Annotated in this window: 52 protein-coding genes and 1 other RNA gene (2 of these 53 cut by a window edge); 30 read left to right on the forward strand and 23 right to left on the reverse strand. The window is 48.6% G+C overall.

Translation table 11 applies throughout. The features are described 5' to 3' along the window. The 4 genes in view from AAGC78_RS05250 to AAGC78_RS05265 are tightly spaced (at most 4 nt apart) and all read right to left on the reverse strand, a layout consistent with a single transcriptional unit that may run on beyond the window. Window positions 1–241, reverse strand: partial view of a PqiC family protein gene (locus AAGC78_RS05250; RefSeq protein ID WP_435782995.1) — the 5' portion only. Its footprint begins 359 nt before the window's first position; the window shows 241 of its 600 coding nt (coding positions 1–241); its start codon is at window positions 239–241; its stop codon lies off the left edge, out of view. 4 nt (window positions 242–245) lie between these two features. After that, window positions 246–1,211 (reverse strand): MlaD family protein, encoded by a 966-nt coding sequence (locus AAGC78_RS05255; protein ID WP_435782996.1) that lies wholly within the window; start codon window positions 1,209–1,211, stop codon window positions 246–248. Next, on the reverse strand, window positions 1,208–2,047 hold the full coding sequence (locus tag AAGC78_RS05260) for an ABC transporter ATP-binding protein (protein WP_435782997.1): 840 nt from the start codon (window positions 2,045–2,047) through the stop codon (window positions 1,208–1,210). Before AAGC78_RS05260 ends, AAGC78_RS05255 begins: the two co-directional genes overlap by 4 nt. Further along, entirely contained in the window at window positions 2,047–3,159 is a 1,113-nt protein-coding gene (locus AAGC78_RS05265) for an MlaE family ABC transporter permease (RefSeq protein ID WP_435782998.1), read from the reverse strand. The genes AAGC78_RS05260 and AAGC78_RS05265 overlap by 1 nt, the downstream gene beginning before the upstream one ends. A gap of 101 nt (window positions 3,160–3,260) precedes the next feature. Between AAGC78_RS05265 and AAGC78_RS05270 the strand changes: the two genes are divergently transcribed. After that, window positions 3,261–3,632: a DUF6164 family protein gene (locus AAGC78_RS05270; RefSeq protein WP_435782999.1), complete on the forward strand. Its 372-nt coding sequence runs from the start codon at window positions 3,261–3,263 to the stop codon at window positions 3,630–3,632. 5 nt (window positions 3,633–3,637) lie between these two features. On the opposite strand, the gene AAGC78_RS05275 is transcribed toward AAGC78_RS05270, so the two are convergent. Beyond that, entirely contained in the window at window positions 3,638–4,489 is an 852-nt protein-coding gene (locus tag AAGC78_RS05275) for a 6-carboxytetrahydropterin synthase (RefSeq protein WP_435783056.1), read from the reverse strand. Between the two features lie 233 nt (window positions 4,490–4,722). Here AAGC78_RS05275 and AAGC78_RS05280 point away from each other — a divergent pair, with 233 nt between their 5' ends. The 6 genes from AAGC78_RS05280 (at window position 4,723) to AAGC78_RS05305 (ending at window position 15,684) form a co-directional block, all read left to right on the forward strand. Next, on the forward strand, window positions 4,723–5,283 hold the full coding sequence (locus tag AAGC78_RS05280; protein WP_435783000.1) for a YfiR family protein: 561 nt from the start codon (window positions 4,723–4,725) through the stop codon (window positions 5,281–5,283). Window position 5,284: 1 nt separating this feature from the next. Continuing rightward, a complete protein-coding gene (locus tag AAGC78_RS05285) occupies window positions 5,285–8,029 on the forward strand; it encodes a response regulator (protein WP_435783001.1) in 2,745 nt (914 codons plus the stop codon). After that, window positions 8,026–10,479 (forward strand): two-component system response regulator, encoded by a 2,454-nt coding sequence (locus tag AAGC78_RS05290; protein ID WP_435783002.1) that lies wholly within the window; start codon window positions 8,026–8,028, stop codon window positions 10,477–10,479. The genes AAGC78_RS05285 and AAGC78_RS05290 overlap by 4 nt, the downstream gene beginning before the upstream one ends. Next, complete coding sequence (locus tag AAGC78_RS05295; RefSeq protein WP_435783003.1) at window positions 10,476–12,503, forward strand: TonB-dependent receptor plug domain-containing protein; 2,028 nt, start codon at window positions 10,476–10,478, stop codon at window positions 12,501–12,503. The genes AAGC78_RS05290 and AAGC78_RS05295 overlap by 4 nt, the downstream gene beginning before the upstream one ends. Window positions 12,504–12,548: 45 nt before the next feature. Continuing rightward, window positions 12,549–14,588, forward strand: coding sequence for a TonB-dependent receptor plug domain-containing protein (locus tag AAGC78_RS05300; protein ID WP_435783004.1), 2,040 nt, complete (start codon window positions 12,549–12,551; stop codon window positions 14,586–14,588). A 178-nt stretch (window positions 14,589–14,766) separates the two neighbouring features. After that, window positions 14,767–15,684 carry a LysR family transcriptional regulator gene (locus tag AAGC78_RS05305; RefSeq protein ID WP_435783005.1) on the forward strand — a complete coding sequence of 306 codons (918 nt, stop codon included), beginning with the start codon at window positions 14,767–14,769 and terminating at the stop codon, window positions 15,682–15,684. Here AAGC78_RS05305 and AAGC78_RS05310 read toward each other — a convergent pair. From AAGC78_RS05310 to tpx, 4 genes are all read right to left on the reverse strand, one after another. After that, window positions 15,677–18,151 carry an EAL domain-containing protein gene (locus tag AAGC78_RS05310; protein ID WP_435783006.1) on the reverse strand — a complete coding sequence of 825 codons (2,475 nt, stop codon included), beginning with the start codon at window positions 18,149–18,151 and terminating at the stop codon, window positions 15,677–15,679. The two genes, AAGC78_RS05305 and AAGC78_RS05310, sit on opposite strands and share 8 nt — an antisense overlap. A gap of 23 nt (window positions 18,152–18,174) precedes the next feature. Beyond that, entirely contained in the window at window positions 18,175–18,606 is a 432-nt protein-coding gene (locus tag AAGC78_RS05315) for a response regulator (RefSeq protein WP_435783007.1), read from the reverse strand. Further along, on the reverse strand, window positions 18,599–20,059 hold the full coding sequence (locus AAGC78_RS05320; RefSeq protein WP_435783008.1) for a sensor histidine kinase: 1,461 nt from the start codon (window positions 20,057–20,059) through the stop codon (window positions 18,599–18,601). Before AAGC78_RS05320 ends, AAGC78_RS05315 begins: the two co-directional genes overlap by 8 nt. A 255-nt stretch (window positions 20,060–20,314) precedes the next feature. Beyond that, window positions 20,315–20,812: a thiol peroxidase gene (gene tpx, locus AAGC78_RS05325; protein WP_435783009.1), complete on the reverse strand. Its 498-nt coding sequence runs from the start codon at window positions 20,810–20,812 to the stop codon at window positions 20,315–20,317. A 275-nt stretch (window positions 20,813–21,087) separates the two neighbouring features. Here tpx and ffs point away from each other — a divergent pair. From ffs to AAGC78_RS05365, 8 genes are all read left to right on the forward strand, one after another. Continuing rightward, an RNA gene (ffs, locus tag AAGC78_RS05330) (signal recognition particle sRNA small type) lies at window positions 21,088–21,183 on the forward strand. A gap of 193 nt (window positions 21,184–21,376) precedes the next feature. After that, window positions 21,377–23,368: a DNA polymerase III subunit gamma/tau gene (gene dnaX, locus AAGC78_RS05335; RefSeq protein WP_435783010.1), complete on the forward strand. Its 1,992-nt coding sequence runs from the start codon at window positions 21,377–21,379 to the stop codon at window positions 23,366–23,368. A gap of 30 nt (window positions 23,369–23,398) precedes the next feature. Then, window positions 23,399–23,719, forward strand: a complete 321-nt coding sequence (locus AAGC78_RS05340; RefSeq protein WP_435783011.1) for a YbaB/EbfC family nucleoid-associated protein — start codon at window positions 23,399–23,401, stop codon at window positions 23,717–23,719. Between the two features lie 124 nt (window positions 23,720–23,843). Then, window positions 23,844–24,437 carry a recombination mediator RecR gene (recR, locus tag AAGC78_RS05345; RefSeq protein ID WP_435783012.1) on the forward strand — a complete coding sequence of 198 codons (594 nt, stop codon included), beginning with the start codon at window positions 23,844–23,846 and terminating at the stop codon, window positions 24,435–24,437. 5 nt (window positions 24,438–24,442) lie between these two features. Then, the gene (gene rnd, locus AAGC78_RS05350; RefSeq protein ID WP_435783013.1) at window positions 24,443–25,594 is read left to right on the forward strand and encodes a ribonuclease D; all 1,152 of its coding nucleotides are present in this window, start codon (window positions 24,443–24,445) and stop codon (window positions 25,592–25,594) included. Between the two features lie 30 nt (window positions 25,595–25,624). Next, a complete protein-coding gene (locus tag AAGC78_RS05355) occupies window positions 25,625–25,921 on the forward strand; it encodes a YcgL domain-containing protein (RefSeq protein WP_435783014.1) in 297 nt (98 codons plus the stop codon). Window positions 25,922–25,954: 33 nt separating this feature from the next. Beyond that, entirely contained in the window at window positions 25,955–26,398 is a 444-nt protein-coding gene (locus tag AAGC78_RS05360) for a YcgN family cysteine cluster protein (RefSeq protein WP_435783015.1), read from the forward strand. A gap of 35 nt (window positions 26,399–26,433) precedes the next feature. Beyond that, window positions 26,434–26,934 carry a hypothetical protein gene (locus tag AAGC78_RS05365; RefSeq protein ID WP_435783057.1) on the forward strand — a complete coding sequence of 167 codons (501 nt, stop codon included), beginning with the start codon at window positions 26,434–26,436 and terminating at the stop codon, window positions 26,932–26,934. A 77-nt stretch (window positions 26,935–27,011) separates the two neighbouring features. Here the strand turns inward: AAGC78_RS05365 and AAGC78_RS05370 are convergent, their stop codons facing one another. Further along, window positions 27,012–28,424, reverse strand: coding sequence for a glycosyl hydrolase (locus tag AAGC78_RS05370; protein WP_435783016.1), 1,413 nt, complete (start codon window positions 28,422–28,424; stop codon window positions 27,012–27,014). Window positions 28,425–28,694: 270 nt separating this feature from the next. On the opposite strand from AAGC78_RS05370, the gene prfB reads away from it, so the two are divergent. From prfB to AAGC78_RS05385, 3 genes are all read left to right on the forward strand, one after another. Beyond that, window positions 28,695–29,790 (forward strand): peptide chain release factor 2 gene (gene prfB, locus AAGC78_RS05375; RefSeq protein ID WP_435783017.1). Its coding sequence is split into 2 segments (ribosomal slippage): window positions 28,695–28,766 and window positions 28,768–29,790, totalling 1,095 coding nucleotides; the frame shifts between segments, so codons are not numbered across the junction. Window positions 29,791–29,855: 65 nt separating this feature from the next. Then, complete coding sequence (gene lysS, locus AAGC78_RS05380; protein ID WP_435783018.1) at window positions 29,856–31,358, forward strand: lysine--tRNA ligase; 1,503 nt, start codon at window positions 29,856–29,858, stop codon at window positions 31,356–31,358. Window positions 31,359–31,777: 419 nt separating this feature from the next. Next, a complete protein-coding gene (locus AAGC78_RS05385) occupies window positions 31,778–33,448 on the forward strand; it encodes a glycosyl hydrolase family 18 protein (protein ID WP_435783019.1) in 1,671 nt (556 codons plus the stop codon). 87 nt (window positions 33,449–33,535) lie between these two features. Here the strand turns inward: AAGC78_RS05385 and AAGC78_RS05390 are convergent, their stop codons facing one another. Next, window positions 33,536–34,795: a DUF418 domain-containing protein gene (locus AAGC78_RS05390; protein ID WP_435783020.1), complete on the reverse strand. Its 1,260-nt coding sequence runs from the start codon at window positions 34,793–34,795 to the stop codon at window positions 33,536–33,538. Between the two features lie 127 nt (window positions 34,796–34,922). Continuing rightward, complete coding sequence (locus AAGC78_RS05395) at window positions 34,923–35,777, reverse strand: RluA family pseudouridine synthase (protein WP_435783021.1); 855 nt, start codon at window positions 35,775–35,777, stop codon at window positions 34,923–34,925. Between the two features lie 28 nt (window positions 35,778–35,805). Between AAGC78_RS05395 and AAGC78_RS05400 the strand changes: the two genes are divergently transcribed. The 3 genes from AAGC78_RS05400 to AAGC78_RS05410 all read left to right on the forward strand — a co-directional run bounded on the left by AAGC78_RS05400 (window position 35,806) and on the right by AAGC78_RS05410 (window position 38,284). Then, the gene (locus tag AAGC78_RS05400) at window positions 35,806–36,339 is read left to right on the forward strand and encodes a YaeQ family protein (RefSeq protein ID WP_435783022.1); all 534 of its coding nucleotides are present in this window, start codon (window positions 35,806–35,808) and stop codon (window positions 36,337–36,339) included. A gap of 5 nt (window positions 36,340–36,344) precedes the next feature. Next, window positions 36,345–37,208: a thioredoxin gene (trxA, locus tag AAGC78_RS05405; RefSeq protein WP_435783023.1), complete on the forward strand. Its 864-nt coding sequence runs from the start codon at window positions 36,345–36,347 to the stop codon at window positions 37,206–37,208. Window positions 37,209–37,348: 140 nt separating this feature from the next. Further along, entirely contained in the window at window positions 37,349–38,284 is a 936-nt protein-coding gene (locus AAGC78_RS05410) for a YidC/Oxa1 family insertase periplasmic-domain containing protein (RefSeq protein ID WP_435783024.1), read from the forward strand. Between the two features lie 30 nt (window positions 38,285–38,314). Here AAGC78_RS05410 and ylqF read toward each other — a convergent pair whose 3' ends face one another. After that, the gene (gene ylqF / locus AAGC78_RS05415; protein ID WP_435783025.1) at window positions 38,315–39,253 is read right to left on the reverse strand and encodes a ribosome biogenesis GTPase YlqF; all 939 of its coding nucleotides are present in this window, start codon (window positions 39,251–39,253) and stop codon (window positions 38,315–38,317) included. Window positions 39,254–39,276: 23 nt separating this feature from the next. Then, on the reverse strand, window positions 39,277–39,594 hold the full coding sequence (locus tag AAGC78_RS05420) for a hypothetical protein (RefSeq protein WP_435783026.1): 318 nt from the start codon (window positions 39,592–39,594) through the stop codon (window positions 39,277–39,279). Between the two features lie 200 nt (window positions 39,595–39,794). Here AAGC78_RS05420 and AAGC78_RS05425 point away from each other — a divergent pair, with 200 nt between their 5' ends. Then, the gene (locus AAGC78_RS05425; RefSeq protein WP_435783027.1) at window positions 39,795–41,003 is read left to right on the forward strand and encodes a sugar efflux transporter; all 1,209 of its coding nucleotides are present in this window, start codon (window positions 39,795–39,797) and stop codon (window positions 41,001–41,003) included. A gap of 46 nt (window positions 41,004–41,049) precedes the next feature. Here the strand turns inward: AAGC78_RS05425 and AAGC78_RS05430 are convergent, their stop codons facing one another. Genes AAGC78_RS05430 through AAGC78_RS05440 form a run of 3 tightly spaced genes read right to left on the reverse strand, consistent with a single transcriptional unit; the run spans window position 41,050 to window position 43,759 of the window. After that, entirely contained in the window at window positions 41,050–41,751 is a 702-nt protein-coding gene (locus AAGC78_RS05430) for a hypothetical protein (RefSeq protein ID WP_435783028.1), read from the reverse strand. A 35-nt stretch (window positions 41,752–41,786) separates the two neighbouring features. Then, window positions 41,787–42,206, reverse strand: coding sequence for a DNA polymerase III subunit chi (locus tag AAGC78_RS05435; RefSeq protein ID WP_435783029.1), 420 nt, complete (start codon window positions 42,204–42,206; stop codon window positions 41,787–41,789). A gap of 2 nt (window positions 42,207–42,208) precedes the next feature. Further along, window positions 42,209–43,759, reverse strand: a complete 1,551-nt coding sequence (locus AAGC78_RS05440; protein WP_435783030.1) for a leucyl aminopeptidase — start codon at window positions 43,757–43,759, stop codon at window positions 42,209–42,211. A gap of 235 nt (window positions 43,760–43,994) precedes the next feature. On the opposite strand from AAGC78_RS05440, the gene lptF reads away from it, so the two are divergent. Together lptF and lptG are read left to right on the forward strand one after the other, a co-directional pair. After that, window positions 43,995–45,095 (forward strand): LPS export ABC transporter permease LptF, encoded by a 1,101-nt coding sequence (lptF, locus tag AAGC78_RS05445; protein WP_435783031.1) that lies wholly within the window; start codon window positions 43,995–43,997, stop codon window positions 45,093–45,095. Continuing rightward, complete coding sequence (gene lptG / locus AAGC78_RS05450; protein WP_435783032.1) at window positions 45,088–46,146, forward strand: LPS export ABC transporter permease LptG; 1,059 nt, start codon at window positions 45,088–45,090, stop codon at window positions 46,144–46,146. Before lptF ends, lptG begins: the two co-directional genes overlap by 8 nt. Before the next feature lie 6 nt (window positions 46,147–46,152). Here the strand turns inward: lptG and AAGC78_RS05455 are convergent, their stop codons facing one another. The 3 genes from AAGC78_RS05455 to AAGC78_RS05465 all read right to left on the reverse strand — a co-directional run bounded on the left by AAGC78_RS05455 (window position 46,153) and on the right by AAGC78_RS05465 (window position 48,594). Next, window positions 46,153–46,632, reverse strand: coding sequence for an RDD family protein (locus tag AAGC78_RS05455; RefSeq protein WP_435783033.1), 480 nt, complete (start codon window positions 46,630–46,632; stop codon window positions 46,153–46,155). 11 nt (window positions 46,633–46,643) lie between these two features. After that, window positions 46,644–47,540, reverse strand: coding sequence for an adenylate/guanylate cyclase domain-containing protein (locus AAGC78_RS05460; RefSeq protein WP_435783034.1), 897 nt, complete (start codon window positions 47,538–47,540; stop codon window positions 46,644–46,646). Window positions 47,541–47,628: 88 nt separating this feature from the next. After that, the gene (locus AAGC78_RS05465) at window positions 47,629–48,594 is read right to left on the reverse strand and encodes a sulfite exporter TauE/SafE family protein (RefSeq protein ID WP_435783035.1); all 966 of its coding nucleotides are present in this window, start codon (window positions 48,592–48,594) and stop codon (window positions 47,629–47,631) included. A 260-nt stretch (window positions 48,595–48,854) separates the two neighbouring features. Here AAGC78_RS05465 and AAGC78_RS05470 point away from each other — a divergent pair, with 260 nt between their 5' ends. From AAGC78_RS05470 to AAGC78_RS05495, 6 genes are all read left to right on the forward strand, one after another. Further along, entirely contained in the window at window positions 48,855–49,493 is a 639-nt protein-coding gene (locus tag AAGC78_RS05470; protein WP_435783036.1) for a peroxiredoxin, read from the forward strand. 129 nt (window positions 49,494–49,622) lie between these two features. Further along, window positions 49,623–50,186: a hypothetical protein gene (locus AAGC78_RS05475; protein WP_435783037.1), complete on the forward strand. Its 564-nt coding sequence runs from the start codon at window positions 49,623–49,625 to the stop codon at window positions 50,184–50,186. A gap of 399 nt (window positions 50,187–50,585) precedes the next feature. Then, on the forward strand, window positions 50,586–51,359 hold the full coding sequence (locus tag AAGC78_RS05480; protein WP_435783038.1) for an energy transducer TonB: 774 nt from the start codon (window positions 50,586–50,588) through the stop codon (window positions 51,357–51,359). An 80-nt stretch (window positions 51,360–51,439) separates the two neighbouring features. Next, window positions 51,440–52,174, forward strand: coding sequence for a MotA/TolQ/ExbB proton channel family protein (locus AAGC78_RS05485; RefSeq protein ID WP_435783039.1), 735 nt, complete (start codon window positions 51,440–51,442; stop codon window positions 52,172–52,174). Further along, on the forward strand, window positions 52,174–52,587 hold the full coding sequence (locus AAGC78_RS05490; RefSeq protein WP_435783040.1) for a biopolymer transporter ExbD: 414 nt from the start codon (window positions 52,174–52,176) through the stop codon (window positions 52,585–52,587). The genes AAGC78_RS05485 and AAGC78_RS05490 overlap by 1 nt, the downstream gene beginning before the upstream one ends. Window positions 52,588–52,684: 97 nt before the next feature. Further along, window positions 52,685–54,091: an FAD/NAD(P)-binding protein gene (locus tag AAGC78_RS05495; RefSeq protein ID WP_435783041.1), complete on the forward strand. Its 1,407-nt coding sequence runs from the start codon at window positions 52,685–52,687 to the stop codon at window positions 54,089–54,091. Between the two features lie 92 nt (window positions 54,092–54,183). On the opposite strand, the gene AAGC78_RS05500 is transcribed toward AAGC78_RS05495, so the two are convergent. From AAGC78_RS05500 to cysW, 3 genes are all read right to left on the reverse strand, one after another. Continuing rightward, window positions 54,184–55,452 (reverse strand): sigma-54 interaction domain-containing protein, encoded by a 1,269-nt coding sequence (locus AAGC78_RS05500; RefSeq protein WP_435783042.1) that lies wholly within the window; start codon window positions 55,450–55,452, stop codon window positions 54,184–54,186. A 373-nt stretch (window positions 55,453–55,825) separates the two neighbouring features. Continuing rightward, window positions 55,826–56,884 carry a sulfate/molybdate ABC transporter ATP-binding protein gene (locus tag AAGC78_RS05505; RefSeq protein WP_435783043.1) on the reverse strand — a complete coding sequence of 353 codons (1,059 nt, stop codon included), beginning with the start codon at window positions 56,882–56,884 and terminating at the stop codon, window positions 55,826–55,828. A gap of 41 nt (window positions 56,885–56,925) precedes the next feature. Next, window positions 56,926–57,671, reverse strand: the 3' portion of a protein-coding gene (cysW, locus tag AAGC78_RS05510; RefSeq protein ID WP_435783044.1) for a sulfate ABC transporter permease subunit CysW. Its footprint extends 151 nt past the window's final position; 746 of the gene's 897 nt are visible here — the last part of the coding sequence; its start codon lies beyond the right edge, outside the window; it ends in the stop codon at window positions 56,926–56,928.

Genomic DNA, 57,671 nt, shown 5'->3' on the forward strand with positions numbered 1-57,671 from the left:
GCAGCGATAATTGCAGTGGTGTTTTCCAATAGCTGATGCGTGAGTGCTGCAAATATTCAGGAATACTCAAGGGGCCAATGCCGACTACCTTTTCAACACTGGTGCTGTTTTGATTATCGTTTTTTTCTGCGATTGCAGCATTCAGTGCAAAATATTCTTTGCGTGGTGAATGTTGGCAAGCACATAAGGTGATGAGGACAGTGATGACAACAAAGTATTTAACGGCAGCGTATTTAATCATGGGCTTATTCCTCATCCCGAATTTGTTTTCCGCGCAACAGGGATTCAGGCTGTTGCTCCAGGGTTTCGCTTAAACTGCGGAAGGCTTTTGCGGAGCGGCTGACTTCTTCCAATGTGGAATTAAGTTGGTTAACCAGCGGTGTATCTTCAGCAAAGGTATTGTTGATGGTGTCGGCGGCTTTGTTAAATTGCACCAGTGTTTTTTGCAGTTCAACCAGATTGCTGTTGACCTGATTGGCAATCTCCGGTGTTTGTTTATTCAGCTCTTTCAACCAAACATCCAACTCTTTGCGGGTGTTGTTAAATTGCAGCACTTCTTTATTCAGGTTTTCCGAGGTGACGGTAATGGAATCCGCAGCGGTACTGACGCTGGTAAGGGTTGCCTGAATTTGACCGCTATCAACAATATTGCGCGCCTGTAAAATTAAGCCATCAATATTTTTCACTACACCTTTTAAGTTTAATTCCTGAATCGTTTTGGTGATTTCTTCAAATGGCGTTGATACGGTGGGCAGCTCAATATAATCATCTTGCAGTTTGTATAGCTTTAAGGGTGTGTTGGGCGAAAAATCCAATTCGACATAGAGCAGGCCAGTGAGGAAGCTTTGGTAATTGAGTTGTGCACGCAAACCATTCTTGATCGATTCCTCAAAAAATTCTTCGGTTATCGCTGTACCTTTTTTATGGATGCGCTTCATCACCAGCTCGGCGCTCACCATGGTAAGTATCACTGGTTCTTCATTTTGGAAGTGCAGACGGATATCGGTAATTTCACCAACGACTACACCTTTTAATTTGATGGGAGCACCAACGACCAGTCCTTGTACTGAACCGTCAAAGTACATAATGATGCGCTCTTTATCGGTAAACATATTGCCGCCGGAAAAAAAGATCAGCAGCGCAAACGACAGTATGGTCGCACCCACGATGAAGGCGCCTATGACAAAAGAGGGATTTTTTTTGTTACTCATGTGGCCTCCTGGGCCGCGGCTTCGCCGCGACTTAAAAATTGGCGAACTTTATCGTTTTTGCTGTTGTGTAACAGTTCCCTTGGGTCGCCGCTGTCGAGCATGGTTTTAGTTTGTGCGTCGAGAAAAACGCAATTGGTTCCGATGGTTAAAATACTGGGTAATTCGTGGGATACGATAATCACCGTGGAATTCAAGGCTTGGCACACTTGTACAATCAATTGATCCAAGCGCAGTGAACTTATGGGGTCGAGGCCCGCAGAAGGTTCATCAAAAAATAACAGTTGTGGATCAAGTGCGATAGCGCGCGCAAGACCTGCGCGTTTGTGCATGCCGCCGCTGATTTCGGAGGGGAAATAGCTTTCAAATCCGCCCAATCCAACTAATGCGAGTTTATAAGCAACGGCTTCGGCAATTTGTTTTTCCGAAAGGTCGGTATACAACTGCAGTGGCAAGGCGACATTTTCGGCGAGTGTCATACTGGAAAAGAGTGCACCCGATTGAAAGGTAATGCCCCAGTTCTTTAATAATTCCAGGCGTGTTTTTTCTTCAGACTTATAAAAGTTAACTTGCTGTTGCTCACTTTGGTTTTCTCCCTGTTGCTGCAAACGATAAAGCACTTCGCCTTTTTTGGGCGGTAATAATCCGATCATACTTTTGAGTAGCGTGGTTTTGCCGCAACCGCTGCCGCCGATAATAAAGAAGATGTCGTTCTGACGAATATCAAAATTCAAATTTTGTTGGATGGCACGGCTACCGTAACTGATGCTTAAATCGCGCACGCTGACATAATCATCTAGTTTTTTGTCTGCTGCTTTGCTGTCCGCTTCACTCATCATTAAATTCCCAGTTTGTCGTACAGAATATTGAAGGCGGCGTCGGCGATTACCAGATACACAATCGCGCGCACTACGGCTTTGGTAGTAGCCATGCCGACTGCATCGGAATTGCGGCCGCAGGTTAATCCCGCCTGACAACCGGCAATCGCAATCAGCACACCAAAAAATATACTTTTAACAATACCGGCGGTGATATCCACCCAATCGACAGCGCCCTGGGTTTGCAATATGTATTGGCCGACGCTCACATCCATGCTCACGGCGATCATCGCGCCGCCGATCATGCCAATCACATCGGAGTAAACGCACAGCAGCGGCATAATAAAAACCAGCGCGAGCAAGCGCGGCAACACTAAAAATTCTATGCTGGAAATGCCCATGGTTTTTAACGCATCAATTTCTTCATTCACCTGCATGGTGCCGAGCTGCGCTGCGTAAGCGGCACCGGTGCGGCCAGCCATAATCACCGCGGTCATAAGCGCGCCCATTTCGCGCACCATGCCGATGGCAACCAAATCGGCCACGTAAACCTGCGCGCCCAGTTGCCGCAATTGCACCGAGCCGAGGTAAGCGAGAATCATCCCAACCAACACACTGATCAGCGTGACTATGGCAAGTGCTTTGGGCCCGGCTTGGTACACAAACCAGGCGATATCGCTGGAGCGGGTTTTAGCGCTGCCGCGCAACCATTTGCCAATTGCGAGACTGACATCGCCGATAAAAATCAGCGTCGCATTAAATTCCTGCAGGCGACCCTGCATATTTTTATGGAAGCGTTCAGCGAAGGTGGTTTGTTTTGCGGTGTTGCTGCTGGTGTCTGGTGGGATAGCAGTGGCAAGTTTTAAGAGTTGTTGTAGAGCAGTGGGTGCGGCGTCGATGTTGAACTCGATTTTCTTTTCGTCGCAGTAGCGTGCTACTTGCAAGAGTGCAGTGGCGAGGCTTGAATCCCAGTGGCCGAGTTCATCAGTAGCAAGTGCCAGTGTTTGACAGTCTGCCGGAATCTCTTCGCATAAGGATGCACCCTCAGGTGTGTGCCCCAATAGCCAATCGCCGCGCACTTGTAACTGGCAGGGGCTGTTCTCTGGCGCAATTGCAAAGCTGGCGTCTGTCATTATGCTCCCTGATCATGTGGATGCTGTTATGCTTGCATTTATAATCTTTCACACGCCAGCTTATCGGTGCGACGTGTAACAAAACAACTTAAGAAAATACTATGGCCCGTTTACTTTTCAAGCTTAGCAATGTTCCCGATGACGAAGCAGAGGATATCCGCGCTCTGTTAAGCAATCACGACATCCACTTTTATGAGACCAATGCGGGATTCTTTCGCGTGGGCTTGGATGCAATCTGGTTGGCAGATGGTGCGCAGGAAGAAACAGCGCGCGAACTGATCCGCAGCTATCAGGCGGAACGTGTTATTCGTCAGCAGGAAAATTATGCGCAGCTGGTGGAAGCGGGGCAGATCCCTAGTGTGTGGCAGCGTTTCTGCGCACAACCTATACGGTTTATCGCATTGGTTGTGGCGATTATCTTTGTGGCCAGTCTTACCGTCGTACCCTTTGTGATGCTGTTGCGCAACGCCTGATTTGATCAGGCCTCGGCAATTGCGCCTTTGTTAATTCCCTCAAACGCTTTTACCCGGATAAAAGAGTCCGGGTTTTCTTGACGGGTTTTTTGCGCGATGTGGTGGGCAATAAATTCGACTGTGCTGTCGGTATCCATCAAATAGCAGCAGCGCTCGGGCAAAGTGATTTCAAATGGACCCTGCTGTGCTTCATAGGCGAAGTGATAGTAGGTTGCGCCCTGATATTGCGGTTTTGCGCGTAAGTCGGAGCGCGTACCGATGTAAATATCTTTCCATTCTTCAGCCCAACGCTGTTCCAGTGCGGCGGATTTGACTCCGTTAGCCCAGATATCAATGCGCGAGCGATGACCGTGGGCGATGCGCTGGCAGTTGCCGAGGTGCTTCTTCAGACCGTGGCTGTAGTGGTAGTAAGCACCGTCCATTACCTCTAGCGTAAAGTCCAACTCCAGGCGTGCGACGCTATCGGGGAACTGCTGTTTTAGCTGGGTGATGCACCAGGCAGCAATTGTTTCTTGCGTCAGCACTTCGGCATCGACCAGGGCGATAGCATCGCGCGGGGAGCGGGTGCTGAGGAATTCGCCATCGCTGCCGAATTGCCAGTGAATCTGCAAAAACTCACCGTCTTCTTCAATGTGGATATTGGGGGAGTTCACCGGCACTGCGAGGCGGTGGTCCAGTTCGGTATCCAGCCAGTGGCGCAGCACTTTTTTCACTGTGCCGAAGTCGCACACCATGCCTTGTTCGTCCAATTCGCCAAAGAGGCGCACGTTCGCCAGCCAGGTTTCACCCAGCAGACCGCGTTGCGGATCGAGGAAACTGAAATCGACATTGGTGAGGTTATCGACAAACAACAACATAAAAGCGCCATTCGGGTTAATTCTGAGGGTGGGCATAATACCACCCCCAAGTGCTTATTTTCTCAGTTTTCGCGGCGCGATTTTCGCCAATTGCCAATCTCTGGGCTATTCTCAAGACACTTGATTTACTCTGGGTATTATTCCTTTTATAAAAACTATCATTAGGGCCAGCTGCGGTTGTCGCGGTTGGTTGGCGTTATTGAACGCTTGGGGCATGCATCGGGGAGGTGCTTTTGGTTGTAAGGCGTGTGGGGTTAGCTGGCCAGTTAATGTTGCGTTGGGGATTGGGTTTAATCCTTGGTGCGCATTGCTTGGTGGCATCGGCCCAGGCATCGGAAGCAGGTTTACGCGTGGCGTTTGTGTACAACTTCCTCAAATTTATCGAGTGGCCGGAATTAAAGGGAGACAGATTCTCCCTGTGCGCCTTGGGTGCGCGTGATGTCGCACGCCAGTCGTTGGAGCAATTGGACGATAAGCCCTACCAATACCGGCGCATCCACGTGGTGTATATCGATACGGTCGAAGATGTAGCGTCCAAGGTAAATTCCTGCCAACTCCTTTATGTACCCGCGACTGGTGCAGACATACCCCTGCCGCAACCTTTTCCAGCCGGTGTGTTGCTGGTGATGGATGAAGCCGATGTGAACGATGGGCGGGTCGGCATCGCTTTGATGCGCACCCAGGATAATCGCATCGAATTCGTGATCAATGACCCTGCGGTGCAGCAAGCCGGAGTGAAGGTCAGCAGTCAGCTACTCAAACTGGCGAAAAAACGCCCGGTTAAGGGGAGCTGATATGCGCAGAACCTGGACTCTCGCCCGAAAAATCAGCTTGTTGGCTATGTTGCTCACCAGTGTGGCGGTATTGGGTGCGGCCTTGGCGAGCACTTGGCAGCAGTACAACTACATCCGCAATCAAGTGAATAGCCAGTTGCAAATCCTCGCCGAAGCGACCGCGCTTAACCTTGCGGCGCCGAGTATGTTTAACGACAACGATGCTGCGCAGAAAACCCTTACCGCATTGCGCGTGGAGCCAAAAGTATTGGCGGCGCGGTTGATGCTCAACGACAAACAACAACTGGCCGAGTATCACGTTTATCAGGATCACCCCGTCGTAGGTGATACCCGGAAAATTATCGCCAAAGTGTTTTGGGAAGGCGAGCATCTGGGCCAATTGGAGCTGGATGTTACGCTCGACCCCTTGCGCGACCAGTTTTATGGGCAAGTGATTTGGGTTTTGATCATCGCCATGGTGGCGCTGTTGGTGTGCGGATTACTGACCTGGGCGCTGATTTCGTCGGTCTTGCGCCCCTTGGGTGTTCTGAGTGACGTTGCGCAAAAAGTGGGTGAGGAAGGTGAATACCAGGTGCGTGCACCTGCGCTCACTACGCGGGATGAAGTGGCGGCGCTGACCCGTCGTTTTAACACCATGCTCGACCGGATTGAGGTTCAGGATACCGAGCTGCGTCTCCATCAGGAGCAACTGGAGCAGCGCGTTCTTGCACGTACCATCGAGTTGCAAACCGCACGTGAGCAAGCTGATGCGGCCAACAAAGCCAAGAGTGATTTCCTCGCGGTGATGAGCCATGAAATCCGCACTCCATTGAACGGCATTATGGGTATGACAGGCCTATTGATGGATACAGATCTGGATGTCAAACAGCGGCGTTTTGCGCGCGTTGCACGTCGCTCCAGTGAAGATCTGTTGCTCATCATTAACGATATTCTCGACTTCTCCAAAATCGAAGCGGGCAAGCTGGAACTGGAAAGCCGTCCCTTCCAGTTAAATTTGCTGGTGGAAGATATCGCCGAGCGCTATGCGCCTATCGCCCAGGGGAAAAACCTCGAACTGCTGTGTAAAACACCTTTGCCGCCACTTTCGGTAGTCGGGGATTCGGCGCGTTTGGGGCAGGTCATCACCAATTTGCTCAGCAATGCGATCAAATTTACCGAGGCAGGTGAAGTGACTATTGATGTCCAGTTCATCGCCGAGCGGGATGGAGTTGTGGAGTTGGAATTTGGTGTGCGCGATACCGGTATCGGCATCAGCCCCGAACAGCAAGCGCGTTTGTTCCAATCATTTACCCAAGCGGATTCCTCCATGGCGCGCAAGTACGGCGGCACCGGCTTGGGGTTGACCATTTCCCAGCGTCTGGTGCAAATGATGGGCAGTGAAATTCATCTGCACAGCGAAGCGGACAAGGGCAGCTATTTCAGCTTCCGCCTACAGCTTCCGCTGGTAAATGATCCGCGTGATTTCCAATTGGTCAGCGGCTTCGGTCAATTGCATACGCTGGTGGTAGATGACAATCCAACCAATCGCGAAATTCTCGAATACTGGCTGCAATCCTGGGGCATGGCGCCGGTGATGGCGGCATCCGCAACTGAAGCACTTGCGCTCTTACATCAACACGCCCAAGCAGGCACACCTTTTGGCTTGATGCTCACTGACTGGTGCATGCCGGATATGGATGGCGGGCAGCTGCTTGATGCGGTTGCGGCTGATGTCAGTTTCAATAACTTGGCGATTATCGTGCTGAGTTCAGCAGGTATGGCAGCGCGCCCGGAAATTGCAGAGCGCGCACCCCTGCTGCTAAAACCGGTGCGCCAATCGGAGTTACACAATTTGATCGCGCAAGTGATTGCCGGCGATTTAACGCGCAAATTCCACAGCATCGATTCCATTACCAATAGCGTCAATGGCAAGGCCTCGTTAATGGGGCGCGTGTTGCTCGCCGAAGACAATCCGGTCAATCAAGAAGTTGCATGCGCAATGTTGCAGCGCATGGGGCTGAGCATGAAGATCGCCAACAACGGCCGTGAAGCGTTTGATTTGCTGCAGCTGGAAAGTTTTGATTTGGTGTTGATGGATTGCCAAATGCCGATCATGGATGGTTTTGAAGCGACGGAAAGTATCCGCGCGCGCGAAGCTGAACTGAATTTGCCTGCAATTCCGATTGTTGCACTTACCGCCAACGCAATCAGCGGCGACCGTGAGCATTGCCTTGCGCGTGGAATGGACGATTATCTCAGCAAGCCTTTTTCACAAGACCAATTGCATGAATTGCTAGCGCGTTGGCTACCGGAGCGGCAAGTGGCTACAGCATCTACAACTGCAGGTGCAGGAACCTCTTCTGTCACTTGGCCTGGAAGACCGGCCGCCGCCGCGCAAAATCCATTACTGGATTCGCCAGTGGAAATTGATATGCAAGTAATCCGGCAATTGCGCGAACTGCGTGAAGGTTTATTGCCGCGCATTATCGAATTATTTCGCAGCAGCAGCCCGGCGTTGATCGCGCAATTGCAAACGGCAGTCGCTAATCAGGATGCCGATCTGCTGTATAAAACTGCGCACAATTTTAAAAACAGTGCGGCCAATCTCGGTTTAGTTGAACTGGCCACGGCTTGTCGCGAATGCGAAGCCCGTGCGCGTCAAGGTGACATGGGGCAGGCCGAGCAACACATGCAAAGTATCCAAACACTTTACGGCTTATCGCTACAGGGTCTGGCTGAACTGGAGCGAGGGGAGCAGCGCGCGTGAAAGAATTGAAACCTATGGGGATTGCTCCCGGTGCCGACATTCTGGTGTTAGTAGTTGAGGACGATGAAGCTGCGCGTCTCACGACCAGCATTACACTTGAGCGCGCCGGTTATCGTGTAATTGAAGCCGCTGATTGCGCCAGTGCACGCGCGCGTTTTGAAGAGCAAAAACCGGATCTCATTCTGCTCGATGTGCTTTTGCCTGATGGCGATGGTTTCAGTTTGTGCCGTGAATTTTTAGCGCATCCACGCGGCCGCGATTTACCTATCGCCATGGTGACGGGGCTGGATGATGTCAATTCTATCCATCAAGCCTATGAATCCGGCGCAACGGATTTTATTACCAAACCTGTCAGTTGGGGCACGCTGCCATATCGCATTCAATTTATTTTGCGCGCGAATCAGGCGTTCAACGATGTAAGTGTGAGCGAAGGAAAAACCCGCGCATTACTCGCCGGTATTCCCGACATCATTATGCGCATTGATCGCGATGGTCATGTGATCGATATGCAAGTCGGTGCATACGTTAACGATATGGAAGAGTGGGTGGTCTATGATCCGGCAACCGGAGAAGGCCATTTACCGGGGCCGGTTTATCGCATATTAGCACCGCACATTCGCCGCGTGTTTGCCGGTAAAGGCGAGCAATTGGTTGAGTTCGATTGGTCGCAAACCCAGAAAAAAGCGCGCACCTGGGAGACCCGCGTCATTCTGCGCGAGCAGAACGAAGTGGTGATGGTGATCCGCGATATTACCCAGCGCAAACAACAGGAAGCAGAGTTGCGGTTATGGGCAAAAGTATTTGAAGGCAGCAACGAAGGTATTCTGGTTACTGATGCCAATTTGAAAATTATCCTCGTGAATAAAACCTATGAAAAAATCATGGGCTTTAGCGAAGAAGAAGTCTTGGGTGTGGATACGATTAACGTTGGCACCCAACTGCATTCACACAGTTTTTTCCGCAATCTGGTTTCCGTGTTAAAAGAGCGTGGTTACTGGCAAGGCGAATTAGTTAACAAACGCAAAAACGGGGAGAAATTCCCGACCTGGTATTCCATCAGCCAGGTGTTAAATAGCGATGGACAGCCGGAAAATTACATCGCCATTTTCAGTGATATTTCCGAGCGCAAAAAATCCCGTGAGCGCATCGATTTTCTCGCCCATCACGACAGCCTCACTGAGTTGCCCAACCGCGCTCTGCTGAATGATCGTTTGGAAATGGCGATCAACACCGCGAAGCGCCGCAATGAAAAAGTCGGATTGTTGTTTATCGATCTTGACCGTTTTAAAAATATTAACGACTCACTCGGCCATGCGGCGGGCGATCAGATTTTGCGCCAAACCGCCGCGCGCTTAAGTGCAGCAATCCGCACCGACGATACAGTCGCGCGTTTGGGTGGCGATGAATTTGTGGTGCTCTTGCCGCGTGTACGCGATGAGCGCAGCCTCGCAGAAGTCGCGATTAAATTGCGCGAGGAATTATTGCTGCCGTATATTCTTGAGGACATGCCGCTGCATTTGAGTCCGAGTATCGGTATCGCAGTTTATCCTGATGACGGCGATACGCCCAGCACGCTGATTAAAAATGCCGATGCGGCTATGTATCTCGCGAAAGAAAAAGGGCGCAACAATTACCAGTTCTACACGCCGGTGTTAAACGCGCGCACGCTCGATCGTTTAAAACTGGAATACGATCTGCGTTCAGCGCTTGAACACGGTCAGTTTGAGTTGCATTACCAGCCGCAAATTATTGCGGGCAGTAAACAATTGTATGGTGCAGAAGCTTTGGTGCGCTGGCGTCATCCGGAGCGCGGGTTGGTGCCGCCCAATCATTTTATTCCGCTGGCGGAAGAAATCGGTTTGATTATCCCACTCGGTTCATGGGTAATTGCGGAGGCCGCGCGGCAAGTCAATGCCTGGCAACAAGCCGGATTTGCGGATCTGGTAATCAGCGTAAATATTTCTGCGTTGCAATTCCATCAAGCGGGATTCCTCGCCGAAGTACAAAGTTTGGTTGCCGAGGCGGGCACCAAACCCAGTTCACTCGAATTGGAATTGACCGAATCCATGTTGATGAGCGACATGGAAGTATCTATTCAAGTGTTGCAGGCGTTCCGCGATTTGGGCTACCGCATTGCTATCGACGACTTCGGCACCGGTTTTTCCTGTCTCAATTATTTACGCCGTTTGCCCGCCAATATTCTCAAGATCGATCAATCTTTTGTGCGCGATATGCAATCCGACAGTGCATCACTCGCGATTGTGACTTCCATTATTCGCTTGGCTGATTCGCTCGGGATGGAGACGATTGCAGAAGGTGTTGAAACGGCCGAAGAGTCCGCGTTGCTGGCAAGCCAGGGTTGTCGTTTGATGCAGGGCTACCACTTTTCCAAACCGCTACCGCCGGCGCAGTTTGAGGTTTGGTTGAAACAATGGTTGGCGACTGAATGATGCAAGGCTGTAGCAAGACTGCGTGTGTATTGTTAACCGGTTTTTTGTTGGGTTCGTTTTGCGTAAATGCAACCGCAGCCGATTTTTTGGAAATGGATTTGGAGCAATTGCTGCAAGTCAGCATCACCGGATCAACCTTGCGCGATGAAGCATTAAAAACAGTTCCCTCGGCAGTGACGGTATTTACCCACGAGCAGATCGCTGTTTTGGGGGTGGATTATCTTTACGAATTACTCAATCTGGTTCCTGCCTATCAAGTCAGTCGTGTTGGCGATAACGCGGTCAATTACACCTACAGCGCACGCGGTCGACGCAACAGCTCGCAAGCACGCGAAATTTTAGTGCTGGTCGATGGTCGACTTTTTTCCAATCCGCGCACCGGCAGTAGCGATGCAGTTATCCCGTTTTTCCCTGTGGCGCAAATCGAGCGGGTTGAAGTCATTCGCGGCCCGGGTTCAGCGCTTTATGGTTCAAGTGCATTTACCGGCGTAATCAATATCATCACTCGCAAACGCGCAAAAGAAGTGAAGCTGACGCTTGGTTCTGATCAGCGGCGCAGTGTGGATTTATTGTGGGGGCAGGAAAGTGGCTATTGGGAAACTTCGCTCTATGCCCATGCCCAAAAAGACGCTGGACAGGATTACGGATTACACGATCTGTACTCTACCCAACTGACGCCCAGTGGCGATGCAGCGCAAAGTACCAATCTGGATGTGGGCATTCGATACCAACGCACGCAATTGCGCATCACCGATAACCATTCCGACTCGGATGATTTTTATTCGCTGGAGCGAGTGCGAAACGATTTCAACAACAATGGCCAAGGCTTTACCCAATTGAGTGTGGAGCAAGGTTTTAATGTGTTGCCGGAAGTGAAATCAACGCTCACGTTTGCGTACAGCCATGGCTATCAGCGCATACACACAGAAGTGGCGGACTATCGGTTATTGCAGGCGCAAAGCCAACCGCCCAGCGATGAACCTTTTCTGGTTCGCGCGCAAGTGAAAGGCGAGACTTACCGGCTGGCACTCGCAAATGATTGGACTATCAGTGATCACGCGAGCAGCCAATTCGGGATAGAAGTGCGTGAGGATGAAGAGATCTACGCGAAGGTTTACACCAATTACGATCTCGCCCAATATGTCGCGCGGGATTTTCCGATCCGCTATTACGGCGATGATTTACAGCGGGTCGCTATTGGCCGTGAAGAAGCGCAAAAGTCCATGGGCGTTTATGGCCAGTATTTGCATCAACTGGAGACGGGAACCAACCTGACGTTTGGATTGCGTTATGACGATTATCAGGGCATTGCCGATCATTTGAGTCCGCGTTTGGGCATAGTCCAGCAATTGACGGAGAACCACACGCTTAAATTGTTATACGGCGAAGCATTTCGCGCGCCGACGCTGAGCGAAACCGGTTTGATCAACAACACGCGGGTAGTGGGCAATCCTGATTTAAAACATGAGTTAGTCAAAACCTGGGATTTAATTTGGATGGGGAATTGGCAGCGCAGTAGTTTTAGTATCAACGGCTTTTACAGCCGTTACGATCAGCCGATTATTGCAGGTTTGCTGGGATCTACACGCACTTACATCAATAGCGATGGCGAAGAAAACAGCGGAATCAGTTTGGAAGCGAGCAGACAATTGAGCGATGCCTGGATTGCACGCATCACTTATACGCAGTACACCAAGTTGCCCGATTCTGCGTTGCGCGAGTCAGATGAAAAGTCGACCTTGATGCTCAACTACAAACAGCAGCAATGGAACTGGAATATCACGGCGATTTATCAGAATGAGCGCGAAACCCTCGCGCCGGGGACAACGCGAAATACTCTGGAAAGTGTTTGGTTGGTTAATAGCAAACTGGGTTATCAGTTAAGCCCGGAGTGGGGGATTAGCCTGCAAGCGAAAAACCTGTTCGATGAAACCTATTTCACACCGACCCAAGGCAACACTATCGCAGCAGGCATTCCCAATCGCGGTCGGGAATTGAGTTTGGGAGTCGATTGGCGCTGGTAGCATCCGGTATCGTCGACTAGTCTTTAGTAACAGAGGGATTTAGCTATGGTCAGGAACACACGTCACCTGCGTCAGCGCCGAACCCTGTGCTTCGGTGTCACGCTATTGAGCCTGCTCTCCGTTGGGAGTCGAGCAGATGACCTTGCATATCTCGAATTAAGCCTCGAACAATTACTCAATGTGCCTGTTACTGGCTCAACCCTGACCGAAGAAACCCTCAAAACCGTTCCCGCCGCTGTATCAGTATTTACCCGCGAGCACATTGATCGCTTGGGGATGGATTATCTCTACGAATTACTCAATCTGGTGCCCGGTTTCCAATTCGATCGCAACGCCAGCTCGGGCCTCGCTTACACCTACAGCGCACGGGGCAGACGCACCGCCCAGCAATCGCTGGAAGTGTTGTTGCTGATCGATGGCAAAGTCGTAAATGATCCGCGTGCTGGCAGCCCGGATATTACTCTGCCGCTTTATCCACTTTCGCGCATTGAACGGCTGGAAGTTATTCGCGGCCCGGGTTCTGCGCTTTACGGCAGCTCTGCATTTACGGGCGTTATCAATATAGTCACACGCAAACAGCAAAAGTCCCTCGCACTGGCATCCGGTTCGCAAGATCGTCGGCAAGTCGAAGGATTTTGGAGTCAATCAATCGGTGATTGGCAAGCGGATATTTTCGCTCATGCTTACAAAGATAACGGCGAGCAATTTTCAGTTACCGATACCTTCAATGGCCAACCTACACAAACCAGTGATCCGCGCGAGCAAGTTGCTGCTGACCTTTCGTTAAAGGGCGATAAAACTCGCATCGATTTTTCGTACAACCGCGCTAAAAGCAACGATTTTTATCAGTCCGATAATATCGCCAACGGATACAACGCCAGTGAGCGTGAGTTTGTGCATATTTCAATTGATCAGGGTTTTGAATGGATTCCCAATACCAAATCCCAAGTGACCTTGAGTTATCAGCAATTCAGTTACGATTTTAATTTGTTCGTCACCGGCCCCGGTGCATTGCGACCGGTCAGTCGCCCTAGCAGTGCAGAACCTTTTTGGGGGGATGCCACCCAAGCGGGTGATAGCTGGCGTTTTACCTTTGCGAATGATTGGGCCATCAACGACCGCTCCAGCGCGCAGTGGGGATTGCAGTGGGCGCGGCATGAAGAAACAGATGCGAAAGCGCGCGGCAATTTTGATTTGATCCAACTTAGCAACGCACAATTTCCTGTTACTTTTTACGGTGATGAAGGAAAATTATTTCCGTTAGGAACTAAAGAATCGCTCAGCAATGTCGGTGTTTACGCACAATATTTGTTGAACCTGCGGGATTCAACTCGCCTGACACTCGGTGGCCGTTACGATGAATATCCCGATATCACCGGCCGTTTAAGCCCGCGCTTGGGGGTGGTGGAGCAGCTGAATGATATTTACAGCGTGAAGTTGCTCTACGGCGAGGCCTTTCGCGCGCCGACACTGGCTGAAACGGGTTTGATTAATAATCCACTGCTGTTCGGCAACCCTGACCTCACGCACGAAATTGTCAAAACCTGGGATTTAATCCTGATGGGAAATTGGCAATCCACCAGCTTGAGTGTCGGCCTGTTTCAAAATCGCTACGAGCATCCAATTGAATCGGTTTTTATCGGCGCCGCGCGCACTTACCGCAATGGTGACGGTGAAAAAAGCCACGGTGTTGAAATTGAATGGTCGCAGGATATCTCTACTCACTGGTCACTGCGCTCTACTTTTACGCACATGCATTTACCCGATAGTGCCTTCCGCGAAGCAGAGCAGACAGCTTCGTTTGAAGTGGGCTACGCGGCAGAAAAATGGAATTGGAGTTTGCTCGGTTTTTATCAGGATGAGCGCCAAACACCCATCACCAGCACCACTGAACAGACGCTGGATGATTTCTGGATGTTGAATACCCAGTGGCAATATCAATTTAACGCGCGTTACGAACTGGGTTTGCAAATCAAGAATCTGACCAATGAAGAGATTGCTACTCCCGCCCAAAGCCTCGGAAAAATCGAGGGTATCCCTAACCGCGGCCGCGAATTCAGCGCGGAAGTAAAACTGCGGTTTTAGTTAATACATCTTTTATAAAAGCTCGCACCTTTCCCTGCGTGTATCTGATCCTCACTATTTGGAAGTAGGTTCTTATAGTGGAATAATCATTAATATGAATAAAACTGATAATTTTTGTATTAAAGGTGAAAATTTTTAATGTTATTATGGCGGATCAGTCCCACATGGAAAAGTTTACATGCTTGAAGTTCGTCATCTAAAAACGCTGATTGCACTGCGCGAGACCGGTAGTTTGGTCGAAGCTGCAGAGCGCCTGTTTCTGACCCAGTCGGCGCTCTCCCACCAGCTTAAAGAGTTGGAGTCGCGTTTGGAGTGTGAGTTATTTATCCGCAAAAGCCGCCCCTTGCGTTTTAGCGAAGCGGGCAAACGGTTGTTGCTGCTGGCCGACGAAGTAATTGCCAAAGTCAGTGAAGCCGAGCGCGATGTAAAAAAACTGGTGCACGGTGAAGCGGGGCGCTTGTACATGGCGATTGAGTGCCACAGCTGTTTTAACTGGCTGATGCCCACCATCGATATTTACCGCAATCAATGGCCGGGTATTGAGCTGGATTTTTCTGGCGGTTTCACTTTTGAGCCGTTGCCGGCATTGGCACAGGGCGATATTGATTTAGTGATCACCTCTGATCCGCAAGCGATTAAAGGGGTTGAGTATGTGCCGCTGTTTGGTTACGAAATGCAAATCGCTATCGCCAACCAGCATGCATTATCTGAAAAACAATTTTTACAGCCTGCTGATCTCGCTGATCAGGTACTGATTACTTATCCGGTTGCGCGCGATCGTCTGGATGTATTCAAGCAATTTTTGGAGCCGGCTGGTATTGAGCCTCAATCGGTGCGCACATCTGAATTAACTTTAATGATGGTGCAATTGGTGGCGAGTGGACGTGGTGTTTGCGCGCTGCCTAATTGGGTTCTCGCAGAATATGTGGCGCAGGGGTTAATCAGTGTGCGCTCGGCGGGCAAGTCTGGTATTTGGCCGACTCTTTACGCTGCAGTGCGTGAAGAACAATTAATGCTGCCATTTATTCAGGAGTTTTTGCAGCTGGCAAAAGCCCACTGCCTCAAAAATTTACAGGGCGTGGTGCAAGTTAATTAGGTTTTGCAGCGCGTAATAACTCTAATAATTTATTGTGTGGTACGGGGCGGGAAAATAAATATCCTTGCCCCATGTCGCAGCCACGGCTGGCTAGAAAATCGCGCTGGCTCTCTTCTTCAATCCCTTCGCCGACAATTTTCATTGGGATAATTTTACTCAAGCCGATAATCGCATTGACCATTTCATCGTGCTCTTTTGCCTCACCAATCCGGCTGACAAATGAACGGTCGATTTTTAAATAATGGGGCGCAAAGCGCACGATATAGCTGAGCGACGAATAGCCAACGCCAAAGTCGTCCAGTGAAATACGGATGCCGATATTTTTTAATGCGCTGATTTGCTCCAGATTATTTTCGGTATTTTCCAAAAACATTTGCTCGGTAATTTCTACTATTAATTTTTCCGCGGGAAGTTGCGAACTTGCGAGCGCTTTGGTAAATACATCCAATAAATTATTTTGCTCAAATTGTCGGACAGAAACGTTAATGGAAACATTAATTGGAAAGCCAGCTTCTTTCCATTCAGCAGCATCCGCACAGGCCTGTTTTATCACCCAATCCCCAATGGGGATGATCATGCCGTTCTCTTGGGCGTAAGGAATAAAGTCATTCGGCGGAACCATTCCCCGTGTAGGGTGATGCCAGCGCAATAAAGCTTCTGCCGATGCAATCTGATTAGTTTTTAAATTAATAATTGGCTGATAATAAAGCTCAAATTCGTGATTGGTGATTGCCTTGCGCAAGTCATTGTCCAAACGCAGTCGGTTGTGTACATATTCGGTCAACTCTTTGCGATACAGTTGGCTGCAGCCGCGACCTTTTGCTTTTGCCTCATAGAGTGCGCTGTCGGCGTTGCGCAATAAGGTTTTGGCATCATCACCATCAGTAGGGTAGAGCGCGATACCAAAGCTCATACCTACATGGACCTTGTTCACACCAAGCCGGATCGGTTTGCTGATTCTTTTAATTAATTTTTCTGCGACTTTAACAACACCTTCAAATTTGGTTGCATCTTGCAAAAGAACAACAAATTCGTCACCACCCAGGCGACAAATACTGTCTTCTTCACGTAGGGTTTTTTGTAAGCGGCGCGCAACTGTTTTCAAGAGCAAGTCACCGGCTTCGTGGCCTAAACCATCATTTATTTTTTTAAAATGATCCAGATCGCCAAATAACACGGCAAAAGGCGCCGAACTACGGCGGGATTTTTGGATCAAGAATTCAATTCCCTCATGTAACTTCGCACGATTTCCCAAGCCGGTAAGCGGATCATAGTGCGCCAGCCTGATGAGCTGCGACTCGTAAAGTTTACGTTCTGATAAGTCATAAATTTGCAGCAAATAGCAGGGTTCGCCAATCGCTTTGTTGATAAATGCCAAGCTAATTAATACTGGTACGGCGCGACCATCACGTGCAAGCAAGCGCAATTCATATTGTGCGAAAGCTATTTTTTCGCTGCGCAACTTCTCTAGCTGAAATTGCATGGTGCTGGCATCGTCGGGATAAATAAATGCAGATAAATCAGGCACTGCAATTCTGCCGGATTCGCAAGAATATCCGAGCAATTTTCCTAATGCGGGATTTGCCTGCAGTATAGTCCCGTTGACGCTCACCATTGCCATGCCCAAAGGGGCGTAATCAAATGCGGTATGGAAAAGTTGTTCGCTATTGCTCAGAGCTTGGCGGGTTAGCTCAATATCGGTGATGTCGGTATTGCTACCTAACCAACGCACAATTTCATTTTTTTCATTGCGTTGGGGCATGGCCCGCGTATCAAACCAGCGGTATTCACCTTCATGGCTGCGGATGCGTACAACGATAAGCATTTCGTTGCCGCTATCAACTGCTAGGGTCCAAGCTTGCATCAGTTTTTCGCGATCCTCAGGATGCACTTGCTCAAGCCAGCCGTAATTTAATTGCTCCTGCTCACTGATGCCGGTGTATTTGCACCAGCGTTGATTTAAAAAATCGCACCGCCCATCGGGCAAACAGGTCCATGCAAGTTGTGGCAGACCTTCGGCGAGTTGGTTAAAGCGGATGCGATCTTCTTTTAATAAACGTTCCGATTCTGCCCACTGCAAACTTGCTTGCACGGTGGTGAAAAGTTGGTTGGCATCCAGATGGCGCTTGGGTAAATAATCGAATACGCCATCGCGCATGACATCGGCAATAATGCGCTCATCGCTGTTGCCGCTGATCATGATGATCGGTGTTGGTGCGTTGCGATGGCTTTGGATTTTATTGATTAATTCCGAACCCATTGCATCTTTGAGTTGGTAATCCAGAATGGCGCAATCAAATTGTTGTTGGTTAATTAGTGTCAGCGTTTGTGCGGCAGAGTTTGCTTCTACAATGGTAAGTTTGAGCAGGGTTTGTTTGAGTAAGCGCAGGATTTTTTCAAGATCCACATCGTCATCTTCCACCAGGAGAAGATTGATCGATTTTTCTGATACTTGTTCGTGTATCATCGCTGTTCCCTTTGCGCGTTTGATCAGCTGGGTAATGCAACGGTGCTACGGTAACTATCGAGCAATGTTGCCAGTTTTGCGAATTGTGGGCCGACTGCAGATTTGACCATATAGCCCGCAATGTTTTCGTTGTATGCACGGGTTCTGTCTGATTCAAAATCAGAGGTGGTCAATACAAATACGATAGAGTCGTGCAGGTTTTTATCGCTGCGGATTTCCTGCAAAAACTCAAACCCATCCATGCGCGGCATATTCAAATCCAAAAGGATTAAATAAGGTTTTTCTATTGTTAGATCGGCGTGAGAACGGCGCAATATTTCAAGAGCTTCAACACCGTCACGAGCCAGGGTGACTGGAAAATCAATGGTATTTTTGCGTAGGCTGCGCACTACAGATTCTGCGGCTACATCATCATCATCGACCAATAAAATATTGACTTTGGCTTGATTACTCATCGATATCTTTCCTCGCAAAGCGCGGCCACCACACATGAAAACTGCAGCCTTTGTTATCAGAATTGCTAATCAATTCAATTTGCCCTCCGTGACTTTCGGTAAGGCGTTTAGCCAATGCCAGGCCTATACCGCTGCCGCTGGCTTCGCTGTTGCCGAGTGTCTGGAATAAACGAAATACCCGTTCCTGTGCGCCCTTGGGGATGCCGGGGCCGTTGTCTACTACCTTAAATAAGCAGTAACTGCCGCTGGCTTCTGCACTAATAGTGATAATTGGGTTTTCACCGGTATGATGTTTTAACGCATTGCTAAATAAATTGCGCAACACTGTTTCAAGCGGAATTTTTGCAGCTTTGATTTCATTGATGCTGATGTCCTGGAAAATCTGAAATCCGGCAGGAATAGGGTGCATGTCGATAATGCCAGCGATCAGTGCGTGTACATCAATAGCGGCAGATTCCTTCGCGCGTTTGCCCGCGCGCGCGTACAACAATAGATCTTCGATCAATTGTTCCATGCGCCCGATACGCACCTTGATGCGCTCAATATTTTTCACCACAGGTTCGGGCGCGGTATTGTTCAGGTCTTCACTAATCCACTCAACTAAATCGCTAATGCCGCGCAGGGGCGACTTTAAATCGTGCGAGGCAACGTAAGTGAACTCTTCCAGATGTGCATTGGCTTGTTTAAGGTTTAGTTCCAAGCGTTTGCGTTCGGAAATATCTGTTACCACGGCGAGGGTGAGGTTGCCCATATCACTTTCAACCGGACTCAAACCAATCTCAATGGGAATTTCGGTTCCGCTTTTATGTCTACCTGTTAAATCGCGTCCCAATCCCATGGCTCGTAAGCTGGGTTTTTGCAAATAGCCGAGGCGGAGTTTTTCGTGGCCATCTCGATAGCGTTCGGGTAATAAAATATCCATGGATTTTCCAAGCAGTTCTTCTTTGTTGTAACCAAAGAGTTTTAACAAGCTGGGATTGATTAATTGGATTACACCGCGTTCGTCCACCAATAATTGGCCATAGGGTGATGCGTCGATAATTTTGGCTAGACGTTCTTCCAGTTGTTTGCGGCGGGAGATATTGACGATGGTCGCTACAATCAATTGTTCGCCATCGGCAACAAGTGAACGCAATCCGATTTCCAGTGGAAACTCCGAGTTGTCTTTGCGTTTGCCGTAGAGGTCGCGTCCGGCGCCCATGTAGCGGGTAGAGGGGTTGTCGATGTAGCCCTGGCGCAGTTGTGCATGGTGACGGCTAAACCGGTCTGGCAACAGCAGGTCGATACTTTGCCCAAGCAGTTCGCCTCGGCTGTAGCCGAACAGACTTTCTGCTTCCTCATTTAAATAATTAATGCGCCCATTTTGATGGGTCACAATAATGCCTGCAGGCACGGCATCCAGCAGGTCTTTAATGTAGTTGGGATTACTTTTGGTATTGTCCTGCAGTGACATCCTGAATCAACTCCATTAGCACGGTCACTTTCCAAACCTTTAAGGTTGAGTATAGGCAGCGGCGCGGAAATGGGCGGGCAGGAGCGGGGTAAAACAGAGTGTTTTTCAGAGCGATTAGTAATTAGCTCATCTATTGATAGCGCGTTTGTATATCAACTCTATTGCTGGATGAGTGAGGGTTAGATGAATGAGAGTTAAATAAAAACGCCAGCAAGATTGCTGGCGTTTTTTGGATTTGCTCAAAGCGCTTTGCGATTAGGCAAGTGCTTTCAATGCTGCGTCGTAGTTTGGCTCGTGCGCAACTTCGCTCACCAATTCGGTGTGCAGTACTTTACCTTCTTCGTTCAGCACCACAACTGCGCGTGCAGTCAGACCAGTCAGTGGACCGTCTACCAATTTTACGCCGTAGTCTGCTGCGAAATTTGAGCGGAAAGCAGAGGCCGGGATTACTTTATCCAAACCTTCGGCACCGCAGAAGCGCGCCAGGGCGAATGGCAAATCTTGCGATGCGCAAACAACAACAGTGTTATTCAGTGCGCTGGCTTGTGCATTGAATGTGCGTACTGATTGGGCACAGGTAGGAGTATCAACACTTGGGAAAATATTCAGTACTACACGTTTGCCCACCAGATCCGCTGAGGAAACCTCTGATAAATCTGTTTTCACCAATTTGAATTCAGGAGCTTTACTGCCCGCTGCTGGCAAGTTGCCGTTAGTGTTGAATGGGTTTCCTTTGAGGGTCACTGTTGCCATAGAAATGCTCCTGAACGATGGGATTGGATTGTTGTGGTTTTTGTCATGGAGAAAAACACTGTTTGAAGCCTAGTTGATAGTGGCAGAAAAAGGAATTGCAATGGGCGCCATGATAATAAAATCTTTCAATAACAAGAGATTGCTCTCTCCCGCTCAAATCCTGACCAGAAAAAAATTGTGCCTTGCATTGCTGGTGCAAACTGATGATAATGCGCGCCTCTTGTGCTTACCGTCCCATTTACTGGGATAGTTAACGCGAGCTGCAATGGTGATCTAGCCGGTCCCCTCGCAATAATGATCTGTAAACCCCGCCAGGCCCGGAAGGGAGCAACGGTAGCAGTAAGTTATGTGCCGGGGTGTGGCTGGTTAGGTTGCCTCCAATCTCTCCCCCGTTACGACCTGTATCTTTCCTTACTTAACTTGTCTGTTATTACGGCCATTCATGCCCGTTTTCGCCCCCTGTGTCGGTGTCTATTTCCGGCATTGCTCGCTATAATCGCGCCCTGTTTTTTGCAAACAGCCCCATTCTTTGACCCATTATTTGAGTAGAGAGCAGCAATCGGCATGAGCTATCAAGTTCTGGCGCGCAAGTGGCGCCCGCGTGTGTTCCGCGAAATGGTTGGGCAGGAGCACGTCCTGCAAGCATTGATCAACGCGCTGGATCACAACCGTTTGCACCATGCTTATCTGTTCACCGGTACTCGCGGCGTGGGGAAAACCACTATCGCGCGTATCCTCGCCAAATGCCTCAATTGCGAAACCGGAGTCAGCTCCGAACCTTGCGGCCAATGCGCCAGCTGCCGCGAGATTGCCGAAGGCCGCTTTGTTGACTTGATCGAAGTGGATGCTGCCTCGCGCACCAAAGTAGAAGATACCCGCGAGCTGCTGGAGAACGTCCAGTACGCGCCGACTCGCGGTCGCTACAAGGTTTACCTGATCGACGAAGTGCACATGCTCTCCAACAGCAGCTTCAATGCCTTGCTGAAAACCCTGGAAGAGCCACCACCACATGTGAAGTTTTTGCTGGCGACGACTGATCCGCAAAAACTGCCGATGACCATTTTGTCGCGCTGCTTGCAGTTCAATCTCAAAAACATGAATCCCGAGCGCATCGTCCAGCACCTGAAGTTTGTGTTGAACGAAGAGCTGGTGCCGTTTGAAGAGTCAGCGCTCTGGCATTTGGGCCGCGCTGCCGACGGCAGTATGCGCGATGCCATGAGTTTGACTGACCAGGCGATTGCTTATGGCTCCGGCAAAATTACCGAAGCTGAAGTCAGCACCATGCTCGGCACCATCGACCAAACTGCGGTTTACGATATCGTTACTGCTTTGGTTTCGCTGGATGGTCGCGCGGTATTGGCCGCAGTAGAGCGGATGTCCGAGCAAGCACCGGATTACGCCAGTGCACTCGCTGAAATGCTGGCGGTGTTGCATCGCATTGCGATTGCCCAGGCATTGCCGGAAGCGGTGGATAACAGCCACGGTGATCGCGAGCGGATTATGCAGCTCGCCCAACAATTACCGTCGGAAGATGTGCAACTGTTTTACCAAACTGCGTTATTGGGCCGCCGCGATTTGCCGCTTGCCCCCGATCCCCGCGCCGGTTTTGAAATGGTGTTGTTGCGCATGCTGGCGTTCAAGCCGCAAGGTGTTGTTGATGTACCAACCCAAGCGCTACCGCAATCATCGGCTGCACCGGTTAAACCTGTTGCAGCTCCTGTCGTTGCTTCTGCTCCTGTTCCCGCTGCTGTAGCGCAAGCTGCCGCACCGGTTATAGCGCCGGTAGCTGCTGCGCCAGCGATGACTGCACCCGCTGTGAATAATCCGCCACCCGCGGCGGCTGTTCCTAGCCCGCAGCAACCACAGCCACAGGTGCAGCAAGCACCGGCCATGCCTGAGCCTCCGCCTTACGAAAGTTACAGTGGTGGAGATGATGATTACGTTCCGGCTGAAGATGAATACGAGCCAGCGCCCGCTTATTACGAAGCGCCGGTTGCCGAGGTAAATGACCCAAAAAAGTCTGAGGCGGCTCAGCCGCCTGCAATGGACAAGGCGGCATCCCCGGCGGCTGAAATATTGGCAGCTAGCAGCGCAGCTCCCGTTATAGAGAAAACGGTTGTTGAACCTGTTGCACCGCCAGCACCAAAAGTGCTGCGCAAAGTGCCTTATGAGCAAGCGGGTCCTGCTGACTGGACGGAAATTTATTTGGGCTTGGGCGTTACCGGCATCCTGCAGAGCACCGTTGCAAATTGCCAGATGGTCGGTCGACAAGGCAATGTCTTCCATTTTGTATTGGATAAAGCCAACAGCACCTTGTACGACACCAGCCACGAAAAACGTTTGGCGGCGTTGCTGGGTGATTATTTTGTTGAGCAGGTGACTGTTCATATCCAGATGGGCGAAACCACTGCAGAAACACCAGCACAAATGGCAATCCGTTTGCGCGAAGAGCGCCTGCAAGATGCGATTAGCGCAATTAAAAATGATCCTATCGTGCAGCAATTGATCGCACAATTTGGTGCGACGCTGCGCGAAGAAACCATTCAACCGATTTAACTTTTTCACTGACTAATTGATGAGGACGCTATGAAAGGTATTGGCGACTTGATGAAACAGGCCCAGCAAATGCAGGCCAACATGCAAAAAATGCAGGAAGACCTTGCCAAGGCGGAAGTGACTGGCTCGGCCGGTGCGGGTTTGATCAGCGTGGTGATGACTGGTCGCCACGATGTGAAACGCGTTTCTATCGATCAAAGTTTAATGAGCGAAGACAAAGAAATGCTGGAAGATTTGCTGGCAGCAGCAGTGAACGATGCGGTGCGTAAAATCGAAACGCAAAATCGCGACCAAATGGCAAAAATGACCGCTGGCATGGGAATTCCACCTGATTTTAAAATGCCATTTTGATTGCTGATGGCGTTGCACTGTTTTAAATCGTAGGTGCGCTGCTTACTGCGCCCCAAAAAACGCAACAAATATCAGGGCGCAGTAAGTGGCGCTCCCAACGGAAAATAATTCCACTGGAAATTAAATGTTCAGCCCGTTAATTGATGAACTCATGGCTTCATTGCGCTGTTTGCCTGGTGTAGGCCCCAAATCCGCCCAGCGGATGGCGCTGCATTTATTGGAGCGCGATCGCGCTGGTGCCGAGCGTCTCGCGCAGAATTTACATAAAGCAGTTGAAGGTGTCGGTCGTTGCCAGCGTTGTCGCACGCTCACTGAACAGGCGCACTGCGGCATTTGCGCTAACACGCGTCGCGATAACAGTTTGCTCTGCGTGGTTGAAACACCGGGCGATGTATTGGCGATTGAACAAGCGGGAACTTATCAGGGTAAATATTTTGTGTTGCTGGGGCATTTGTCGCCCATTGATGGCATAGGCCCGGAAGATATTGGCGTTGACCAGCTAATCCAGCTGTTGCAACAGGAATCGATCACAGAAGTTATTCTGGCAACCAATCCTACTGTCGAAGGTGAAGCGACCGCGTATTACATCAGCGAGCGCGCTAAAAATTTAAATGTGACTGTCTCACGTATTGCCCATGGTGTTCCGCTCGGTGGCGAGTTGGAATTTATTGATGGTGGTACTCTCGCTCACGCGTTTTCCTCTCGTAGAAGTCTATAATTTTAATGCTGATTCCAAGTGAACCAATCTGGATTGATCAAGACGATCAATTAACCGAACTCTGTGCCAGTTGGCGTAACCAGGCTGCGATTGCAGTCGATACCGAATTTATGCGCAGCGATACCTTTTATCCGATCGCGGGTTTGCTGCAAATCGGCGATGGTAAAGGTTGCTATTTAATTGATCCCTTGGCGATTCAAAATCTGACGCCGCTGCGCGAGTTAATGCTCGACACCAATGTAACCAAAGTATTGCATTCCTGCTCGGAAGATTTGGAAGTGTTCCAGCGTTGGTTAGGTGTTGTGCCTGCGCCTTTGTTTGATACACAAATTGCCGCTGCGTTTGCCGGTTTGGGTTTTAGTCTGGGTTATTCGGCACTGGTTAAAAATGTATTGGGCATTGAGATTCCCAAAGACGAAACCCGTTCAGATTGGTTGCAGCGCCCATTAAGTGTTGCGCAATTAAAATATGCTGCGCTTGATGTTGCACATATGTTGATTGTGTACGGAAAATTGTTGCAGATATTAAAAGCCAATGAGCGTTTGGAATGGGTAAAAAGTGATTGCGCCGATTTAGTGACAAACGCGCGTAAAACTGAAGATTACAGTGATGCTTACCAAAAGGTTGGCTTTGCCTGGAAGTTGCGCCCGCAAGAATTGGCGGTGTTAAAGCAGTTATGCATTTGGCGTGAGCGCGAAGCGCGCGCGCGCGATTTGCCGCGCAATCGTTTAATCAAAGAACCATCCTTGTGGGAAATTGCGCGCAAAAGAATCCAGGACGTTGCGCATTTATCCAAAGTGCCGGACATCCCATCGCGCACACTAAAGCAAGATGCAGATACGCTGTTACAAATTGTTGCTGATGCCTTGGCTTTACATGAATCTACTTGGCCCGCGCGCCTTGATGCACCACTTGCGCAAAGCGAAGGGCCATTGATGAAAGCGCTGAAAAATTATGTGCGCGATTATGCCGAGCAGGCACAGCTTCCGGCTGAAGTGTTGATTCGCAAAAAAGATTACGAGCAATTAGTGCGTTCAGGTATGAACGGCGGCGAGTATCAATTACCGGCGCGTTTACTGGGCTGGCGCTTTGGATTAATTGGCGAAGGATTACTGCAAGTGGCCAACGCACAAGCCAATAATTCGGCAACCATTTAATACAACCTGCCTATCTAGTACGAAGAGCTTATGAAAATTATTTGTGAAATTTACCGCAGCCCAAAAGAAGAGGGTATGTACCTCTACGTTAAAAAAGAGGAAGGCCTGAGCAAGGTACCAGAGGATTTGTTGAAACTATTCGGCAAGCCACAGCAGGCGATGGTGATATTGCTTACGCCTGGAAAAAAACTGGCGAATGCCAGCGTCGAGAAAGTTGCGGAAAGTCTGGAAGAGAAAGGCTTCTATTTACAGTTGCCGCCGCGCAGCGAACGCGACCCGGAAGCGGAGCGGTTGCGTGCATTGAATTCAAAATTATCCGGCAATTAATGTCGCCATTTTTGCAACACGATCGGAAACCCCATGGCACAACAGGTTTTTTGGCTGGCTAAAACCCTTGAGCAAATGTCACCAGAGGAATTCGAATCCCTCTGCGACGGTTGTGGCAAGTGCTGCCTGCATAAATTGGAAGATGAAGACGATGGTGATGTGTATTACACCAATGTCGCCTGCCGCTATTTGGACCATGACACTTGTCGCTGCCAGGCATACACTGATCGTCAGCGCTTGGTAGAGGCTTGTGCAGTATTGACGCCTGCTACAGTGAAAGAGACTTACTGGCTGCCGGAAACCTGTGCATATCGATTAAAAGCAGAGGGAATTCCGTTGTTTGATTGGCACCCGTTGATCTCGGGCGATCCGAATTCCGTCCATCAGGCCGGTGTTTCCGTTGCTGGCCGGGTGATCCATGAAAATGCAGTTGATCCCGATGATTTGGAAGATCATATTGTTCGTTGGGTTAATTAACCTGGGGATTTGAGAGGAGACTTATTGTGGAAAATATGACTGACTATCAATACGCTTGGGCAATGTACCTGATTGGCGCAACCGGATGCAGCTTGGCTGCCTGGTTGTTGTTTCGCCGCGCAGGCCGCGCCTGGGCACATTTTTTCGTCATCACGGTGATGGTGATTTTATTCACTCCCTACGCGATTGATGCTGAAACCATGACCATGGCTCCCGCAATTTACACCTTGTTTTTTGGCTATATGGAAGGTGGTTTTGTAGCGATCAAACCGGTGCTGAAATTAATGTTGGGCATCTGGATTGGTTTGTTAATCTTGTCGCTAATCTACCAGCTACTAACCCGTGGCCGCGCGCATGCAGAGGATGAAAATACTTACGAAGATTACCGTGGCAACTCGTCTAACTATCAAGACGATGAAGACGATTATGATTACTCACCAAAAACCCGCCGCTCGGCCAATACCGGTTTAAGTAGGGAAGAGCGCCTTGCTCGCCATGAGTTACTGCACGATGAACCGATTCGTGCGATTCGTTAATTGTTTTCTTTACGTGATGTAAAAAAGCCCTGCAAATGCAGGGCTTTTTTATGGTTTTTAAATCACGATTTGTAAATTTAGAAAACCGGTAACTCATCCAGCGTGATCACATTGTTGTGGTTGTATACCTTGGTTTTGTGAGCGTTAGTATTGTAATACTCGCCCGTCCAAAAATTGCCGGAGCTGGTTACTCCCGCGGCTGTGTCGCTATCATTCCACACCATAAACCATAACCACCAGGCTCCGTCGGTTGCGATTTTATCTGGATCGGGAATGTAGCTATTTTCGCTTAATGCGACCATTTTGTTTTCTGCTGGATATTTACGGGCTTGGGTGTAAGTCGCAAGCTGCGATTTATAGGTTTTGTTGTCAGAGCTGTCGTAAATATCGTGGCTGACGATATCGACGAATTCATCGCCGGGATACCAAGCCGCGTTCTGTCCATTCCATACCCACAACAAATTGTGCAAACCATGTTGATTGGTCAAGCGGTCGTACATATGTCGCCACAACAAAATTTGCGCGAAAGATTGCGGCACTCCATCGGTGCGTGTGCGCCCCCACCAGAACCAGCCATCGCCGTTATTGCCTGATGCTTCGTGCAGTGGGCGCCATAAAACGCTAACGCCCGCATCGTTAAGCTTTTTCAGTTCTGCTGCGATTAAATCGATACCTGCATTAATTTGTGCATAAGCTGCACTGCCGGTGTCGAGTGCGCCATCTTTGACGGGAATCTGGAAGTCAGTATCTTTGGTGTAAAACTGCGCATCGTTAACGCTTGCGGTGTTGAGTAATGCCGGGTCGCGCCAGTGCCATGCAAAGGTCACCAAACCACCTTTATTGGCGTAATCGATCGCTTCCTGAGTCTGCTTGATGCCTTCAACCCAATTGGCGGTCATGCCGTAATTCATAAAGTCATAACCCATGAGGGCAGGATATTTACCCGTATCGGTAAAAACGCGGCCGGCCATATCGATTGAGTCTTTCCAGGTTAAGTCCTGTTGGCCTGACAATGTCTTCTGACCCCAGATACTTTTCAGGTAGGTATAGATAGCTTGGGTTTTGGCAGTGGCATTCGCATCGACAGGTGCCGTGCGCATCGTCGCAACCGGAAGGCTGGTGCGATTAGCGGGGCAGAACTGTTGCGCTATGCAATATTGGCCGTTTTCAAATCCCCAATTAGTGCTATCGCCTGTACAAGTATTCCACTGCTTGCCGTCTACCGTGCATTTCCCAACGGACGCAGCACTGGATGACGACAATTTGCTGGATGAGCTGATACTGGATGGGGCAACTGAGCTAGGCGCTGTGCTGGATAATGCAGTGCTGGATGGGGCAGTACTGGATAGTGCAGTGCTAGATGGAGCAGCGCTTGAAGCCGGTTTTGGTGCCGGGGTTGAAGATCCACCACCTCCGCCGCCACAAGCTGTTAATAGTAAAGCGATGCTTAAACAAGCGGCGCCCGCAATGGGACTGACTGGATTTTTCATTTTATCTCCGAGCTTATTATCGTTTTTGATTATTGCCGATCATCTATGTAACCGGTTACCTCAGTATATAGAAGGTGAGTGAACTCAGATAGCCGGTAACAGCGGTGGTGAACAAATAGTTTTAATGGGTGCGATGGAGCAGGGGAGGGTTGACTGGATTCCGTTGGGCGCCGCATGCGATTTGGCCTCATCGGTCATCTCATGTAGAATGCGCGCCTCGCTTTTTCTTGCCTTTTTATGGGCGCAACCTCTTAGAATTCGCACCTTATTATGGAAATCAATCCGTTATTGAATGCCCTTAAAGACCTTACTGAGCGCACCAATGTGCTTAGGGGGTATCTTTGACTACGATCTTAAAAAAGAACGTCTAGCAGAAGTTGAACTCGACCTTGGCGAACCAAGCGTATGGGATAAGCCGGAACGCGCGCAGGCATTAGGCCGTGAACGTTCATCACTGGAGATGGTGGTAAAAACCATCGATGATCTGGATACCGGCGTGCGCGATTCGCGCGAGCTGCTCGACATGGCCGTGGAAGAAGATGACGAATCCATGGTTGCTGATGTGCAAGCGGAGTTGGATCGCCTCGATAAACAATTAGGTGTGTTGGAATTCCGCCGCATGTTCTCGGGCGAGACAGACGCGAACAATGCCTATCTTGATATCCAATCCGGGTCAGGCGGTACTGAAGCCCAAGATTGGGCTGAAATCGTTTTGCGTATGTATTTGCGCTGGGGCGAAGCCAAAGGCTTTAAAGTTACCCTTGAGGAAGTATCTGCGGGTGATGTGGCCGGTATCAAAAGTGCCACCATTTATTTTGAAGGTGAATATGCGTTTGGTTGGTTGCGCACCGAAACTGGTGTGCATCGTTTAGTGCGTAAATCACCATTCGACTCTGGTAATCGTCGCCACACGTCATTTTGTTCAGTTTTTGTCTCGCCCGAAATTGATGACAATATTGAGATTGAAATCAATCCGGCTGATTTGCGTATCGATACTTATCGTGCAAGTGGTGCCGGTGGTCAGCACATTAACAAAACCGATTCTGCAGTGCGTATTACGCACATTCCAACCAACATCGTAGTGCAGTGTCAGAACGAACGTTCGCAACACGCCAACCGCGATAAAGCGTACAAAATGCTGCGTGCAAAAATGTACGAGCAGGAAATGCAAAAGCGCAATGCGGAAAAACAAGCGATGGAAGATAATAAATCTGACATCGGTTGGGGCAGCCAAATCCGCTCTTATGTATTGGATGATTCACGCATTAAAGATTTGCGCACCGGCGTGCAAACCTCAAATACCCAAGCCGTATTGGATGGTGATCTCGATCAATTTATTGTCGAAAGCCTTAAAGCCGGTTTGTAATGTATTTTAGTTGGATCAGCCCCTAATTTTTAGCCCTAAACTTTTATCAACGATCAGTGAAGACTATGAGCAACGAAATCAATTCAGCACAGCCAGATGCACAAGCGCATGATGAAAACAAATTGATCGCAGAGCGCCGTCAAAAGCTGTCTGCAATTCGCGAGAAGGGAAATGCATTCCCTAATGATTTCCGTCGTGGCGACAAGAGCATTGATTTGCAAAAACAATTCGGTGAAAAGACCAAAGAAGAATTGGAAGCGCTGAATCATGTTGTTAGCGTTGCTGGCCGTATCATGGCAAAACGCGGCCCGTTTATGGTTGTGCAGGATGGTGAAGGCTCAATCCAGTTGTATGCTGATAAAGCAGCGCAGGAAGTGATTAAAGACAAATGGGGCTTGTGGGATATCGGTGATATCGTCGGTGTAAAAGGCGCACTGCACAAATCTGGTAAAGGTGATTTGTACGTGAATTTGGAAGAGTATCAGTTGCTCACCAAATCCTTGCGCCCACTGCCGGATAAATACCACGGCCTGAGCGATCAGGAAATTCGTTATCGCCAACGCTATGTGGATCTGATTGTGAACCCGGAAGTGCGCGACACTTTCCGTTTGCGTTCGCAGTGCATTAGCTTTATCCGTAACTACATGATTGGTTGTGGTTTTATGGAAGTGGAAACACCGATGCTGCATGTGATCCCTGGTGGCGCATCAGCTAAACCATTTATCACTCACCACAATGCATTGGATATGGATATGTTCCTGCGTATCGCGCCGGAATTGTATTTGAAGCGTTTGGTCGTCGGTGGTTTCGAGCGCGTATTTGAAATTAACCGTAACTTCCGTAACGAAGGCGTTTCTACTCGTCACAACCCAGAATTCACTATGATGGAATTCTACCAAGCTTACGCTGATTACAAAGACTTGATGGATTTGACTGAAGATTTGCTGCGTAAGTTGTGCGTTGAAGTGACTGGCGGTACTACATTGAAATACCAAACCAGCGAATATGATTTCGGTAAGCCGTTTACTCGCTTGTCAGTATTCGATTCGGTGTTGCAGTACAACCCGCAAATCACCCGTGAGCAATTAAGCACAATCGAAGGTGCAACCAAAGCAGCCAAAGATTTGGGCATTGAAGTGAAAGATTCTTACGGTCTGGGCAAAATCCATATCGAAATCTTCGAAGAAACCGTTGAGCACAAACTCGATCAGCCAACCTTCATCACCGAGTACCCAATTGAAGTATCACCACTGGCACGTCGCAATGATGAAAACCCTGCGGTGACTGATCGCTTTGAATTCTTTATCGGTGGTCGTGAATTGGCGAATGGTTTCTCTGAGTTGAACGATGCAGAAGACCAGGCTGAACGTTTTATGCAACAAGTGCGTGAGAAAGATGCCGGTGATGATGAAGCTATGCATTACGATGCTGACTTCGTGCGCGCGCTGGAATACGGTTTACCACCAACAGCAGGCGAGGGGATTGGTATTGATCGCTTGATCATGTTGTTCGCCAATGCACCATCGATTCGCGATGTATTGTTGTTCCCGCATATGCGTCCGGAATAAGCAATAGTTACTGAAAATAGCGCCTACGGGCGCTATTTTTTTGTCTGTACTTTTCTATGCTGCGGACAATTATATTTTGCATAAAAATACCGGTTCACATTTCCGCGTTTTTTATCACGTCAAAATGCCGGTTTGTTCTTGTTTTTATAAGTTAATCTCTTGCTTTGTATAAAAGATATACTTATTCTCGCTGGCAGTCGCTTGTCTGATGTAAGTTTGTCCTCCCGCCTGTACCAGAAAATTCCCTAACTATTGCTGTTGTTTTTATTGTTCAGGATTCTGCGTACCCGCAAATGACAACGTTGACAGCCGCTGACTGGCGAATATTGGTGGTACGCAGCAACTAACGACGGTGAGAAAGTTTTGTTGTTATTCGTCAGTTCATTCCTTAACTAATGATAATTAAATAGGTAACGTCGATGAAAAAATTAATCCCGCTGGGAGCACTGCTGAGTGTGTCCTTGCTGTCAACGGAAGCGTTGGCAGTAAATTGTTCTGGTTTGGCGCAATGGAACAGCGCTAGCGTTTATACCCAAGGGAATAAGGTGCAGCATTTGAATCGCGGCTACACTGCTAACTATTGGACGCAGGCTAATAACCCAACCACATCTTCAGGTCAGTGGGCACATTGGACCGATAATGGTGTTTGTGACAGTGTTTCTTCCAGCGTTGCGCCAAGTTCAGTTGCACCGAGCTCGCCTTCATCAAGTTCTCGTTCGTCTTCCAGTTCTGGTGTGAATTGCTCGGAAGGAAATCCCTCCGTGTGCTCCAGCAGATCTTCAAGCTCGGTTTCAAGCAGCTCGGTTAGCCTTTGTCCAACTTATGTTGCCGGCACTAATTACAGCGCGGGTGCAGTAGTCACTAATGCTGGTGGCGTTTATACCTGTCAAATTGCTGGTTGGTGTGCATCAACCGCAGCTTGGGCCTACGCACCAGGCACTGGTACCTATTGGCAACAAGCATGGACTGCCGGTGGTAATTGCCCAGGTGTTGGTTCATCTAGCGTAGCGACTTCGCGCTCCAGTTCTTCTGCACCAAGTAGCGTAGCGCCTTCGTCTTCTTCTCGTTCAAGCACTTCATCATTTAGCAGCAGCTCTGTTGCGACCTCAGCGGGTAGAGAATTGGTAGGTTATTGGGAAAACTGGCATTGGCCGTTGGAAGTACCAGCGACAATTCCTAACTACACGGTATTGAATATTTCATTCCCATCAATCAATGCAAACGGTTCGCTGTATCTGGGCAATGATGGTGGTGTTCAAAACAATCCAACCGCAGAACAAATTTCTGCAGCAAAAGCCGCGGGCAAAAAAGTATTGCTGTCGATCGGCGGTGCTAATGCGACCTTTGTTCTGAACAACCAAACCCATGAAGACAATTTCGTAAATTCTTTCATCGCGATCAAAGATCAATTTGGTTTGGACGGTATTGATATCGATACCGAAAAAGGTCTTCACACCAATCCAAATGCGCAAATTAGCCAAACCAGCCCGCAATATTCTGCGGATTATCTGGTGCGTGCAATCAAGCGTTTGAAAGCGCGTTATGGTGCAAACTTCCTGTTGACCATGGCTCCTGAAACTGCGCACACCATCGGTGCTAACTTGCCAAATAACTGGTTGGGTCAATACAACTGGGGTGTTTATTTGCCACTGATGAATGCACTGCGTGACGATATCAGCTGGGTACAAATGCAGTACTACAACACCGGTTCTATGCCAGGTAAAAATGGCCAGTTCTACAACTCTGCAACGCAAGATGGTTTGGTAGCCTGGACTGAAGCATTGATCGAAGGTTTCCCAATTGGTAGCACCGGCGTAAGTTACCTTGGCTTACCTGCAAACAAAGTTGTGATCGGTTTGCCAGCATCTACTTCACCAGCTGCAGCGGGTAGCGGTTACACCAACCCGACTGTTGTGAAAGCGGCAATTCGTTGCTTGCGCTCCGGTGATTGCGGTAGCGGTTACAAACCAGCAAAGACCTATCCTGATCTGCGCGGTGTTATGGCTTGGTCTACATGGGAAGATGGTTTGACTGGCTATGCTTTCTCGAATGCTGTTAGAGCGTGTGCATTGAATAATCAATGTAATTAATAGTTGTAGTTGTTAAATGAAAATCCCCACTGGCCGCGCGGTCAGTGGGGATTTTTCTTTGTGTTCGTTTTATGAAAGAGTAAATGTTTAAATGCGATCCAGGCTGCCTTCAAGTCTGCGTTTATAAAAAGGCTGCCATTTAAAATCAGTTGCTGAACGCCACAACCATTCAATCGGGCCGTAGTGAAAGTTGGTTAGCCACCAGCGGCAAAAGAAAATTTGTGCTGTAAAAATAGCAAAACATAAAAGTGCATTCACTGCTGGCGAGGTTTTGGTAAATAAACCCAAGCCAACATTGAAGAAGATAAATACTCCAATAACCGTCTGCATTAAATAATTGGTCAGCGCCATTTTTCCTACCGCAGCGAGCGGCGTTAAGCGAATCTCCCACTTGGGTTTAAGCATAAGTAGACTGATGCCGGTGATGTAGATGAGTGTTAGGCTCACATTGAAAAACTCCACGATAAATCCGATCAGCCAACCGCCCAATGGCACTTTGCCTAAATCTATTTTTAACAAAAATGCACCTAGGCCTAAGGTGATGCCGAATAAGATTGCAACGGCTGCAACCCAAGCACTCTTTTTTAATGTTTGCTCAAATTGGCCTGCATAAGCGCGAATATTTTCAAACCACTGCATCCGCCCGGCCAGCATGCCCAATAAAAAGAAGCCGAAAGTGATGACCATTCTGCCGCTATTGATTTGATAAACAAACTTATCTGACATCGCATGGATGTTGTGTTTAATCATTTCAATAAAAGAGCCTTCACTGACGATGGCATAGAACTCAGCGCCTGCATTTTTTTGATCAAAATCGATCAGTATCAATTGGTCGCGTACTGCAATAGAAATGAGTTCGGCAATTTTGGTGGGAATATTTAGCACCAAAATTACCCCAGCGATAAGCAGCGCTCTGTTACTGATATTGCGGAGAAAAAGCAGCAGAAAACCGAGCGGAACGTAGATTGATAAAATATCAGCGCGCCAAAATGCGTGATGTAGTAAACCTATAAATCCCAGAATTGCCAGCCGCCAACCAAAACGGGTAATAACCGGTTGGTGGCGATTGATCAATCCTTGAATTTGGATATAAAAACTTAACCCAAATAAAAATGAGAACAGCGCAAAGAATTTACTGATAATAAAAATCATGTAAGTTCCTATCGCGATACCGCTACCTATGTCTTTATATTGTTGATAGGTTTCTTCCGGCAATGGGCCAGCGGCATACCAAAAAATCATGTGCGCATAGAGAATGCCAAAGAGCGCGAAACCGCGCAGAACATCCAGCGTTACTATGCGATCCATTTTGGCGGCAGGGTAGGTAAATGATACGGATGCTGTCATGGTTTATTCCTTCTACCATTGATAGACAAACGGCCATTGCGATGGCCGGTTATTGTTAGTTGTGCGTTATTAAGACTGGTGATATCCCTGTTTTGGATTCACTCGGCATTATTGTTTTTTTATTGCGCTATTTAAACTGCATTTCCACCGGCAGCTCTACTATTACCGGTTGTTTGGTATTCGGACAAACAAACTCCAATCGATAAGCGAGCAACTGCAATCCGGCGCTGGACTTGGTGCCGTAAAGCTTATCGCCGACAATTGGATGACCAATATTAGCAAGGTGGCGACGAATCTGATGCTTGCGGCCCGTTTCGATATGCACATCCAGCAGGGTTTTATTATTTTCCACACGGATTTTTTTGATGTTGGTAATGGCCGATTTACCATCCAACTCATAATTCAGTGTCATACCGGTTGCGGGAATATCGCAATCATCCACTACCCACGCCTGATAAAGTTTGCGCATATCGCGCGCCTGGAACAGGGTGGATAATTTTGCAGCGCTTTGGCTGTCGTGCGCGAGGATAATCAGCCCCTGTGCATCGGCATCAAGGCGATGTACCAAAAAGCATTCCCGCTGCCGCTGGCCCTGATTGGGCTGTCCATTCACTTCAACCCACCGTAAAATGCTACAGTGGTCGCCCCACTGGGAACCTTGCGAAAGCATGCCTGCGGGTTTGAACCAGATACTGTAATTGCCTGCATCGTAAATCAAACTGGCACTCTCAGGTTTGCGCGAGAGTACCTGCTCATCGTAAAAAAACTGGATTGTTGAGCCTTTATGCAAAACCTTGGTGGCGCGACGCAAACGCAATGTTTTGCCTTTCAGTGTCCACCAAACCGCGCCTTTGTTCATTGCATCCTTGATACGCTGCTTGGATAGGCCAGTGCCTTCGGCCAGCAAATCCAATGCGGTTTGCTCTGCCTGGGTAACAGTGAATTCGAATTTTTGCGGTATTTCAAATGAAGTATCGGACATTATTTAGCTTTGATTAAGTGAGAAAATTGTGGCAGAGAAGGCAACTATTTATAAGGCGAACCTGACGCTATCGGATATGGATCGCAACGTGTTTGGCGATTTCAACCTGACTATCGCCCTGCATCCATCGGAAACCGTCGAGCGCATGATGGTGCGTATTCTAGCCTTTTGTTATCGCGCTGCGGAGAATTTAACCTTTACCAAAGGTCTTTCCTCGATGGAGGAGCCGGATTTATGGTTGAAGCATGACAACGGTACCATCCTCGAATGGATCGAAGTGGGGCAGCCTGCACCGGATCGGTTAAAAAAAGCCTCAGGCCAATCACAAGCGGTAAAAGTATTTAGTTATGGTCGCGGTATGGATGTGTGGTGGAAAACCAACAGCGCTGCCATACGTGCGTTAGCAAAAGTGAGCATTCACCATTTTGCTGCCGATGAATTACAGGCGCTCACCGCACTCGCCGACAAAACCATGAATCTCACCGTCACTATTACCGAATCAATCGCCTATGTTTCCAGCGCAACTGAAAACGTCACAATCAGTTTGCGTGAAATGGAGTAATGCCAATGAATGCCCCTTTGTTATCAATTGTCGATATCACGCTCGATAATGCGCAGCAGTTTTTAATTGATGAATCATTTAATCGCCCGGTCGTGATCGATTTTTGGGCGGAGTGGTGTGGTCCCTGTAAAAATTTAATGCCGATTTTGGAAAAACTTGCCAACGAATATGCGGGTGCATTTTTACTTGCAAAAGTGAATGCGGATGATCAGCAAATGATTTCATCGCAATTCGGTGTGCGCAGCTTGCCGACAGTAATGATTATGCAAAATGGTCAGCCGGTAGATGGTTTCACTGGCGCACTACCTGAAGTGCAAGTGCGTGAAGTTTTGGCAAAGTATTTGCCTAAGCCATGGGAGGCACCGCTTAATCAAGCACAAGCTTTGATGGCTGAAGGAAATTTTACTGATGCATTACCGCTGCTGCGTCAGGCTTATGATGTTTCGCAACAATTAGCGAGTATTGCGTTATTGATTGCGCAATCTCAGCTAGAAATTAATCGAATTGATAATGCTGAAGCGACCTTGGCAACCATTAAAATGGCTGATCAGGATGCGCATTACGAACAATTAATGGCGCAGATTGCGCTGAAAAAACAAGCGGCTAAAACACCAGAGCTTGCGGCCTTAGAAGAAAGTTTTGCTAAATCGCCACAGGATTTAACAGTGCGTTATCAATTGGCTCTTCAATATCATCAAGAAGCACAGCATCGGCCTGCATTGGAACATTTATTGGAAATCATTCGCACCGAGCGCAATTTTGCTGAAGGTGAGGCGCGTAAAACATTGACTGCAATTATTGCAGCACTTGGCAAGGGTGATCCCTTGGCGATTGAGTTTCAGCGCAAGTTATTTACCTTGCTTTACTAGGCTTTACCTCGCGGCAAATGGTCGCTGCCATCAAAAGTGGTTACACTGGTACACCTGTAAAAAAACCGTAACAAGTGAACCCCGGGAGGGTTCCGCTGTAATGTAACGGTCATCTGGCTGCTAGAGGATTATGATAGACAATGAGTAAACGCTATTCCCTGATCGCATTCCTGGCCATATCAGTGGCTTTGTTCGGGTGTGGCAAGTCCAAGCAGGTTGAGCAGTTGCCAGTATTTTGCAAGCAGGATGGGGCACATCTCTTTATCAAGCAAGGCAACCTCCGGATGGAGATAATGCCAAAAATTGGTGCCCGCATTTCATCTCTCAAGTTTGATGACCACGAGTTGTTGGTGGGCATTGCCGATATAGACAAAATCACCGACTGGGGCACCGTATTTTGGTCGAGCCCGCAATCCGAGTGGAGTTGGCCTCCTATTGATACGCTGGATAGCAAACCCTACACACTAAGTTCTGATAGTGATCGTTTGGTGCTGACCAGTGGTATTGATAAGAAAACCGGTTATCAATTTACCAAAACTTATATCCCTTCTGGCGATGACCGGATTGAGGTTACTTATCGCATCACCAATCACAGCGATCACCAAAAAAGTGTTGCACCGCTTGAGGTAACGCGTTTGCCGACGGCGGGCAGTTTGTTTTATCCGCGCGGTGATGCAGAACCTATCAGTGGGATTTTTTATCCACTCGATGCACAAAGTATTGATGAGTTGACCTGGTATCAATACGACGCAAAAAAAATCCGCACTGATCATCACAAGCTAATGCAGGATGGTAAAGAAGGTTGGTTTGCTTACGTCAATAAAGGATATTTATTAGTAAAACAATTTAACGATAGCCCGCCAGAAGCGATTGCCAGTGGTGAGCGTGAGATCGAAATATTTGCTCATGTTGAACATATCTTTATTGAAATGAAGCAGCAGGGCGCTTCAGTTTCGCTGGCGCCGGGTGAGCATTTTGATTGGACTGTAGTGTGGCATGTTAAGAAATTGCCGGATGAGTTAGCAACTACACTTGAGCCGCATGCGCTTGCAGATTACGTGCGCAGTTTGTTGTAGATAATTTTTCATATTTAAAAAAATCGCCGCTTAGCGGCGATTTTTTTTGGTTTTCAACCGGCGGATGCGATCTGCCTCTTCTTTTTCGATGCGCTTTTTCTCATCGTCTGCCTTTGCGGTTTCGACTTCGCGCTGGGTCATTTCCGGTGTTTCCCAGCTGATCGGCCCGAGTAAACCCGCGCGTAATTCAGTAATCAATATCGATGCAACTTTTTGGATTTCTACTCCGCCACCTTTGCGGGTGCAGCCGCGTCTTACGCCTATAGCATCAAGCAATTCCACATCAGACTCGGGTAACTCCTCCAGTCCGTAACGCTTTTTTAATGCTTCTGGATAGGCCTGGAGCAAATATTCCGCGGCGTAGAGTGCGATATCGGCGTAATCAAATACGGTGTCTTTAATCGCACCGGTAATTGCCAGGCGATAACCGCAAGACGGTGGTGATAATTTGGGCCACAAAAATCCCGGAGTGTCGGTCAATAAAATTCCGTTTTCCAATTTGATTTTCTGTTGCGCTTTGGTCACACCGGCTTCGTTGCCGGTTTTGGCGATTACGCGTCCGGCAAGGGTATTGATGATGGTTGATTTGCCGACGTTGGGAATACCCATAATCATTGCGCGGGCAGGGCGCACTTCGCGCTGGCGCTCACTGACCAGAGTGGTACAGACATTCAGCAGGTTGCGGATTTGCTCAGGGCGCTGCTGGCTCACCGGTAGCGCTTTTACTCCGGCTTCCTGTTCCATTTTTTCGACCCACATGGCAGTAATTGCCGGGTCGGCCAAATCGGCTTTGTTGAGTAATTTGATCAGTGGAGTATCGCCACGCAAACTCGGCACCAGCGGGTTTTCGCTGGAGAAAGGAATGCGCGCGTCTATGACCTCGATGACCACATCCACATGAGGCATGACTTCCGCAATTTCTTTGCGGGCCTTATGCATATGGCCGGGGAACCAATTAATTGTCGACATGATGTACTCAGGGGAGGGGTTTTTTAAAACGAATCCAGTTTCTCGCTGGAATCAAAATGATGCAGTAACAGGCATTCTTCGTCGGTTTCGCCTTCGCAAATAGCGACAGAAACCGGGGCAATCACCGCGCCGTAGATGGCATCCTGATACAGCGCAGCATTCAACTCCTGCCAGAGTTGTGCGGGGAACTCGGTGAAAAAATTGAAGCTCAGGTAGAGTTTGCCTTTTTCCTCGATCGCGTCCACCTCGGGTGAGCGGATGGCTCGCACCCGTTGCAGGAATTGGTCGCGGTTAAACTCGCGACTGTGTTTTGGTTGGATTTGAATGCTAATGCATTGCATGGAATATCCTCGGGTGCAATGGCGGGCCTTGTAGGCAATTGCGGCGATTATACAGAAAGCGCACAGCGATCACCCTTAAATAAGCCGGTTGTATCTGGTTTAGCGATTGGTTAAAAAGTATTAATCCGCTTTCTCCCCATGTTGGCCGTAACCGGTTTCAGCTATGATGCGCGCTTGTCCTCTCCCGTCCGGTACTGAGTGTGTCCTCTCCCTTATTTCGTCCTATAGCACTGGGTTTATACCTGTTGTTTTTCACTGCGGGTGTTGTTGGTGCCTTGGTGTTGCCCACCTTTAGCCTGTTTCTTGCCAAAGAAATTGCCGTGCGCCCGCTGTTGGTGGGTTTGGCGTTTGCCGGGATCGCGTTGGCGAGTATTGCCTACAACCACTGGATTGGGCATTGGTCTGACAAGCTTGCAGACCGTCGCCCGCTGGTCGCTGTTTGTTGTCTGCTCGGCACTGTGGCCTGTGTGATTTTTGCGTTATCGCGCAATTATTGGTTGGTTGCATTCACTGCGATTTTTTTGCTCAGTTTGTCGATGGTGTCCTTCTCGCAAATCATGGCCTATAGCCTCGATTACGCCGAAGCAGAAATACCAGTCGAACGCATTCCGCTGTTTAACGCGATCATGCGCGCGCAAATTGCGTTTGCCTGGGTTGCGGGCCCGCCAGCCGGATTTTTATTGGCGACTTATTTTGGTTTTGATGTGAGCTACGGTATCGCTGCCGTTTTATACATATTGGTTGCCATCGCAAGCTTTAAATTATTGCCGCGCCTGCCCACGAAAAATAAGCCGGTAAATGCGGATGGCGAACAGCTTGCGCTGCCATCGTTATCGCCGGGTATCAAACAATCCCTTTTATTGTGTGCAATTGCATTTTCATTAATGTGGGGCGTGAACAACGCTTACCTCATTAGCTTGCCAATCCATTTGAAAGATAACCTGCATTTGGAAGCGCAATGGATGGGGTGGGTGATGGGCACAACTGCTGCATTGGAAGTTCCTTTTATGCTGCTTGCCGGCCATTACGCCAGTCGTTTCCGTTTAATCAGTTTGATTCGTTGCGCTGGTGTAGCGGCATTGATTTTGTATGTGGGCGTTTATTTTGCAACAGAGTTGTGGCACCTATTTGTGCTGCAAATTTTTAATGCGGTGTTTATTGGTGTACTGGCTGGATTGGGCGTTTCGGTGATTCAGGATTTAATGCCGGGCCGCTCTGGTGGTGCATCAGCGCTCTATACCAACACTACCCACGTAGGCAATTTATTCAGCAGCTTGATGGTGGGTTTGGTGGCAGATATGTACGGGTATCACGAAGTATTTGTGGTGAATATTGTGCTGGTGTTTATCGCGATTTGGGCATTTGGCAAAGTAAAATCATCGCGTGAATTGGCGGCAGCAGCTTCCTAATCAATGCTTGTAAAGCAGTTGCAGCGATTAATTAATCGCTGCAAGTTTAGTCTTCATCTTCGTTTAACAGCTTTTCCAAATCCTCCACGCTCATCGCAAACAGATGGTTGCGCAGCTCGCGCTCAAGCTGCGGCATCATACTGAGCATAACGGCTTCCACTAAATACTGACGCGGCCTGTTGGTTTTGTTGGCGATATTTTTAGTGGAGCTGATAATTTTTTTCGCAGTCTCATATTCGAATAGCGGTGGCGGATTATTGCCGTGTAAACGCTCGCGGATATGTTGTGGCAGGAATGGGTTTTCACCGCTGGCTTTGGCAAGATTGCGCTGGGGTTGATGTGTTGCCACGTGCGAATTGTTTGTCAGATGGGATACAAAGCCCGGCTTTTTTGTATCGGGTGATGAAGGCGTATTTACATGCTCATCCTGCGCTGCTGAAATAGTTTGCTGTAATTGCTGCGCAATACTGGTGACTGCCGGTGTGTGGCCTTCGGGTGTAATTCGCTCTGCCGATATGGTAGGTATTTTGAGCGGATTTAATTCATCAAATAACGACCCTTGCCCGGGCAATACAGATTCATGACGGGAAAATAATATCGGCGGTTCAGAGTCGAATTCTTCGTCGAGAATTTCGTCCTCGTCTTCCATATCTTGCAGAATCGGGATGTCATCCTCTTCCAGTAATAATCCTTTTATTGATTCCAGCTCCTGCAATATTTCGGCTTTGGTTTTATTCGTATTGGCCATGATGCATACCTGACAATCGCCTTAGTCTGTTCGTATCACAATTTCCGGGTTTCAATCGGATAGCCGCGGCTTTTATAAAAGCTGAAGCGCTCGCGACTGGATTGCAAACTTTGTTGTTCCTGAATCACCACCTCACTCAAGCGCTCGAAGCGGCTGAAGTAGGGTGGGGTAGTCTTGCTCAAGTTAAGCAATAAACCTTGATGATCGCCAGCGTCCGCAGTGAAGGTTATTTCCACAGGTGCTGGTTTGCCGCCATTAATGAGCTGATGCGGAATAAAACTCTCTGGCTTGAAGGTCCAGAGTAGTTCATCGAATTGGCGCGCGTCTGCTTCAGTATCCATCGCAACCAGCACACGCATGCCCATGCGTTGAACCTTATCGATCAAACGGCAGGCAAACAACCAGCGCGCATCGCTGGTTGCTTCCGGCAAAATATAAAAATCAACTTGGGTCACGATCAAACCTGATTCAGTAGATATTGCACCAACAGGCCAACCGGGCGACCCGTTGCGCCTTTGGCTCCACCGGAGCGCCATGCGGTACCGGCGATATCCAGATGTGCCCAGGCGAACTTTTTAGCAAAGCGCGATAGGAAGCAGGCCGCCGTTACACTGCCGGCTTCGCGACCGCCAATGTTGGCGATATCGGCAAAGTTGCTATCTAGTTGTTTTTGGTAATCGTCCCACAGCGGCATTTGCCATGCGCGGTCAGCTGACTCTTCGCCCGCCTTCAACAAGGCTTTGGCAAGGTCGTCATTGTTACTGAATAAGCCGGTGGCATGGTTGCCGAGTGCAATAACGCAGGCACCGGTCAGGGTGGCGATATCGACAACCGTTTTTGGTTTGAAGCGCTCGGTGTAGGTAAGTGCATCGCACAGTACCAAACGGCCTTCGGCGTCGGTATTGAGAATTTCGATGGTTTGGCCGGACATGGAGGTCACGATGTCGCCCGGCTTGGTGGCACTGCCGTTAGGCATGTTTTCGGTAGCGGCAATGACGCCAACTACGTTGATCGGAAGCTGAAGGTCCAACAGGGTTTGGAAGGTGCCGAGCACGCTGGCGGCACCGCACATGTCGTATTTCATTTCATCCATAGCCGCACCAGGCTTGAGGCTGATGCCGCCGGTATCAAAGGTGATGCCTTTGCCAACGAGTGCCACAGGTGCCTGCTTTTTGTTGCCGCCTTTGTATTCCAGCACGATTAATTTGGCGGGCTGATCGCTACCGGCAGCGACTGACAGGAAGGAACCCATGCCCAATTCTTTCAGCTGCTTCTCTTCCAGAATATTTACGCTCAGCTTCGCTTGCTTGGTAGCAAGGCGCTTGGCTTCGCTGGCAAGGTAAGTCGGGGTGCAAATATTGCCCGGCAAATCGCCCAGCTCGCGCGCCAGATTAACGCCTTTGGCAATGGCCTGGCCAACTTGCAAGCCTTTGGTCGCGCCAGCGGTTTGTGCTTTAGTTGCGCCAAAAACAACCTTTTTGAGTTTTAGGCTGACATCAGCCGGTTTACTTTTCAGTTTATCCGCGCGGTAATCCAGCAGGCTTAAGCTTTCAGCTACAAGGCGCGCCTGCCATTCAGTGTTCTGCTGCTCCACACTTACTTCTGCCAGTGCCAGAGTGATGTCGGTGCAGGTCGTCGGGCGCAAGGCATCGGCGATTTTTTGTACCGCGCGGCGATAATTGTCTGCGCTCACATGACCATCTTTGGTTGCGCCAAAGCCCAGTACCAGCAAGCGCTCGGCCGCAATCCCTTGGGGATTCAACAGCAGTAAACTTTGGCCAGCCTTCCCCTGGAATCCTTCACGCTTGAGCAGCGTTTCTAACTGCTGTGCATCAGCACTATTAATAGCACTGGCAGACGGAGACAGTTTTACGCCTTCATAGCTGGCGACAACCAGACAATCTGTCGCTTGTTTGATCGGTTCAATTGCTTTGGCAGAAAACTGGATAAGGGCGGATTTGGGAGTCGCAGGTTTGGCAGATTTTGCAGAGGCTTTGGCGGCGGTCATAGAAAGTCCTTGGTAAAAAAGCTGTGAAAAATTCGCTCAAGACAAATCGGGCGCAGTACGTGATAATGCCACAATTCGCGCGGGGCATGGCGGCAAAATTCGGTGAAAACCGGAACCTTGTCGCTTAACATTAGTCACTAGTTACACCTGCGCTGCGCATCTATAGATGTTAGCGGTAGATCTGGATAAGTTTTGTACATGCCGGACGCTAATGTCGAATGACAGGATTATCACTTTGATTATTTTTCGATACCTCTCACGGGATTTATTAATCACCAGTTTTGCAGTGAGTGCAATTTTGCTCACCATCTTCCTCTCGGGAAAATTCAGCGATTACCTCGATGATGCCGCGCAAGGCAAACTTGCTGTGGATGTGTTGTTCACCATCATTGCGTATCGCATGCCCAACTTGCTCGAACTCATTCTGCCGCTGGGTTTTTATCTGGCAATTTTGCTCGCTTATGGCCGGATGTATATCGAAAGTGAAATGGTCGTTTTGTCTGCCACTGGTATGAGTCAGTGGCAACTGGTGCGTATAACTTTGGCGCCCGCAGCTGTAGTGGCGGTTATCGTCGCCGCGTTCAGTTTTTGGTTGAGCCCGCTCGGTGCGCAACTCACGGAACAAACACTTGCCGAGCAGCGCAATCGCAGTGAATTTGAAAGTTTGCAGGAGGGGCGTTTCCAGGCCATAGGGCAGGGGCGCATTATGACCTACGTTGAGCAAGTAAGTGAAAACAACAAACGTTTGGACAAAGTATTTGTTGCGCAGCAGGATGGGCAAACCAATTCATCGATTGTAGTAGCTGAAACTGGTGAGCAAGCTTACATCGCCGATTACGGACAGCGTTATCTGGTGTTGCACAATGGCCATCGCTATGAAGGCATTCCTGGAACCAGAGAATTTAAAATTACCCGCTTTAATGAGTGGGGGCGTTATTTGCCACCCACCACCAGTGAGGCGGAATTTGAAAGTGAAGCTGATGGTAAAACCACTGCCCAACTTTTGGCAGCAGATGATTTGGAAAGCAAAGCGGCATTGCAGTGGCGCATCTCTATGCCGCTGATGGTACTGATTGCCACTCTACTCGCGGTACCTCTGAGTAAAACCAATCCACGCCAGGGCCGCTATTTGAAAATGCTTCCGGCGATTTTAATTTATATTTTCTACCTCGCATTTTTGATTAACGCACGCGGTGCTATTGCTGAAGGTGGTTTGCCGGCGTCTTTAGGTGTTTGGGTTGTGCATATTCCATTTCTGATTATTGCGTTAACTATGTTGAATTGGCAGGCGTTGGTGCACTCACGCGCTAAACCGGCGAGGGCTACCCATGCGTAAGATTACCAACTACATATCGCGCACTGTCTTTTTTGCGATTGCCCTGACTTTGCTGGTATTTATCGCACTGGATTTTATTTTCGGTCTGATCGCCCAGCTGGAAAAAGTGAATGAGACGTACACCGCATTGGAGGCGTTTTATTACATGGCGCTCACCGTTCCGCGTCGCTTGTACGATTTGATTCCCTACTCCTGTTTAATTGGATGTTTGGCGGGTCTTGGTTTGCTCGCAAGTACCAGCGAGTTGGTAGTGGTGAGATCGGCAGGCGTATCGGTAAAACGAATCGCATGGATTGCATTGCGCCCTGCGCTGGTATTTATTGCTATCGCATTATTGCTGGGTGAGTTTATTGCACCTTACACAGAGCAAATGGCCGATAACCGCCGTCACTTTTTGAGATACAACATCACCCAACAGGCGCCGCAGAAAGTGTGGAATCGCGAAGGCAATGAATTTATGTATGTCAGCGCGGTTATGCCCAATGGTGTTATCTACGGTTTGACGCGTTACAAGTTCAATGACCAGCATCAGCTAGAGTCGGCGAGCTTTACCAAAGAAGCGGTTTATCAGGATGGATATTGGGAAGAAAAAGATATCTCAACGACTGTGCTGAATGAAGAGACTGTGCATAACGAGGTGCTTGCAACTCGTCGCTGGGAAACGCCGTTAACGCCCAATCTGTTTAATATCCTTGTGCTTGCGCCGGAAGATATTTCCATGCGTAATCTGCATTACTACACCAATTATTTGGAAGAGCAAAACCTCAAGGCGAGCAATTACAGCTTGGCATTTTGGCAGAAACTGTTACAGCCCCTTGCATCAGCTGCATTGGTGTTAATTGCCATTTCATTTGTATTTGGCCCATTGCGCAGTGTGACGATGGGGCAGCGGATTTTCACGGGTGTTGTGTTCGGAATTTGCTTTTTATTGCTGCAGAAACTGCTCGGCCCATCCAGCTTGGTATTCGGATTTCCGCCGCTCATTGCGGTGTTAATCCCGATTGTCTTATGTACCGTGTTGGGCGTTTATTTGCTTAACAGAGCGCGGTAAATACTGCTATTTTTTTGCTTCTTTTTCGAGTAGCAGTGTCCGCGTTTTACTGATTTTGTCGTGGATTGTTTGGCGTTCGGGGTTGGTGTACATCAACCAATAACCGGCGCCTAACAGGCCAAGTGAGAGTGGCGCGCAGAGAAAGCGGATAATGCACTTCGTGTAGCCAGGGCAATTGAGATCGTTGTTATTCACGACCTTCATTCGCCAGGTTTTCATTCCCAAGGTTTGCCCGGACTTGTGCCAAAAATAACAAAAGAAATAGCCAATCGTTAGTATCCAGCCAATAAAAACAATTACCCCGAATATTCCCCAAGTTACTCGCTCACCTGTTGCCGGTACACCTTTAATAGCTACGTTAACTCCTGTCATTACAGCACCATATAAAATGCTGACGGCCATCAGCAATAAGCTGTCATACACCATAGCGGCGAATCGACGAAGCAAACTGGGAGTGGCGTATTCGATTTTTTTTTCAGTATCCATGAGGAGTGGTTTCACACTTTAAAATGCAGGGCCCAAGGCGTGGTGGCGGTAACGGTCTGGCCAAGGCCAATATAGCCCTGACCTTGTAATGGCAATTCTTCGCGGCGCAAATAAATCGGCGCTTGCTCATCGACATACACATAAGTGCCATTGGTTGAGTGATCAACCAGCACATATTTGCCGCGCCGAAATTCAATGTGGCAATGTTCGCGCGATGCGAATTCGGTTTCGATTAACAGTTGTGATTTGTGCGGGTCGCGTCCGATTTGAAACGGAGTTTGTTCCGGTAGTAACTCAATCGTGCGGTCATTCAGCACTAGGCCCAGTTGGAATTTATCAACGAAGCGGGTGACATCGTGAATCGGCATCACCATGGTGGCGCGGTTGTCTTTACCGGTGTGTTCCCATTCAAGGCGATAAATCAGCGTCTTTTCGGTTTCGCCTTTGATGTTGATGCGATCAAACATTTGGCAGTCGCGGCGCAGGGTGCTTTCAAGCACATCGACGACGGATTGGGTGAGTACAATCTGGTTGGCGCGGGCGATGCGCGCAACGCAGGCGGCATCATTTACTCTATCGCCAAAAACGTCGTTGGTGGTGATGAGTACTTCGCCGTAGGCGATCCCGATACGAATGCCCAAATCTTTGAGGCGGGGTTCTTTGATGCTGCGCTGTTGGATGGCGATGGCGGCTTCACAGGCCTGATTGACCTCGTTAAAACGCGCCATAATTTCATCGCCGATTGTTTTGACCAGAGTCCCTTCATGGACGATGGTCAGTGCCGTCATAAAATGCACGGCTTCATCGATAATCGCTTTGGCTTCTTCGTTGCCCACCCGCTTATAGAGTGCCGAACTTCCGGAGACGTCGGCAAACATAATGGCTTGGTGTTGGCTGTGTTGGCTCATGCGATCCGGTAACGTTCAGGCGACTTATTGGGCGCACATGATAAGCGCTTTAGGTTACCGGCGCAAAATATCTACACCTGTGTTTGACTTAGGCCAACACCGCCTTATACAAGTTAAACAGTGAAATCCCGCTAATTAACAAGCCCACCAGAATCAACAGCGTCCGGGTAGAAAACTTCTTGCACGCGTAGGCTGCAAAGGGCGCCGCGAAAAGTCCGCCGATAATTAAGCCTGCAACAACGTGCCAGATGGTTTCATCGACCAAAATGAACAATGAAGCGGCACTGGTTAAAGTCAGGAAGAATTCAGCGAAGTTAACTGAGCCGATAGTGGTGCGTGGATCATGGCCGGTACCAACCAGGGTGGTCGTAACTACTGGACCCCAGCCGCCACCGCCTGAGGTGTCTACAAAGCCACCTAATAAAGCCAGTTTGGCAACGTGCTTGGGTTCGCCTTTGCGTGCAGCAATGTGCTTGCGGAAGGCTTTGCTCAAGACGTAAATCCCCATCAGCAATAAATAAACGGTGATAAACGGCTTGAGCGTGCTGCCATCGATTTGTGTTACCAGGACTGCACCCAGCAAGCCGCCGACGATCCCGGGAACAAGCAGGCGCAAGAATAATTTTTTATCCACATTGCCGAATTTGGCGTGGGAGATGCCGGAAACACCAGTCGTGAAGACTTCGGCCATATGCACTGAAGCGCTTGCGAGGGCAGGCGATGCACCGGTCGCCAGCAGGAAGCTGGTAGAGGTTAAGCCGTAAGCCATGCCGAGTGCACCATCAACGATTTGCGCTAACAAGCCGACCAGCAGGGCGTTCCAGAACATGGAATCATCCAGTGTGGTTTTGATGCTATCCACGCCTTCTTGCCAACTGCCACCAAACAGGTGAATAGCACCTAGTACCACCAAGCCAATCAAGGTCAGTGCGGCAAACCAGATAGCAGTGCGAATAACGGGATGTAAGGGAATTTGTTCAACCGGAGGCAAACCCAAGGCTTGGTGTTCCTGGTTGAGAGGACTATCAGATAAATCGAGATCGCGAATTTTCATTATGGTGTCCAGTTGTCTGGTTGGCCTGGGGGGTATTGTTGGCACATCAGTAGCTTTGTGAGCTTGGGGCGCATCCTAGCTATGTGCCTTAAGCTTGGGAAATACTTAGTTTTTATGTGCTTATAACTTTCTGTGTGAGTGCATTTGGTTCTAAGCAAAGACCAAAATAATCCTTCTCCAATGTTTGGCCGCGACCTACCATAAGCCCACTCACACACGAGTGTATTTATCAGCGTATTTGGAAGCCGAAGGAGGCGAGAATGAGCTTACGTTTAGGTGACGAAGCACCGAATTTTGTTCAGGAGTCCACGCAGGGCACTATCGATTTTCACCAATGGCTTGGTGATGGTTGGGGCGTATTGTTTTCCCATCCGGCAGATTTCACTCCAGTGTGCACCACCGAACTGGGTTTGACTGCCAAACTCAAAGACGAATTTACCAAGCGCAATGTGAAAGCCATTGCGTTGAGCGTTGATCCGGTCGATTCACACAACAAGTGGATTAACGACATCAACGAAACCCAATTGACCCAGGTTAATTTCCCGATCCTTGCGGATGCCGATCGTAAAGTCGCAACCCTGTACGACATGATCCATCCAAACGCTAACGCCACCTTGACCGTGCGTTCGCTGTTTATTATCGATCCAGCGAAAAAAATCCGCCTTATCATTACTTACCCAGCAAGCACCGGCCGCAACTTTGATGAAATTTTACGTGTGATTGACTCGCTGCAACTGACGGAGCATCACAAGGTGGCAACTCCAGGTAATTGGAAGCCGGGTGAGGATGTAGTGATTGTTCCGGCGCTGCAAGATCCGGAAGAAATCGCACGTCGCTTCCCTAAAGGCTACAAGGTGGTTAAACCCTATTTGCGTTTAACGCCGGATCCGCGCACGTAATTTTAATTGGTTATGCAATAACTCCAGTCAGGTCATGCACTAGTTTTACTGGATTTATGAATCACAACGACAAAGGCACTGGATGTGCCTTTGTCGTTTTTTTATTTATCGTTTTTCGGATTTAATTTCATGACAACAAAATACATTGTCGATGCCAATTACCGTTTTATTGCGGCTTATCAAGAAGTGAATGCGCGCATTAATCAGCGGCAACAAGCGCTAGCACTTTACGTCACGCTAGTGGTGAGTTTGTTGGCTGCCTTGGTTGCGCTTAAACCCGGAGAGGGAAATGCGGAGGTGCCGGTTGAATGGCTGGTGGCTGGGTTTCCGGTGGCTTCTATTTGTCTGGCATTTTTGAATTACAAAGCAGAGCGCGCGATAACGAATTTACGCCGGTTTTTATCGGCGCTGGAACAGCTTAATAATGCGCACGAAGAGTTGCCCAGCTACAACACCCATCCCAAGTGGGCAGTCGGCGCTAATAAGGCGCGACGTTTCCATGATTACGCCTCCGCCGTATTGGTTGCCGGTGGCAATGCAATTGGTTTGGGTGCTGTTGCAAAAATTTATCCTGAACGGATTGGCGATGCACCGCTTGCATTGTGGCTGTCTGCCGCTGTTGCAGTTATCTCGGTCATTATCCTGTTGGTTACTCCGCGTTGGAGTTATACGCCAAAGCAGGAGAATAAATAATCCTGCTTTTTGAGTGCGGGCGTCGCCGTGTGATTTTACGCGCGTCTGCACATTGCTCGATAATAAAAACAATGTTGTATTTTCCACAAGACTAATCCCTCCCTGAAAAAATTTCCTGTTGATAAGCAAACAAAATGACTGCTTATAAAGCAGCAAAAAACGTTTGATATCCCGCAAAAAATTCTTGTATTAACTGCGACTGGTTTTTGTAAGTCACGCAAATTCAATGTGTTACGTAAAAATAAATCGATTTCATCACTCTGGCATAGATGCTGCAAAACACCTGCTAACAGAGGGTTTTTATTTCAGTACACAATGCTGTTTAAAGGCTTGCTCATTGTTGTAATTTCTATCGCCACAAGCGATTACTGTTGACCCCGTAAGGGGTAGGGAGAATTTATGAGTGCCCACGCTTACTCTGAACCTTATAGCTACGATCGCCGCCATGCGCGCAATCTGCTACGCACTAATGCGCCAGCACCTGCGCCGCGAAAATCTGCGGACATTGTGACGCTAATTCCGCGTGAATTTAATCGCGATAAAAACATTGAATTGGTTTACCCGAAGTACAAAGGTGCTTTAGGCCTATTCACTTTATTGCTAATTGTCGGTTTGCATTTTGCGACCTTTGCGTATTTCTATTTCAAGCCGGAAGTGCCGATTACCCAGGCAGAAATTCCGCCGATGACAGTGGAATTGTATCGCCCGCCGGTTGATGAGCCTCCGCTGCCACCGAAGGAAGAGCTTCCACCGCCTCCTCCAAAAGTGGAGCCACCAAAGCCGGTACAAAAACCGAAAGAAAAAATTGCAGAACCAAAACCGGTACCGGTTGTAGAGAAGGCAGTTGAGCCTCCGCCACCACCTCCGCCGCCTGCGCCACCACCGATTACGCCAGCGACTGCTAACCCGGGTTACTTGCGCAATCCAGCTCCGGAATATCCAGAGCAAGCAGTAGAGCGCGGTTGGGAAGGTACAGTTATTTTGAACGTGCATGTGTTGGGGAATGGCAAGCCAGACAGCGTAGAAATAAAAACATCGAGTGGCCGTAAGGTGTTGGATACCGCAGCCGTTCAAACTGTAAAGCGCTGGTCATTTGTACCGGCAAAACAGGGTGAGACACCGGTCGAGTCCTGGGTTGAAGTGCCAATTGATTTCAAACTGTCCAATTCATAATTTACTAACTCGAAGCGTAAATAGAATTGCAGTTGATTAAGTGAATATTATTTATCGTTATTTTTTAAGGTGTATTTATCATGTCTGAGTTGTACCAACATATCGTTGAATGGACCCTGTGGACCCTGATCGCGTTTTCAGTGATTACCTGGACCCTGATTGTTATTAAAAGTATCCAGCATATTTTGCTGTCGCGCCAAAATCGTCGATTTACCAAAACATTCTGGAGTGCACAGGATCTGCATGCAGCTGCCTCTTTGGAAAAATACGTAGGTGCCACTGCGCGTGTTGCTGCTATTGGTTTCCAAACCTTACGCAACGCCGATTCAAATGCAGCGAATGATTTGGAGCACAGTTGGGATCGCCAGGATTTACTGGAGCGTCATCTGCGTCAGCAAATCCAAAAAGAGCGTCGCTCTTTGGAAAATGGTTTGGCAGTTTTGGCGTCTATAGGCAACACCGCACCTTTTGTGGGGTTGTTCGGTACTGTGTTCGGGATCATTCAAGCGCTCACTGCAATTACCGCGAGTAAATCAGCCAGTATTGAAGTAGTAGCTGGCCCGATTGGTGAGGCATTGATTGCAACTGGAATCGGTATCGCCGTTGCTGTGCCTTCAGTGCTCGCTTACAACTTCTTCCTGCGTCGGGTGAAATTAATTGCAGCTGATCTGGATGATTTTGCTACGGATTTTGTCAGCTTGGTGCAAAAAGCGGGCTTCCGTATTAAAGCAACTGCACCGGTATTGAAAGCAGGGCAGGCGCAACCTGCGCGTGATCTGGGTAAATCTGACAGTGGTAAAGAGGTGTTTGCATAATGGCGATTTCAAGCGGTGGCGATAGCGATGATATCCTGAGTGAAATCAATATCACGCCAATGGTTGATGTGATGTTGGTATTGTTAGTGGTGTTTATTATTACAGCGCCACTAATGACCAACGCCATCAAGGTGAATTTGCCTGATACAGATGCGACAGTGCAAATAGAAGAGCCGAAAAAACCAGTGGTGGTAAGTGTTGATGAACAGGGAAGAATTTTTCTCGATAAAGATGAATATTCTCTTGATGTTATTGAAAGTGAATTGGCAAACCGTAAAGCGCAAGATCCGGAGATTCGTTTGAATTTGAACGCGGATGAAACAGTTCCTTACGGTACAGTCGCCAAACTCATGGTGTTAATTGAGAAGGCGGGTATTGAGCGTTTGTCGTTCATCACCGAACGAAGAAGTTAGTTTTTGTAAAAATACCTTAATGCTGCAAAGGAAACACTTTAACAAGGATGTTGGCGTGTTATATTTAGAACCTTGTTGTATATAGGGTTCATGTATTTTGTCAAATATCCCGCACAGGAAAAAATTGGTCGTTGTTGGCTGCGGAGCTGCAGCAACACTTTTGTTGGCAGCCTTGTCTGAAAATATTTCCACGCCGTTGGATATTTATTTAGTCGACGATAATCCAGCAGTGCCACTCGGCCTTGCCTATTCAGCCAGTCACCCTTCCTTTATCCTCAATGTTGCTGCCAAACGCATGGGGGCTTATGTTGATAAGCCTGATGATTTTTATCATTGGTTAAACAAACACCCCGAGCAATGGCGTCATCTTCATGGCGATTTTGCTGCGATAAATTTTACGCCTGATGATTTTGCACCGCGCATGATTTACGCCCAATATTTGCGCCAGGTATTCGCATGCGCTATAGCGCAACTGGAGCGTTCTAATTCGTGCGTGACTCGTCTGGCAACGCGTGTTGTCAATATGAGTTCAATCACTGGTAATGATACTGCTGGTGCCCCGGTAAAAATTGTCCTCGCTAATGAGCAAACGATAATTGCTGATGCAGTTGTCTTTGCAACCGGCAATCATCCCGCATCGCTGGATATCGAGAATGATCGGGATGTGTTTTATTCACCCTATGCTGCTGGATTTTTACAGCAGGATTGGGCAGCGCTTAAAAATGTGGCGGTAATCGGCTCCGGGTTGGGAATGGTGGATGCAGTCCAATTTATTATGGGCCAGGGCTTCACAGGAAATTTCCATGTGTTTTCCCGCAACGGTTTGATTCCGCTTGAACACAAACGCGACCATTCGATTCCCGATGGTATCTTCCCTTTGGAGCTGGCTGCTAACGACGCTCTCAGCGCGTTACGGCTTGTGCGTCGCATTCGTCAGTATGTGCGCCAGAATGAGTCTGTGGGTATTGCATGGCAGGATAGCGTTAATCAATTGCGCCTGCAGTTGAGTAGATTCTGGGCGACGCTTTCCGAGCAGGAGCGCGCCCGGATGCATAAATTCATACCTTGGTGGAATGTCCATCGTCACCGTATTCCCGATTGGTCTTATGCGGCGTTAGATGAGTTGCGCAAGCAAAAGCGTTTGCGCGTTCAATCCTGTTGTGTGGAAAAAATAGACGCTGTTACTGACGGCTTTCAATTTGCATTGAAAAATAAAGACTCGCACGGCAGCACAATCAATGTAAGGGTAGAAAAGTTAGTTGTGTGCAGTGGTTATTCTGCAGGCTTTAGGCAGATACAAAAAATTGCTGGCGATTTGATTTCTACTGAGGAGCAACTGATTAAATCTATGGTTGATATCAACACAGAATTTAAAATTTCTGCTGTGCATAATCTTTATGCGATTGGGCCAGCTTTATCCGGAATACTATTTGAAACCACTGCTATACAAGAAACCCGGCAGCAGGCGGGGAAAATAGCAACAGCTATTACCAGGTTAGTGTAATTCGCAGTTTGTTCGGTTTTTGCTAGTCGTTAAAGATTCTTCCGCAGAGTAAACTGAAAGCCCACCAATTAACGGTGGGCTTCTCCAGCTTCTTAGCCAGCGTAACTGGCATTCAGGTGTTGCACTTCATCCTCTTCTTGCTCGCCTGCATCATTAACGCGGCTAAAACTTGTATCAGCAAGCAATCCATGGCGTTTTAACAGGGTGCGCATTACGTTGCGTGAAATGCCCAGCAAGGCCGCGCCGTGAACCTGGTTGGAGCGCACATGGGCAAAGGCTTCATGCACAATCAAACTTTCAAGTTTGTCGAAGTGATCGCTATCCCCTTGCTCGGTGAACAGTCTACGCAATTGTTTGGCGATAGCAGTCATAGGATCATCGCTACCACTTGAACCATTACCCGCACCACCATCAGAGCCATTTAGTCCGCCGTGGTGTACACCAAAGCCGGAGTTGCCGAAGGAATGGCTTTGCCCGTTAGTATTGTGTAAGGGTTGATGTACCGGTTGTGGAACCTGTTGATGATTACTCCCGGTACTCCAGCCACCAGTCACTTTTAAATGTGCTGGTTCAATTTTATCGCCGCTGGAAACCAACAGCGCAAAATGCACAACGTTTTCCAATTCGCGAATATTACCCGGCCATGAATAGGTCACCAACAAATCGACTGCGCCTGCAGAAAATTGTGGTTGGCGATAACCCATGCGTTGGCTGTAGGTTTTTAAAAAGTGTTCAGCGAGCGGCAATATATCGCCCGGTCTTTCGCGCAGCGGTGGTAATTTTACTTGCGCGATATTAATCCGGTAGAGCAGGTCGCGACGGAAATGTCCGGCAGACACGGCGTAATCCAAATCAACGTTAGTCGCCACTACAAGGCGCACATTCACCGGAATACTTTTGCGTGAGCCAATACGCACGACTTCTTTCTCTTGCAGCACGCGCAACAGTTTTACTTGCAAGGGCAGGGGCAGGTCACCGATTTCATCGAGAAACAATGTGCCTTCATTTGCCGCTTCAAACCAACCTTCACGCTTCCCTACTGCACCAGTGAACGAACCGGCTTCATGGCCGAATAATTCGCTCTCGGCTAATTGATCGCTGATTGCGCCGCAATTGACGGCGAGGAACGGACCTTTACGTCCACTCAGTAAATGAATATGGCGAGCTACTAACTCCTTGCCTGTGCCTGTTTCGCCGCCGATTAATACCGGCGCTTCGCTCGGGGCAATACGCTCGATATATTCCAATAATGTGGCAGAGATAGGATCGGAGAATACTAACGCCTTAGCTCTCACTGAGAGTGGTTGTGCGTTGCCTCCTTCCAGGGATAAGAGAACCGGTTGTTTATTTTCCTGACTCACGTTGGTTCCTCAACTGATTTTGTGAATAAAAATAATTGCTATTGCGTGCATTCTATTCGCTAAATCAGGGACTTAATAAGGAATTTAAATCTATAAACTTATAACTAATTTACAAAGAATTACGTTGCTTAAAACATAACAAATCGTGATGTTTTCTACGCAAAAAATGTGATTATCAAGCAGTGTTCGGAGAATTTTTTATCAGGCGAATTAAATTGGTGCACAATGTTTTTGGTGCGGTTGTTTTGCGTGCCTAACAAGAGTGGCGTCAATGTTGATTTTGATGCTGTTGAAAAAGAAGATGTGGGTTAACAGGAAAAAATAAAGAGGAAAAAGCGGTGGGCCAGGTGCCCACCGCGAAGATATTTTGAAATTATTTCTGCAGAAATATTTTTGAACTGGTTGGTTTTGCATAAACGTTTGCACCCACACGCAGGTCAAGCGAGCGCTCTTGCGCGCGTGGCAATTCTACGTGCAGTACATCGCTGTTGAGCTGGTGTTGCAGCTCAATACGCAATACCGAGCCAGCGGTGCTAACGTGAGCTACACGCGCGGCAATTGCACCTTCGCTGCTGGTTTCGCTCAGCTCAATATCATGTGGACGCACATACGCGATAGCCGCTTGGTCTTGAACCTGATTGTGCTCAGGCGCAGGCAGCTTGTAATCGCCTATATGGGCCCAGCCATTGTCTACGCGGCTGTGGAATAAATTTACCTGCCCGATAAAGTCGTACACAAATGGACTGGCAGGATTGTTGTAGATGTCATCCGGCGTACCAATTTGTTCGATATTACCTTTATTGAGTACCACAATTTTATCGGCAACTTCCATTGCCTCTTCCTGATCGTGGGTTACAAAAATAGAGGTGATATGTAATTCGTCGTGCAAGCGACGCAACCAGCGGCGCAAATCCTTACGCACTTTTGCATCAAGCGCACCGAAGGGTTCATCAAGTAACAATACTTTTGGTTCTACGGCAAGCGCACGCGCCAATGCGATACGTTGACGTTGTCCACCGGACAGCTGGTGAGGATAGCGATCTGCCAACCAATCCAGTTGTACCAGCTCTAACAATTCATGCACACGCTTGTTGATAAATTCTTTGCTCGGGCGCGTTTCTTTTGGTCTAACTGTCAAACCAAAAGCGACGTTATCGAATACCGTCATGTGGCGGAAGAGGGCGTAATGCTGGAATACAAAGCCCACGTTACGTTCGCGCACGTGAACGTTGGTGGCATCTTCACCGTGGAAATGTACGCTGCCTGCATCGGGATTTTCCAACCCGGCGATAATGCGCAGCAGCGTAGTTTTTCCGCAGCCGGATGGGCCAAGCAAAGCGACCAGTTCGCCGGTAGGGAAATCAAGTGAAACGTTATTCAGCGCAGTAAAATTGCCAAATGTTTTATGTAAATTGCGGACTTGGATGCTCATAGAGTTGTCTCGTAAAAAAAGAGTTTCTCGCAAATAGGGTTTTATTGCGCGCTCGCGGCACGCACTGCCAATTCATGTTCACGCGCTGCTTTCCATTCCAGCAGGCTTTTCAGCACCAGGGTCACTAACGCCAACAGGGCGAGGAGTGATGCTACTGCGAAGGCGGCGGCAAATTGATATTCGTTATACAGAATTTCAATGTGCAGTGGTAGCGTATTGGTTTGCTCGCGGATTTTTCCGGATACCACGCTCACCGCGCCGAACTCACCCATGGCGCGCGCATTACACAAAATCATACCGTAGAGCAGTGCCCATTTAACCGATGGCAAAGTAACTCGCCAAAACATTTTCCAGCCGCTTGCACCTAAAGTAATTGCCGCTTCTTCCTGTTCTTTACCTTGCTCTTGCATTAGCGGGATTAGCTCACGCGCAACAAAAGGAAAGGTGATAAACACAGTGGCAAGTACAATACCGGGTACAGCAAACATAATCTGGATATCGTGATCGCCTAACCAGGGGCCAAAAAATCCCTGACGGCCAAACAACAGCATATAAATCAAACCAGCAATAACCGGCGATACAGCAAAAGGCAAATCGATCAAAGTAATAACAAATTGTTTTCCGCGGAAATCAAACTTGGCAATGGCCCATGCAGCAGCCAAACCAAAGATAACGTTACACGGAACCGCGATACCGGCGGCAATCAGTGTCAATTTGATCGCATGAGCTGCTGCAGGTTCAGTAATCGCAGCAATATACACTTGTGTACCTTTGGCAAAGGCTTCGC

Source organism: Cellvibrio sp. (genome assembly GCF_039207905.1).
In the GTDB taxonomy this organism is placed as follows: domain Bacteria; phylum Pseudomonadota; class Gammaproteobacteria; order Pseudomonadales; family Cellvibrionaceae; genus Cellvibrio.

Excerpts from the sequence above, each read along its gene's own strand:
- AAGC78_RS05255 (WP_435782996.1), bottom strand. The coding sequence starts at position 1,211 with ATGAGTAACAAAAAAAATCCCTCTTTTGTCATAGGCGCCTTCATCGTG.
- AAGC78_RS05260 (WP_435782997.1), bottom strand. The coding sequence starts at position 2,047 with ATGATGAGTGAAGCGGACAGCAAAGCAGCAGACAAAAAACTAGATGAT.
- AAGC78_RS05265 (WP_435782998.1), bottom strand. The coding sequence starts at position 3,159 with ATGACAGACGCCAGCTTTGCAATTGCGCCAGAGAACAGCCCCTGCCAG.
- AAGC78_RS05270 (WP_435782999.1), top strand. The coding sequence starts at position 3,261 with ATGGCCCGTTTACTTTTCAAGCTTAGCAATGTTCCCGATGACGAAGCA.
- AAGC78_RS05275 (WP_435783056.1), bottom strand. The coding sequence starts at position 4,489 with ATGTTGTTGTTTGTCGATAACCTCACCAATGTCGATTTCAGTTTCCTC.
- AAGC78_RS05285 (WP_435783001.1), top strand. The coding sequence starts at position 5,285 with ATGCGCAGAACCTGGACTCTCGCCCGAAAAATCAGCTTGTTGGCTATG.
- AAGC78_RS05295 (WP_435783003.1), top strand. The coding sequence starts at position 10,476 with ATGATGCAAGGCTGTAGCAAGACTGCGTGTGTATTGTTAACCGGTTTT.
- AAGC78_RS05300 (WP_435783004.1), top strand. The coding sequence starts at position 12,549 with ATGGTCAGGAACACACGTCACCTGCGTCAGCGCCGAACCCTGTGCTTC.
- AAGC78_RS05305 (WP_435783005.1), top strand. The coding sequence starts at position 14,767 with ATGCTTGAAGTTCGTCATCTAAAAACGCTGATTGCACTGCGCGAGACC.
- AAGC78_RS05310 (WP_435783006.1), bottom strand. The coding sequence starts at position 18,151 with ATGATACACGAACAAGTATCAGAAAAATCGATCAATCTTCTCCTGGTG.
- AAGC78_RS05315 (WP_435783007.1), bottom strand. The coding sequence starts at position 18,606 with ATGAGTAATCAAGCCAAAGTCAATATTTTATTGGTCGATGATGATGAT.
- AAGC78_RS05320 (WP_435783008.1), bottom strand. The coding sequence starts at position 20,059 with ATGTCACTGCAGGACAATACCAAAAGTAATCCCAACTACATTAAAGAC.
- tpx (WP_435783009.1), bottom strand. The coding sequence starts at position 20,812 with ATGGCAACAGTGACCCTCAAAGGAAACCCATTCAACACTAACGGCAAC.
- dnaX (WP_435783010.1), top strand. The coding sequence starts at position 21,377 with ATGAGCTATCAAGTTCTGGCGCGCAAGTGGCGCCCGCGTGTGTTCCGC.
- AAGC78_RS05340 (WP_435783011.1), top strand. The coding sequence starts at position 23,399 with ATGAAAGGTATTGGCGACTTGATGAAACAGGCCCAGCAAATGCAGGCC.
- recR (WP_435783012.1), top strand. The coding sequence starts at position 23,844 with ATGTTCAGCCCGTTAATTGATGAACTCATGGCTTCATTGCGCTGTTTG.
- rnd (WP_435783013.1), top strand. The coding sequence starts at position 24,443 with ATGCTGATTCCAAGTGAACCAATCTGGATTGATCAAGACGATCAATTA.
- AAGC78_RS05355 (WP_435783014.1), top strand. The coding sequence starts at position 25,625 with ATGAAAATTATTTGTGAAATTTACCGCAGCCCAAAAGAAGAGGGTATG.
- AAGC78_RS05360 (WP_435783015.1), top strand. The coding sequence starts at position 25,955 with ATGGCACAACAGGTTTTTTGGCTGGCTAAAACCCTTGAGCAAATGTCA.
- AAGC78_RS05365 (WP_435783057.1), top strand. The coding sequence starts at position 26,434 with ATGACTGACTATCAATACGCTTGGGCAATGTACCTGATTGGCGCAACC.
- AAGC78_RS05370 (WP_435783016.1), bottom strand. The coding sequence starts at position 28,424 with ATGAAAAATCCAGTCAGTCCCATTGCGGGCGCCGCTTGTTTAAGCATC.
- lysS (WP_435783018.1), top strand. The coding sequence starts at position 29,856 with ATGAGCAACGAAATCAATTCAGCACAGCCAGATGCACAAGCGCATGAT.
- AAGC78_RS05385 (WP_435783019.1), top strand. The coding sequence starts at position 31,778 with ATGAAAAAATTAATCCCGCTGGGAGCACTGCTGAGTGTGTCCTTGCTG.
- AAGC78_RS05390 (WP_435783020.1), bottom strand. The coding sequence starts at position 34,795 with ATGACAGCATCCGTATCATTTACCTACCCTGCCGCCAAAATGGATCGC.
- AAGC78_RS05395 (WP_435783021.1), bottom strand. The coding sequence starts at position 35,777 with ATGTCCGATACTTCATTTGAAATACCGCAAAAATTCGAATTCACTGTT.
- trxA (WP_435783023.1), top strand. The coding sequence starts at position 36,345 with ATGAATGCCCCTTTGTTATCAATTGTCGATATCACGCTCGATAATGCG.
- AAGC78_RS05410 (WP_435783024.1), top strand. The coding sequence starts at position 37,349 with ATGAGTAAACGCTATTCCCTGATCGCATTCCTGGCCATATCAGTGGCT.
- ylqF (WP_435783025.1), bottom strand. The coding sequence starts at position 39,253 with ATGTCGACAATTAATTGGTTCCCCGGCCATATGCATAAGGCCCGCAAA.
- AAGC78_RS05420 (WP_435783026.1), bottom strand. The coding sequence starts at position 39,594 with ATGCAATGCATTAGCATTCAAATCCAACCAAAACACAGTCGCGAGTTT.
- AAGC78_RS05430 (WP_435783028.1), bottom strand. The coding sequence starts at position 41,751 with ATGGCCAATACGAATAAAACCAAAGCCGAAATATTGCAGGAGCTGGAA.
- AAGC78_RS05440 (WP_435783030.1), bottom strand. The coding sequence starts at position 43,759 with ATGACCGCCGCCAAAGCCTCTGCAAAATCTGCCAAACCTGCGACTCCC.
- lptG (WP_435783032.1), top strand. The coding sequence starts at position 45,088 with ATGCGTAAGATTACCAACTACATATCGCGCACTGTCTTTTTTGCGATT.
- AAGC78_RS05455 (WP_435783033.1), bottom strand. The coding sequence starts at position 46,632 with ATGGATACTGAAAAAAAAATCGAATACGCCACTCCCAGTTTGCTTCGT.
- AAGC78_RS05460 (WP_435783034.1), bottom strand. The coding sequence starts at position 47,540 with ATGAGCCAACACAGCCAACACCAAGCCATTATGTTTGCCGACGTCTCC.
- AAGC78_RS05465 (WP_435783035.1), bottom strand. The coding sequence starts at position 48,594 with ATGAAAATTCGCGATCTCGATTTATCTGATAGTCCTCTCAACCAGGAA.
- AAGC78_RS05470 (WP_435783036.1), top strand. The coding sequence starts at position 48,855 with ATGAGCTTACGTTTAGGTGACGAAGCACCGAATTTTGTTCAGGAGTCC.
- AAGC78_RS05475 (WP_435783037.1), top strand. The coding sequence starts at position 49,623 with ATGACAACAAAATACATTGTCGATGCCAATTACCGTTTTATTGCGGCT.
- AAGC78_RS05480 (WP_435783038.1), top strand. The coding sequence starts at position 50,586 with ATGAGTGCCCACGCTTACTCTGAACCTTATAGCTACGATCGCCGCCAT.
- AAGC78_RS05485 (WP_435783039.1), top strand. The coding sequence starts at position 51,440 with ATGTCTGAGTTGTACCAACATATCGTTGAATGGACCCTGTGGACCCTG.
- AAGC78_RS05490 (WP_435783040.1), top strand. The coding sequence starts at position 52,174 with ATGGCGATTTCAAGCGGTGGCGATAGCGATGATATCCTGAGTGAAATC.
- AAGC78_RS05505 (WP_435783043.1), bottom strand. The coding sequence starts at position 56,884 with ATGAGCATCCAAGTCCGCAATTTACATAAAACATTTGGCAATTTTACT.